We start from the raw sequence: 44,078 nt of genomic DNA, 5'->3' as shown, positions 1-44,078 counted from the left end.
CGGTGGGACCGGTCCGCCGGAACGGGGGCGGGCCCGGCAAGGGGCGTTCGAGCCGACCGCGCGACCGGACGGCTGAGGAGGGTTTGGTGGCAGTAGGCACGCACGGTGAGTCGTTCATGGAGACCGACCCCCCGGCATCCCGCCCAGCCCGTCACGGCGGCACTGGGCGCGAGGAAACGGGGCCGGGGCTCGACGGCCTCGCCCAGGTGGCGAGCAAGATCAGGAGCGCGGTGGAGTCGGTGATCGAGGGCAAGCCCTCGGCGGTGCGGCTCGCGCTGACGGTGCTGCTCGCGGAGGGGCACCTGCTGATCGAGGACGTGCCCGGCGTCGGCAAGACGATGCTCGCCAAGGCGCTCGCGCGCTCGGTCGACTGTTCCGTGCGGCGCGTGCAGTTCACGCCCGACCTGCTGCCCAGCGACATCACCGGGGTGAGCGCCTACAACCAGGAGCTTCGCGAGTTCGAGTTCAAGCCGGGCCCGGTGTTCGCCAACATCGTGGTCGGCGACGAGATCAACCGCGCGTCCCCGAAGACCCAGTCCGCGCTGCTGGAGTGCATGGAGGAACGCCAGGTCACGGTCGACGGCACCACCTACGGGCTGGAGCCGCCGTTCATGGTCATCTCCACCCAGAACCCGGTGGAGATGGAGGGCACCTACGCGCTGCCCGAGGCGCAGCGCGACCGGTTCACCGCCCGGATCTCGATGGGCTACCCCGACCCGGCCGCGGAACTGGAGATGCTGGAGACCCACGGCGAGGTGTCCCCCCTTGAGCGGCTCACCCCGGTCGCCCACGCCGCCGACGTCCGCGACCTCATCACGGTCGTGCGCGGCCAGCACGTGTCCCCCGCGGTGCGCCAGTACGCGATCGACCTTGTCACGGCGACCCGCACCCATCCCGAGCTGCGGCTCGGCGCCTCGCCGCGGGCGACCCTGCAGCTGGTGCGGGCCGCACGGGCGTACGCGGCGCTCGACGACCGCGACTACGTCGTCCCCGACGACATCCAGGAACTCGCCGTCCCCGTCCTCGCGCACCGGCTGCTGCCCACCGCCGAGGCTCAGGTGGAGCGGCGCCGCCCCGAGCAGGTCGTCGCCGACCTGGTGAAGCGCCTGCCGGTCCCGTCCCCCCGGAAGTGACCGTCCCCGCGCGAGCGGCCCTCCCCCCGGAAGCGACCCTTGACCGGAGCTGAGCTTTGACCGGAGCCGAGCCTTGAGACGAGCACTGGCCGGACTCACCACCCGCGGCCGGTCCTTCGTGGCCGCCGGCGGGACCGCGATCGTCTGCGCCTTCGTGCTCGGCGAGCGCGACCTGCTGCGCGCGGGCGTGCTCGTGCTGGTGCTGCCGCTGCTGTGCACGCTGGCGGTATCGCGGACCCGCTACCGGCTGGCGTGCGCGCGGCGCCTCGACCCGCCGCGGCTGCCGGTCGGCCGCGAGGCCCGCGTCGACCTGCGGCTGGAGAACGTGTCGCGGCTGCCGAGCGGGGTGCTGATGGTGGAGGACCGGGTCCCCTACGCGCTCGGCGGGCGCGCCCGGTTCGTCCTGGACCGGATCGAGCCGCACGGCAAGCGCGAGCTCGGCTACCGGATCCGCTCCGACGTGCGCGGGCGCTTCCGGGTGGGCCCGCTGACGGTGCGGCTGGCCGACCCGTTCGGGATGGTGGAGCTGGTCCGCTCGTTCAGCCTGTCCGACACGCTCACGGTGACGCCGACGATCGTCCCGCTGCCGCCCGAGCGGCTCACCGGCGCGTGGACGGGCGGCGGCGACAGCATCGCGCGGGCGGTCTCCACGGCGGGCGAGGACGACGTGACGCCGCGCGAGTACCGGCACGGCGACGACCTGCGCCGCGTGCACTGGCGTTCCACGGCGCGGCACGGCGAGCTGATGGTGCGGCGCGAGGAGCAGCACTTCCAGAGCAGCGGGACGCTGTTCTTCGACACCCGCCGCACCGCGCACTGGGGCGACGGCGCCGCCGGCTCGTTCGAGCAGGCGGTGTCGGTCGCCGCCTCGATCGGCGTCCACCTCGTCCAGACCGGGATCAACATGCGCTACGTCACCGACGCGGGTGAGGCGCTGCCGACCGCGTCCGCCGACGGGGGGTTCGAGGGGCTGCTGCTGGACACCCTGGCGGTGGCGCGCAGGTCCAAGGGCGCTTCGCTGTCGGCGGGGCTCGCGGCGCTGCGCGGCCGGCCGGGCGAGGAGCGCGACGGCGGCGGGCTGGTCATCGCGGTGTTCGGCGTCCTGACCGCCGAGGAGGCGCGGTCGGTCGCGGTGGCGCGGCGCGGTACCGGGACCGGTGTCGCGGTGCTGGTCGAGGGACACGGACGCGGCGGGGGCGCGGCACCGGCGGGCGGTGGCCGGGTGGCCGCGCGGACGGCGGCCGGGCTGCTGCGCGCGGGCGGCTGGCGGGTGGTGATCATCCGGTCGGCGGCGGAGCTGGCCGGGGCGTGGGCGCAGGCCGGCCAGGGCGCCGAGGACTTCGTCAAGGACGGCACGGTCGAGGACGGCACAGTCAAGGACGGCGCATGAGGATCCGGATGACGGTCATGGCGGCGCTGGCGACGCTCGCCGGCTCGATCGGCCTCTACCCCCTGTTCGAGGAGCACGGCTGGTTCTGGGCGGGCCTCGGGGCGGTGCTCGCCGTCTCCGGCGGGGGGCTGCTGTCGCGCCGGCTGCGGCTGCCGGCCCCGTTCAACCTGCTGTTCGGCCTGCTCGCGCTGCTGCTCTACCTCAACCTGGTCTACGCGGCCGACACGGCCTGGCTGGCGGTCATCCCCTCGCCGGAGTCGATCGGCCGCCTCGCCGACCTCAACGACGCCGGATGGCAGGCCGCCAACCGGTACGCGGCGCCCGTCCCGCTGCTGCCCGGCATCTCGATGATGGCCGCCGCAGGCGTCGGGCTGGTCGCGGTCCTGGTCGACCTGCTGGCCGTGCGGCTGCGCCGCACCGCCCCGGCGGGGCTGCCGCTGCTGGCCATGTACAGCGTGCCCGCCGCGGTCCGCGAGGACGGTGTCAGCTGGCTGGCGTTCGGCGTCGGGGCACTGGGCTTCCTCGGGCTGCTGATGGCCGACGCCCGCGAGCGGCTCGGCGGCTGGGGGCGGACGGTGACCACGCGCCGCCGCCAGCGCGAGGTGCCCATGGCGGGCGCCGGGTTCCGCCCGGAGGACACCGCCACCTCGCTGGACGCGGCGGCGCTCGCGGCGAGCGGCCGCCGGATCGCGGCCGTCGCCGTCGCCGTCGCGGTGCTGGTGCCGGCGGCCGTGCCGGGCCTGCACCCTCGCGGCGTGCTCGGGCTGGGCGGCGGCGAGGGCGGCGGCACCCAGACGGTGACCACGCCCGATCCGCTGGTCAGCCTGAAGCGGGAGCTGACCCGGCTCGACGACTCGGTCGTCCTCACCTACCGGACGGACGACCGGCAGGCGCCCGACTACCTGCGCCTGTACGCCCTCGACCGGTTCGACGGCGACCGGTGGACCTACAGCCCCCTCAAGAGCAGCTCCAGGGACCGGCTGACCGGGGACGACCTCCCGCCGCCTCCGGGCCTGACCGTCGCCGACACCCGCGAGGTGACGACCACGGTCGAGGTGCGGCCCGAGGTCAAGAACATGACGTTCCTGCCGGTGCCGTACGCCCCGTCCAGCGTGTCGATCAAGGGCGACTGGCGGGTGCACGACCAGTCGCTGATGGTCTACTCGCTGCGCGACTCCGCGGGCGGGCGCTCCTACACCGTCGAGAGCCTGCGCGCGGAGCCGACGTCCGGCCAGCTCGCCGCCGGCGGCGACTACCCGGCCGACGTCGTCTCGCACTACACGGCGGTGCCCAGGAACATCCCGCGGGAGATCAGGCAGCTCGCACAGCAGGTCACCGACGGGTCGGGGACGGCGCTGTCGCAGGCGGTGAAGCTGCAGCGCTGGTTCACCCAGACCGGCGGCTTCACCTATGACCTGTCCGCGCCGGCGCCGCAGCACGGCAGCGACCTCGTCGACTTCCTCCTGCACAGCAAGCGCGGCTACTGCGAGCAGTACGCCGCGTCGATGGCGCTGATGGCGCGGATCCTCGGCATCCCGTCCCGTGTCGCGATGGGCTACACGCCGGGTAGCGAGGTCAGGCCAGGCGAGTGGGTCGTCCGCTCGCGCGACGCGCACGCCTGGCCGGAGCTGTACTTCCAGGGCAGCGGCTGGGTGCGGTTCGAGCCGACGCCGGCGGGCGCGGCCGGCCAGGGCACCGCCGACGCCCCCGGCTACAGCCTGCCCGCGATCAGCGGCGGCGGCCCCGAGAGCGACACCGCGCCGGCGCCGGAGTCGTCGTCGCAGGCCGAGGACGACGCCGCCGCGCCCACCGCCGGCCCGCAGCACCGGGGCGACACCGGCCCCGAAGGCGCCGCCGCGCCCGAGGACGGCGAGGATGACGGGTTCTCCGCGACGCCGTGGCTGGCGGGCGGACTGCTGGTCCTGCTGCTGATGGCCGTCCCGATGGCCCTGCGCCTCTACACCAGGCGCCGCCGCTGGGCGGCGCTGACGGCGCCGCCCGGCCCGGAGGACCGCCCGGCGGCCGGGCGGCCGCCGGGGCGCCCGCCCGGGGCGGCCGACCGGTCGGGTGCGCCCGATGCCGCGGGCGCCGCGCACGCCGCGTGGCGGGAGCTGCGCGCCGACGCGCTCGACCACGGGCTCGAATGGCGCTCCAGCGACTCCCCGCGCGCCACCGCACGCCGCCTGGGCGAGCTGCTGGAACTGGACGCGGCGGGCGCGCGGGCTCTCACCCGCGTCGCCCGCGCCGAGGAGCTGGCCCGCTACTCCCTGTCCCGCTCCCCCGACCCGCCGGAGCGGCTGCGGGCCGACGTCCGCACGGTCCGCGAGGCGTTCGCTGCGTCGGTGGGCCGCCGGACCCGGTGGCGCGCCCGGCTGCTGCCGCCCTCCACGTTGGCGCAGACGCGGGACACGTTCCATTCGGCCACCGGCCGGGTGCTGGACGTCACCGCCCGCCTGAACGACCTGCCCGCCCGGCTGCGCCGCAAGTAGCCGCAGGTGCCCGGGGGATCATCCCCGGGCACGCGTTCGTCCCGGCCCGCGCGGCGGACCGGGACGAACGGAGAGCGGCGGGTCAGTCGCCTTCGGTGCGGCGGCGCCAGCGCTCTTCCATGCGTTCCATGAAACCCGCCTTGGCGGGCTTGGCGGGGTCGGCCTGCCGGCCGTCACCGCCCTGCGGGGGCGCGGCCTCGTCTCCGACGCCCGTCATCCGCTTCCAGCTCGTCAGCGCCCAGACGCAGCTCACCACCATGAGGAGGAAGCCGGTCACGCTGACCGCGATGGTGGCGGTGCCCGCGTTGATCACAAGACCGGCCATCAGGGTGCAGACGCCCACGACGAAGCCGAAGGCGGCCTTGACGATCCGGCGCTTGTAGTGGACCTGAGGGTTGGTCGAGCGAACCGCGTGAGCGAACTTGGGATCCTCGGCGTACAAAGCCGATTCGATCTGTTCGAGCATGCGCTGCTCGTGCTCAGAGAGCGGCACGGCACCTCCCAACGACAGCCCCACGGCGGGGTATCCGATGCAGGACGCGAACCTCAACGGTGATATGCCCAGAATACGAGCACTGTCGAGCGTACGAAAGCGAACGGCCCGCCGAGGGCCCGGCGCCGGTCACCTCACAGCCATCTTTCATTGTCTTCCGTCCCTGCCGTCACGTCCGTCACCATCGGCTGCACGCCGGACGAGCGCGGCGGGGCGGACCGCACCGCGACCGAACCGGTGAGCGACCTGATCCATGGCACGCTCGGCCTCACGCCAGCCGCTTTCCGGCTCGTCCAGGGCGAGCTGACGGGGGGCCTCGCCGGCGGGACCCAGGTTCTCCACCCGGACCCCGACCAGTCGGAGACGTACCCGATCCAGCCCCGCGCCCTCATAGAGGGCGCAGGCTGTGATATAGATCACACGGGCGAGATCGGTCGGCTCGTCCAGCGTCCGCGCCCGCGTGATCGTCTTGAAGCTCGCCATCCGCAGTTTGACGCTCACCGTCCGACCGGCGTTCCCGCTCTCGCGCAGCCTCGCGCCGACCTTCTCCGAGAGCCGCAGCAGCTCCCGGCGGATGACCTCCGGGTCGTCGATGTCGGTGTCGAACGTCTCCTCGGCGCCGATGCTCTTGTCGGGCGTGTGGGGGACGACCTCGCGGGGGTCGCGGCCCCAGGCCAGCTCGTGCAGATGGGCGCCCAGCGCGTTGCCCAGCTCCCGCTGCAGCGTGCTCAGCGGCACCTGAGCGAGCTGCCCGACGGTCCGCAGCCCCAGGCGGGTCAGCGCCTGCTCCGTCCGCTCCCCGACGCCCCAGAGGGACGCGACGGGCAGCGGGTGGAGCAGGTCGACGGCGCCGTCCGCGGGGACGACGAGCAGCCCGTCGGGTTTGCACAGCGTCGAGGCCAGCTTGGCGATGAACTTGGTGCTCGCGACGCCGACCGAGCAGGTGATCCCCTGCTGGTCCCGGACCTGCTCCCGGATCATCTCCGCGATCACGGCGGGCCGGCCGAGCCGCCGCCCGGCGCCCGCCACGTCGAGGAACGCCTCGTCCAGCGACAGGCCCTCCACCAGCGGCGTGACGGAGCGGAAGATCTCGAACACCGCCGCGGACACGCGGGAGTACTTGCCGTGGCTCACCGGCAGGACGACCGCCCGCGGGCACAGCCGCCGCGCCCGGGTCATCGGCATCGCCGAGTGCACGCCGAACCGGCGGGCCTCGTAGGACGCCGCCGACACCACCCCGCGCGGCCCCGCGCCTCCCACGATGACGGGGCGGCCCCGCAGCTCCGGCCGTTCCAGCAGCTCGACGCTGACGAAGAAGGCGTCCATGTCCACGTGCAGGATGGAGCATCCGGTGTCGTCGGCGGGCGGGCCCGGCTGCGGCCCCGGCCGGTGCAGCTGCTGCTTGCGACTCACGGCCGCTACCCGGCCGGCTTGTCGGCCACCAGATGCAGCTGGGTGGCGAGATCGCGCAGGACGGGGTGGACGGCCGCGACGGACTCCAGGGCGATCAGCGCGTCGGCCGAGTCGGCGTCGCCGTCCAGCATGCCGCCCGGCACCAGGTCGGCGAAGATCCGTACGCCGTGCAGCTCGGCGACCCGCAGGTTCGCGCCCCGCACCAGCGACGACAGCGTCTCCCTGGTGAACCGGCGGGGCATCCGGTCGCTCTCGCCCCACCGTCCGGACGGGTCGGTCAGCACCTGGCGCGCGTCGTCGAAGTGCCCGGACACCGCGCGGTGCAGCGCGGCGGCGATCTGGCCCGCGACCAGGATGCTGACCGAGCCGCCGCCACGGACGGTGCCGGTCAGCGCCGCCATCGCCGCGCCGGGATCGTCGACGTACTCCAGGACGCTGTGGCACAGCACCAGGTCGGCGGCGTCCGGGCCCAGCAGGTCGGGCAGGTCGACGGCGTCGCCCTGCACGGCCCGCACGCTCACCCCGGACTCGGCGGCGCGGCGTTCCAGCGCCGCCAGCGCGTCGGGGTTGGAGTCGACCACGGTGACCCGGTGCCCGAGCTCGGCGAGGGGCACCGCGAAGCCGCCGGTGCCGCCGCCGACGTCGACGACCTCGCTCTGGCCGGCCTCCGGGGCGATCCGTTCGAGGACGGCGCGCAGCGCCTCCCACAGAACCGCGCTGCGCACACGGGTGCCGCCCCGCACCCGCTTCTGCTGCCGGCCGGTCACCGCCGCTCCCCTAACGTCGCTCATCCTTGTCCAGCCTAGTCGCCCGCGGTGCCGCGCCGTGGGGCGGAACGGCAACGCGGCTACAGGGAGAGCGAGGGCTTCAGTTGCTGGAGGCGGGAGAGGAGGCCGTTGACGAAGCGCGGGGACTCGTCGGTGGACAGCTCGGTGGCCAGGCCGACCGCCTCGCTGACGGCGACGCCGTCGGGAACATCGTCGACCCACAGCAGTTCGAACGCGCCCATCCGGAGGACGTTGCGGTCGACGACCGGCATCCGGTCCAGCGTCCAGCCGGTGGCGTAGGTGGCGATCAGCTCGTCGATGCGTTCCCGGTGCTCCTGGACGCCTTCGATAAGCCGTACGGCGTGCGGGTACTCGGCCAGCTCGTCCTGGTTGGGACGGCCCCGGCCGGCGAGCACCGCGGTCGGCTCCTCCTCCCGCAGCTCCGCCGCGAACAGGATGTCCAGCGCCAGCTTGCGTGCTTTCGTCCGAGCGCCCATCCTCAGCCGCGGCCGAGGTACTCGCCGGAACGGGTGTCGACCTTGACCTTCTCGCCCGTGGTGATGAACAGCGGCACCTGGATCTGCGCGCCGGTCTCCAGGGTGGCGGGCTTGCTGCCGCCGGTGGAGCGGTCGCCCTGCAGGCCGGGCTCGGTCTCGGTGATCTCCAGCACGACGGCCGCGGGCAACTCGATGTACAGGGGGTTCTCGTTGTTGAAGGCGATCGTGACGTTCTGCTCGGGGAGCAGGAAGTTCGCCCCGTCGCCGACGACCCCGGCGGGGATGTTCGGCTGGTCGTAGGTCTCGGTGTCCATGAAGACGAAGTCGTCGCCCTCGCGGTAGAGGTACTGCATCTCCCGCTTGTCGACGCTGGCCACCTCGACCTTGGTCCCGGCGTTGAAGGTCTTGTCGACGACCTTCCCTGACAGCACGTTCTTGATCTTGGTACGGACGAACGCGCCGCCCTTGCCGGGCTTGACGTGCTGGAATTCCAGGACGGTCCACAACTGGCCGTCGAGGTTCAGCGTCATGCCGTTCTTCAGGTCGTTCGTCGTCGCCACTGCGTTGTTCTCCCGGTCGCGGGCCCGCGCGTCAGAGCACGAGCAGGTCCTTGGTCGTTGTAGTGAGGAGCTCCGGGCCGTCCGCCCGGACCACGAACGTGTCCTCGATGCGGACCCCGCCCCGGTCCGTGAGGTAGACCCCCGGCTCCGCCGTGATCGGAACTCGGTCCATCAGCCTACCGGTCTTGTCGTACCCCATGAGCGGAGCCTCGTGGATCTCCAGGCCGACGCCGTGCCCGAGGCCGTGGGTGAACGCGTCGCCGTGCCCGGCGGCCTTGATGACGTCGCGGGCGGCGGCGTCGACGTCCTTGGTGTCGGCGCCGGGGACTGCGGCGGCCAGGCCGGCGGCCTGGGCGCGGTGGACGAGGTCGTAGACGTCGCGCTGCCAGCCGGCGGGCTCGCCGATCGCGACGGTGCGGGTCATGTCGGCGTGGTAGCCGCCGTACCGGGCGCCGAAGTCCATGGTCACCAGGTCGCCGCGCTGGAGCTCGCGCCCGCCCGGATGGTGGTGCGGGACGGCGCCGTTCGGCCCGGACGCGACGATCGACTCGAATGCGGGGCCGTCGCCGCCGAGGTCCACCATCGCCCGTTCGAGCGCGATGGCGACGGCCCGCTCGGTGACGCCGGCGCGGATCCCGGGGAGGACGGCCTCGAACGCGCGGTCGGTGATCGCGCACGCCTCGCGCAGCAGCGCGATCTCCTCCTCGTCCTTGATCTGGCGGAGCCCCTCGACGAGATGACCGGACGCGGTCAGTTCGATCGCCGCCTGGTCGCGGAGCGCGGCGTGCTGCTCCACGGTGATGTCGTGGGCCTCGAAGCCGAGCCGGCCGTGACCGTCCGCGGCGGCCCTGGTCACCAGCGCCGCCGCCACCTGCCGGTCGACGATGACGGGGAGTTCGGGGCAGACCCGCGCGGCCATGCCGGCGTACCGGCCGTCGGTCGCGAGCACGGCCTCGCCGCCGGCCGCGACGAGCAGCGCGGCCCTGGAGCTGTCGAGGCCGGTGAGGTAGCGGACGTTGACCAGCCGGGTCACCAGCAGGGCGCCGGCGTCCCGCTCGGCGGCGAGCGCGGCCAGCCGGCGTCGCCGGGCGATGTGCGTCTCCCCCATGTCCAGGACTCTAGGGCACGGCGGTGGACTCGGCGCGATCACAAAACATGAAGAACCCTCGACTTTATCTCCGGGCTGGCTTAGCGTGACCGACCGTTGGATCTTCGTCCCCCCGCTCTTGGACTTCCCCCAGGAGGGATCCCAGTGACCCGAGTCAGCCGCCGCAGACTGCTCGGCACAGGCGCGCTCACCGCCGCCGGAGCCGTCGTCTCCGCGTCCGCGGCGCCGTCCGCCGCCGCCCGCACCGCGCCCGCCACCGCCGACGTGGTGATCGTCGGCGCCGGCCTGTCCGGCCTGACCGCGGCCCGCGACCTCGTCGCGGCCGGGCGGTCGGTGATCGTCCTGGAGGCCCGGGACCGGCCCGGCGGGCGCGTCTACGGCCTGCCGCTCGGCGACGGCACCACCACCGAGGGCGGCGCCGAGTTCATCGGCCCCACCCAGGACCGCATCACCGCGCTCACCCGCGACATGGGCGTGGAGACCTTCAAGACCTACAACACCGGCAAGAACGTCTACTACCGCAACGGCACGCGGTCCCTGTACGAGACCGACGGCATCCTCGGCGCGGTGCCGCCGGACTGGGGCGTCATCGACCTGCAGATCGCGCTGTTCAAGCTCGGCGACATGATCAAGGACGTGCCGGTCGGCGAACCGTGGAAGGCCCCGAAGGCCGAAGAGTGGGACGCCCAGACGTTCTACACCTGGTCGCGGTCGAACTCGCTGAGCAGCGGGGCGCGGTTCCTGATGGACGCGTTCGCCTCCTCCACGCTGTCGATGCGCTCGCAGGAGGTGTCGCTGCTCTACCTGCTGCACTACGCGGCCGCCGCGGGCAACGAGAGCACCCCCGGCACGATCGACCGGCTGATCAACACCAAGGACGGCGCGCAGGAGTCCCGGTTCGCCGGAGGCCCGGAGCAGGTGCCGATCCGGCTGGCGGCGAGCCTGGGCGACATCGTCCGCTACAACGCGCCGGTCCGGTCGATCGTCACCGGCTCGGGCGGCGTCACCGTCAACGCGGACGGGATCACGGTGTCCGCCGAGCGGGTCGTGGTCGCGATGTCCCCGGCGATCGCCGGAAGGATCGACTACTCGCCGGCGCTGCCCGCGAGCCGGGCGCAGCTGACGCAGCGCTATCCGATGGGCTCGATCGCCAAGTTCATCGGCGTCTACGACACCCCGTTCTGGCGGGCGGACGGCCTGACCGGGCAGTCGATCGCCGACAGCGGGGCCATCGACGCGACGTTCGACAACAGCCCGCCGGACGGGTCGCGCGGCATCCTGATGGGCTTCATGAACCAGGCCAACATCAGGAAGCTCGACGGCGCGCCGGAGAGCGAGGTGCGGGCCGCCGGGCTCGACTCGTTCCGGAAGCTGTTCGGCGACAAGGCCGCCGCCCCGCGGGCCACGGCGATCCAGCGGTGGGACAACGAGACGTGGAGCGGCGGCGGCCCGACCGGCATCGCCCCGCCCGGCGCGCTCACCGCCTTCGGCCCGGCGCTGCGGGCGCCGTGCGGCCCGATCCACTGGGCGGGCACCGAGACGTCCGACTACTGGACGGGCTACATGGACGGGGCCGTCCGCTCCGGCGAGCGCGTCGCCAAGGAGGTCCACGCCGCCCTGTGACGTGCGGGCCGTGTGACGTGCGGGCCGTGTGACGTGCGGGCCGTGTGACGTGCGGGCCCCTGTGCTGCGTGTGCGGGTCACCGGCGCCTGACGGGCGTGGTCCGGCCGCTGTCGCGCAGTGGCCGGACCACGTTCGTCCGTCGGCTCCGGGCGGGGCGTCCCGCGCCCGTGCCTACAGGTCGGCGGCCATCTCCTTGACCTTCTCGATGAGGGCCAGGCGGCCCTTGTGGTCGCCCGCGATCGGGGAGACGTTCAGCGTGGTGACGCCGGACTCCTTCATCGCCGCGAGCCGCTCGCGCACGTGGCCCTCGGAGCCGATGAGCGACATCTTCTCCAGCAGCTCGTGCGGGACCTTCGCGGCGGCCTCGTCCTTCTTGCCGTCCAGGTACAGGTCCTGGATCTCCTCGGCCTCCTTCTCGAAGCCGTACCGGCGGGCGAGGTCGTTGTAGAAATTCTTGCCCTTGGCGCCCATGCCGCCGATGTACAGCGCGGCCATCGGGCGCCCGAACTCCAGGTAGCCCTGCACGTCGTCGCCGATGGCGAGCGTCGACTGCCCGACCACGTCCAGCTCGCCGAGGGCCGGGTCGCGCTTGGCCTTCCCGGCGGCCAGGGACGCGCCCCAGACCTCCTCGGCCTTCTCCGGCATGTAGAAGATCGGCTCCCAGCCGTTGGCGATCTCGGCGGTCAGCTCGACGTTCTTCGGGCCGATCGCGGCGACCATGACCGGGATGTCGGCCCGCACCGGATGGTTGATGATCTTGAGGGCCTTGCCGAGGCCGGTGCCCTGCCCCGCCGGCAGCGGCAGCTTGTAGTACTTGCCGTCGTGCTGGACGCGCTCGCGCCGCCAAGTCTTGCGGCAGATCTCGATGATCTCGCGGGTGCGGCCGAGCGGCGCGGTGTAGGGCACGCCGTGGAAGCCCTCGATGACCTGAGGGCCGGACGCGCCGATGCCGAGCGTGAACCGCCCGTCGGAGATGTAGTCCAGCCCCGCGGCGGTCTGCGCGATGGCGGTCGGCGTCCGCGAGTAGATGTTGAGGATGCCGGAGCCGATCTCCACCCGCTCGGTCCTGGCGGCGATGTAGCCCATCTGGCTCACCGCGTCGAAGCTGTACGCCTCCGGCACGTAGACGATGTCGAGGCCGGCCTTCTCGAAGTCGGTCAGCTCCTCGACGGTCTCCTTGAAACCGCCCGCGTAGTTGAGCCCCATCCCGATGCGCATCGGCACCCCTTCCCGTAACCGAATCGGATTCCAGTCGAACGTAACCTACTCCGGCGGCCGTCCCGCGGCGAGGGTCAGGGCAGGACCGGGCCGTTCAGCGCGTCGAGCGCCGGCCGGTACAGGTCCGCGCGGATCTTCCCCACGGTCTTGCCGTTCTTGCCCGCCATGGACGCCGCCCACTCGACGGCCGCGGGCAGGACCTCCTCCTCGGCCGCGGTGCGCTGGACGATCCCGGCCTCCTCCGCCTGCGCGGCCGTGTACCGGCGGCCGGTGACCATCGCCTCGTGCGCGGTCCGCTTCGGCAGCCGCGCCTGGATCAGCGCGTTCATCCCGGGCGTGAACGTCATCCCGAGGTCGACCTCGGGCAGGCAGAAATAGCCCCGGTCCGTCCGCATGACGGCGAAGTCGTGGGCGAGGGCCAGCATCCCGCCGCCCGCGAAAGCGTGCCCGTTCAGCGCCGCGACCGTGGGCATCGGCAGCGACAGGACGCGTGCGAACAGGCCGTGTATCCGGCGCAGGTAGTCCTCGAACCTGTCCTCGTTGGCGCCGAGCCAGTCGAGATCGAGGCCGTTGGAGTAGAACTTGCCGGTCCCGGCGGTGACCAGGGCGGCAGGCCCGTCGTTCTTCTCCAGCGTGTCGAGCGCGGCCTCGGCCGCGTCGAGGAAGCCGGGGCTGAAACGGTTCTCACCCGCGTCGAACCGCAGGACGTAGACGTCCCCGTCGCGCTGGAGATCGATCACGGCAGTCTCCTTCGTCAGTGCCTGAGCCGACCCTACTCGCGGGTAGCAGGCAGGGGACACCATGCGCCCGATGGCCCCCCATTCGGTATGACGTCCGGCATAAGCAAGATTCTCTATGACGATTGTCATGGTCAATGCGAAGAGCTTATGATGAATGTCATAATCGGGCCATGGGGACGGACAGCCGGGAACGCATGGTGCGCAGTGCCGCCTACCTCTTCCGCGAGCGCGGCTACAGCGGCACCGGGTTCCGCGACGTCATCGCGCACAGCGGCGCGCCGCGCGGCTCGATCTACCACCACTTCCCCGCCGGCAAGGCGCAGCTCGCCGAGGAGGCCGTCCGCTACGCCGGCGACTTCCTCAACGCCGGCATCCTCGCCGCCACCGAGGGCGGCGATCCCGCGTCCGCCGTGGACGCGTTCGTCTCCTGGTGGCGGCAGGTCCTGATCAAGAGCGGGTTCCGCGCGGGCTGCCCGATCGTGGCGGTCACCGTGGAGTGCCACGACGACGCGCCGCAGCTCGCCGCGGCGGCCGCCGCGGCGTTCGACCGCTGGCAGGACACCCTCGCGACCGGCCTCGGCAACGCCGGCCTCGCCGACGACCGCGCCGCCCGCCTGGCCCGCCTGACCGTCGCCGCCGTCGAGGGCGCCACGATCCTGTGCCGCGCCCACCGCGACGTCGCGCCCCTCGACGACGTCGTCGCCGAACTCAAGGACATGACCCGCAGGGCCGTCCAGGAGGCCCGGTAGCCCCCGTGGTCAGGAGTACCGGGTGGTCAGGAGTACCGGGTGGTCGGGCGTTCCGGGCGGTCGGGCGTTCCGGCGGCCGGGCGCCGGCGCGGTCAGGACTCCCCGGCGGTCAGCTCCGCGACCGCCTGGAGGGCGAGGACGTAGGACATCACGCCGAAGCCGGCGATGGTGCCCGTCGCGACGCCCGCGACGACGGAGGTGTGGCGGAAATCCTCGCGGGCCGCCGGGTTCGTGATGTGCACCTCGATGAGCGGCGCGGTGCGCTGCGCGAGCGCGTCGCGCAGCGCGTAGGAGTAGTGCGTGAAAGCCGCCGGGTTCAGCACGACCGGGACGCGCTCGTCGGCGGCCTCGTGCACCCAGCTCATCATCTCGGCCTCGTCGTCGGTCTGCCTGACCTCGACGTTCAGGTCCAAGCGGCGGCCGGCGTCCCGGCAGAGCTCGGCCAGGTCGTGGAACGTGGTCGTCCCGTACTTGTCGGGTTCGCGGACGCCGAGGCGGTGCAGGTTCGGTCCGTTCAGGACGAGCACGCGGGTCATGGGGCGATCTCCCGGTAGGCGGCGGCGAGCAGTTCCTCGTCGGGGCCTTCGAGGCGGCCCGGTTCGGCGATGCCGTCGAGGACGACGAACCGCAGCGTGGCGCCCCGCGACTTCTTGTCGATGGTCATGGCGGCGCGCAGGCCGGGCCAGTCGGCGGCGTAGGAGACCGGCAGGCCGACGGAGGCGAGCACGTCCCGGTGCCGCCGGACGGCACCGGACGGCAGGCGTCCGGCGAGGCGGGCCATCTCGGCGGCGTAGACCATGCCGATGGCGACGGCGTGGCCGTGCCGGAACCGGTAGTCCTCGGCCTTCTCGATGGCGTGCGCGAGCGTGTGGCCGTAGTTGAGGATCTCCCGCAGGCCGCTCTCCCGCAGGTCCGCGGACACCACGTCGGCCTTGACCCGGACGGCGCGCTCGACCAGTTCGCGGGTGTGGGGGCCCTCCGGCGACGCCGCGCCCGCCGGGTCGGCCTCGACCAGCTCCAGGATCTTCGGGTCGGCGATGAACCCGGCCTTGATGATCTCCGCGAGGCCGCTGATGTAGTCCTCGCGGGGCATCGTCATCAGCGTGGCCAGGTCGCACAGCACCCCGGCGGGCGGATGGAACGCGCCGACGAGGTTCTTGCCCTCGGGGACGTTGATACCGGTCTTGCCGCCGACCGCGGCGTCGACCATGCCGAGCAGCGTCGTCGGGACGAGCACGACCCGCACGCCGCGCAGCCACGACGCCGCCGCGAACCCGGCGAGGTCGGTGGTCGCGCCGCCGCCGACGCCGACGACGACGTCCGTCCGGGTCATGCCGGACCGGGCGAACGACGACCAGAGCCCGGCCAGGACACCGGCCTCCTTGGCGGCCTCGCCGTCCGGGACGGGCAGCGCGTGGACGGTGTATCCGGCCCGCTCGAGGGCACCGCACACCGGGCGGGCGATCTCCGGGAGCCCTTCGGCGTGCACGACGGCGACCGTCCGGGCGCGATCCCCGACCATGCCGGGCAGCTCACCGAGGACGCCCGTCCCGATGACGACGTCGTACGGGTCGGCGCCGCCGACACGCACCCGCGCCTGCGTCACGCCGCGCCCTCCAGGGCCTCGGCGATCTCCTCGACGACGTCGGAGGGCTCGCGGCCGTCGGTCTCGACGCCGACCGTGCCGAGCCGCTCGTAGATCGGCAGGCGCTCCTCCAGGAGCTTGCGCATCTGGCTGCGCGGGTTGAGGACCAGCAGCGGGCGCGCCGACGCGAGCCCCACCCGCTTGATCGCCTCCGACAGCCCGACCCGGAGGTAGACGACGGTGTGCCCGGCGAGCAGCTCCTGCGTCTCCTCCGCCAGGACCGCGCCGCCGCCGAGCGCGACGACGCCCTCGTGCTCGGCCAGCGCCGCCGCGACGGCCGCGCGTTCCAGCTCGCGGAACCGCTCCTCGCCCTCGTCGATGAAGATCTCCCCGACGGGCTTGCCCGCCGCGCTCTCGACGTCGGCGTCGGTGTCGCGCAGGGCGACGCCGAGGCGCCGCGCGAGCGCGTCGCCGATCGTGGTCTTGCCGGAGCCGGGCGGCCCGATGATGACGGCCTTCGGTCGCATTCTCAGCGTGTCCAGTTCACTTGATGGTCAGCGAGGACACGTATCCCCGCAGATTACGGGCGGTCTCCTCGGCCGAGTCGCCGCCGAACTTCTCCAGCGCCGCGTCCGCGAGGACCAGCGCCACCATCGCCTCGGCGACGACCCCGGCGGCGGGGACCGCGGTGACGTCGCTGCGCTGGTTGATGGCCTTGGCGGGCCCGCCGGTCTTCACGTCGATGGTGTCGAGGCGGCGCGGCACGGTCGAGATCGGCTTCATCGCGGCCCGGACGCGCAGCGCCTCGCCGGTGGTCATGCCGCCCTCGACGCCGCCGGCCCGGTTCGTCCGCCGCCGGACGCCTTCGGGCGTGCCGTCGATCTCGTCGTGCGCCCGGGACCCGGGACGCCGCGCGGTGGTGAACCCGTCGCCGAGCTCCACGCCCTTGATCGCCTGGATGCCCATGAGGACCCCGGCGAGCCGCGAGTCGAGGCGGCGGTCCCAGTGGACGTGGCTGCCGAGACCGGGGGGCAGCCCGTAGGCGAGGACCTCCACGACGCCGCCGAGGGTGTCGCCCGCCTTCTTGTTCTCGTCGATGTGCGCGACCATGGCCGCCGACGTCTCCCGATCGAAGCAGCGCACGGGGCTCTCGTCCACGCGGGCGAGATCGCCGGGCTCGGGCAGGACGCCGTCGGGCGCCGCGACCTCGCCGAGCGCGATCACGTGGCTGAGCACGTCCACGCCGAGCGCCTGCTTGAGGAACGCCTTGGCGACCGTCCCGAGCGCGACCCGCGCGGCGGTCTCCCGCGCGCTCGCCCGCTCGAGGACGGGCCGGGCGTCGTCGAAGCCGTACTTCTGCATGCCGACGAGATCGGCGTGGCCGGGCCGCGGCTGCGACAGCGGCGCGTTCCTCGCCTGGGCCGCGAGGACGTCGGCGTCCACGGGGTCGGCCGACATGACCGTCTCCCACTTGGGCCACTCGGTGTTGCCGACCTCGATCGCCACCGGCCCGCCCTGCGTCACCCCGTGCCGGACGCCGCCGATGATCGTCACCTGGTCCTGCTCGAACTTCATCCGGGCGCCCCGCCCGTGGCCGAGCCGCCGGCGGCGCAGTTCCTCGGCGATCTCCCCCGAGGTCACGCGCACACCGGCCGGCAGCCCCTCCACGATCGCGGTCAGGGCCGGGCCATGGGACTCCCCCGCGGTCAACCAGCGCAGCATGCCTAGATCCTATTGACTCCCCGCACCCGCCCGTGCCGCCGTCCACCATCTGAGAGACTCGTCCGCGGACCTGGCGCCGGTCAATTTCATACCAGGGGGTGGATCGTGCCGGTATTCGATGATCTGACCGCCAGGCTCCGGCGGCTCCGGGCCATCGAGAACGACCCGCCTCGCCGCCTGCGCCGGGCGCTGCCTCAGCGTCAGACGGACATCGATGGCCGTGAGCGGTTCCTGGTCTTCGGCGCCGACGTCCACCGGTACCGCAACACCCCGCTGACCAGGGACGCCGTCGCGGCGTTCGAGGGTGCCCTGGGAGTGTCACTTCCGCCCGCGTACCGGGAGTTCCTCCTTCGGGTCGGTCCAGGGGCCGGCCCGTACTACGGGATCTTCACTCCCCAGGAGTCCCTGGACGAGTTCGAGCTCGTCGGCGATCCGGCCGGGGAGTTCCGATTCACCCGTGCCGACGTCGAACGCCTGTACGGCCGACGCCGGGCCTGGCTGCGAGATCCCGACTCCACCGGAGGACCTGCCGCGGACAGCCTCGTTCCCGAAGACGGCTGCATCCCGATAGGCACCCAGGGATGCGAGGGGCTCGTCGTGCTCGTCGTCACCGGAGACCTCGCCGGAACCATCTGGGACTGGGGAAGTACTTCGATACGCCCTGCGACGGCCGCGCCGGCGACCTTGATCAAGGACCTTTACGCCCAGGTGGAACCGATCTTCCTCGGCCCCACTCCCGACTTTCTCGCCTGGTACGACGCTTGGCTCGTCAACGCGTGGAGCCAACTCGCCGGCGGAGACGCGCGATGAGGGAGGCGTTGGTCGCGCAGGCGCGGGGGTGCGCGAAGCTGGGGTCGCCGATGTACGCGGAGCTGCTGGCGCGGGCGGCGGACGATCCCGGTGGGGCCGTGGCGGCGGTGCTCGGTGGGCGGGCGGAGCCCGGGGCCGTCCTGCGGGTGTTGGGGACGGTGCACCGGCTCGTCCTGGAAGGCCGGGTACCGGAACTCGCGGAGCACTACCCGACCGCGGGCGGGAGGAAGGACCCCCTCGCCGCCTGGCCCGCGTTCCGTGACGTGCTTGCCGAGCACGCGGAGGAGATACGCGAGGGGCTCGCCGACCCGCCGCAGACGAACGAGGTCGGGCGGGCGTCCCCGCTGGTCGGCGGGCTCCTCGCGGTGGCCGCGGCGACGGGGCTGCCGATCAGGCTGCTGGAGATCGGCGCCAGCGCGGGCCTGAACCTGCGGGCCGACCATTTCCGGCTCCTGCACGAGGGCGGCGCGTACGGGCCGGAGTCGCCGGTCGTGCTGGACGACGCCTGGCGTGGCCTTCCCCCAGTGGACGCGCCGCTCACCATCGCCGAGCGGCTGGGATGCGACCCAAGTCCCCTGGACGCGACCTCGCCGGAGGCTCGGCGGCGGCTGCTGTCGTACGTGTGGCCCGACCAGACGGCGCGGGTCGAGCGGCTGCGGGCGGCGTTCGAGGTGGCCGCGCGGGTTCCGGCGACGGTCGTCCGGTCAGGCGCGGCCGACTTCCTGGACGGGCTCGCCCCGCGCCCCGGCGTGGCGACGGTCGTGTGGCATTCGACGATGCGGGCGTACCTGTCCGAGGACGAGGCGGCGGGGCTGTTCCGCCACCTGGAGGACGCCGGAGCGGCGGCCACCGAGGAGGCACCGGTCGCCCACCTGTCGTTCGAGGGGCGCGACGCCGCCCTGCTCAGTGCCGTGCAGGTCGTGGCGCTGCGGCTGTGGCCGGGCGGCGAGCGGGTGGTCCTCGGCGAGGGGCCGTCGCACGGCCTGCCCGTCGTCTGGTTCTAAGTGATCTCGCGCCAGTCGAGGACGGGGGCCGCCCGGTCTCTGATCGCGGCTAGGAAGCCCAGGCGGTTGGCTCGCCGGGCCGGGTCCTCGTCCATGACCATGACGTCGTCGAAGTAGGTGTCGATCGGGTCGACGAGGGCCGTCGCGGCCGCGTAGAACTCCGGCAGCGTCGGGTCGGCGGGGAGATCGTCTTGGACGGCGGTGAACGCGGTGTGCAGGTTCCGTTCGGCGGGTTCGGTGAACAGGGACGGGTCGTAGCCCGCGGCGGTGCCGTCCGGGACGATGCGCAGGACGCGCTGCAGCGCCGTCGTGAGCCGCTCGAACCGGGACGAGCCGAGCAGCTTCGCCAGGTCGGCCGCGGCCTCCGCGGCGCGGGCGGGCGTGCCCGCGTGCGGGAGGACGGCCCGGACGACGTGCACGGGGTGGCCCTCGTCCAGGAGGTTCTGTTCCAGGCGGCGCGCGACGAAGCGTTCCGCCTCCGCGAGGGCCTCCGGGGCGACGTCCACCGGCTGGTGCCGGGCGGCGATGGCGAGGCCGTCCCCGACCGTGATCGGCGCCAGGGGCGGGACGTCCCGCAGGATCGCGGTCAGCGCGAGGGCGGCGCGGCGCAGGCCGAACGGGTCGGAGCTGCCGGTCGGGGCGGACCCGACGGCGAACAGGCCCGCGAGGAGGTCGAGCCGGTCGGCGGCGGCGAGGACGGCGCCGGCGGCCGTGGCGGGCAGGGCGTCCCCGGCGGAGCGGGGCAGTTCCTTGTCGTGCAGGGCTTGCGCGACGGCCTCGTCCTCCCCGGAGCGGCGGGCGTACTCGCGGGCCATCGTCCCGGCGAGGCTCGACAGCTCGATGACCATGGACGAGGCGAGGTCGAACTTGGCCAGCGCGGCCGCCCGGCGTGCCGCCGCCCGCTCTTCGGAGGCCAGGTCGAGGCGGTCCGCCAGCTCGGCGGCGATCGCGGCGATGCGGGACGAGCGGTCGGCCATCGAGCCGAGACGCTCGGTGAACGTCAGCCTGCCGAGCCCCTCCTTGATCTGCTCGGGCGTGCTCTGGAGGTCCTGCTTGTAGAAGAACGACGCGTCCTCGTAGCGCGCGCGGAGTACGGCCTCGTTCCCGGCCCGGACGGCGTCACGGTCGCATTCGCCGTTGGCGACCGTGACGAAGTACGGCATGAGGCGGCCCGCGGACGCACGAACCGGCAGGTAGCGCTGGTGCTTGCGCATGACCGTGGTGAGGATCTCCTCGGGCAGTTCCAGGTACTTCTCGTCGAACGCGCCCAGGATGGCGACGGGCTCCTCGACGAGGTCGACGATCTCTTCGACGAGGTTCCGCTCGCCGTCGAAGTCGACGGCGCCGCCGTGGCGGCGGGCGAGCGCTCCGGCGTCCTCGATGACGCGCGACCGGCGGCGGGCGGGGTCCGGTTCGATTCCGTGCTCGCGCAGCGTCGTGATCAGCGACCCCGCGGCCGGGACCTCGATGACCGGTTCCTCGGCCGTGCGGTGGACGCGGGTGAGGCGGCCCGCCGTCATGCCGGAGACGGTGAACGGGATCTCGTCCCCGTCCAGGAGCGCGAGCAGCCCGCGGATCGGGCGGGCGAACGACAGGCCGGGCGCGTTCCACCGCATGTTCTTCCCGGCGCGCAGCCCGGTGACGATCTCGGGGAGCAGCTCCGCCAGCACCCGGGCGGCGGGCCGTCCGGCCACCTTGCGGACGAGCCCGGCGTACTCGCCGCCGCCCACCGTGACCTGCCGGACGTCCGAGACGTCGATCCCCTGGCCGCGCGCGAACCCCTGCAGCGCCCGCGTCGGCTCCCCGGACGCGTCGTAGGCGGCGGCGAGGCGCGGCCCCTTCACGACCTGCTCGGAGTCCGGCTCCCGCGGCTCCAGGTCGCGGACGAGCACGATGATCCGGCGCGGCGTCGCGTAGGTGTCGAGCACCGACTCGTCCGTGGTCAGGCCCGCCTCCTCCAGGCCGCGCAGCAGCCGTTCCGCCACGCCGTCCGCCGTGCGGGCGACCTCGTGGGGCGGCAGTTCCTCGACGCCGATCTCCAGCGCGAGCGAGCCGGGCGAGGTGAGGTCCGGCAGCGCGTCCGGCGCGGGGGCGGCGGCGGGACGGGTCGCGGCGTCGCCCAGCGGGTGGCCCAGTTCGGCGCGGCGTTCCACCCACAGGGCGGCGGCCTCGTGGGCGAGGCCGCGCATCCGGGCGAACGCGCGGGCCCGCTCGGTCGTCCCGATCGCTCCGCGTGCGTCCAGGACGTTGAACGCGTGCGAGCACTTCAGGACGCAGGAGTGGGCGGGGACGGGCAGCCGGGCGTCCAGCATCCGCCGCGCCTCGGCCGCGTACGCCTCGAACAGCTCCCGGTTCGTCGCGATGTCGGCGTCGTCGAGGTAGTAGCGGCTCATCTCGTATTCGGCCTGCCCGAACGCCTCCCCGTAGGAGATGCCGGGGGCGTACGCGATGTCCTTGAAGTGGGAGACGCCCTGGAGCGCCATCAGGATGCGTTCCATCCCGTAGGTGATCTCGACCGACACCGGGTCGAGGGTCAGCCCGCCGGACTGCTGGAAGTACGTGAACTGGGTGATCTCCAGGCCGTCCAGCCACACCTCCCAGCCGAGCCCCCACGCGCCGAGCGCGGGCGACGCCCAGTCGTCCTCGACGAACCGGACGTCGTGGGCGCGCAGGTCGATGCCCAGCGCGGCGAGGCTGCCGAGGTAGAGCTCCTGCGCGTCGCCCGGCTCCGGCTTGAGGATCACCTGGAACTGCGTGTGGGTCTGCAGCCGGTTGGGGTTGTCGCCGTACCGCGAGTCGTCGGGGCGGACGCTCGGCTCGGCGTAGGCGACCCGCCACGGCTCCGGCCCGAGGACGCGCAGCGCGGTGGCCGGATTCAGCGTGCCCGCCCCCACCTCGGTGTTCATCGGCTGCGCGACGAGGCAGCCGCGCCCCGCCCAGTAGCCGGTGAGACGGATCAGGGCGTCCTGCATGGTCAGCACGGAATCTCCAAGGTGACGGGATCGACCAAGCTTAGAAGCTCAGCGCCAGAGACCTCGCTCGATCGCGATCCGCACCGGGGACGATTCGGGGAGCGGGCCCGATGGCAGCAGCGGCGGCTGCGCCATGAAGCGCGGCTCGGTGCCGTGATGCGGCTGCGCGGCGTGCACGAGGAAGGGGTGGCAAAGGTAGACGTCCCCGGCCCTGCCGGTCGCGAATGTGACCGGGCGGTGCTCGGACGCGGTGGCCGCCTTGCCCGCGATGTCCATGAAGGCGAGGCCCTCGTCGCCCGCCGGTTCCAGGATCGGCGGGACGTCCAGATGCGATCCCGCCCGGACCCGGGTGGGCGCGTCGTCCTCACCCACGTCGGAGAACAGGAACAGCATCAGCAGCGCGCGTCCCTTCGACGCCGCGTTCACCCGGTAGGCCATGAAGTCGGAAGGGTCGTCGCCGGGGAAGCTCGCGTCGATGTGCCAGCCGTCGTCGCCGGGCTCGTCCTCGCTGGGGAACCGCACCGGGACCGAGCCGAGGCTGCCGCGCGGCTGCCAGGTGCCGGCACCGACGACCGCGTCGAAGGCCGCGTGCAGGCGCGGGGTGTTGACGGCCGCCCGGAACGGCTCCTGCGCGTAGTCGCCGAGCCTGACGACGGGCTGCGTCCAGGTCGAGCGGTCGCCGGGGTCGCAGCCGGTGTCGCGCCAGAGGATCTCGCGGCACTCGGCCGCCAGCTCCCGGGAGAACGCCCCCTCCACCCTGACGAGCCCGTCGGCGATGAATGCGTCAACGTCGGTCATGCCATCCACCCTGCCCCCGGCGGCGGGCCGGACGCGAACGGTTTACCGGCACGGCTACCGGCGGACGACGTTCAGTTCGACGCCGCCGACGATGCGGCCGCGGAGCAGTTCGGCGAGGCGGTCGGAGACGCGCTGCACGGTGCGGCGCTCGTCATGGCCGGGGACGACGGCGAACCGGACGGCCACCTCGGCGGACGTGCCCTCGGTGACGCGCACCCCGGTGACGGACTGGTCGGATCCGAACGCGGCCTCGACGGCGGCGAGGACGTCGGGGTCCTCGTGCGGGGGCGGGACGGGGCGGCCCTCGGCGAGCAGGTGCAGGCGCAGGCCGTCCACGGCGAACGGGACCGGGCCCGCCACGTCCACGACCAGGGCGTGCGCGCCCTCGTCGAGGGCGGCGCGGCACGCCTCCTCGGCGCGGACCGCGACGGGGCGGGCGTCGGCGCGCCACGCCTTCATCGTCTCGGTGCAGGTGAAGCCGAGGACGCCGCGCCTCCCGTCGTCGCCGATCAGCGTGGGCAGCGCCATGTCGCTCGACTTCTCCCGGCGCAGCTCGCCCGCGCCCACCTCCTCCTCCTCGGTGAGGACGGCGACGATGGGCACGAGCAGCCGCGAGCCGCGCAGCAGCCGCAGCACCACGTGGACGCCGACGCGGCCCGCCGCGTACCCGGTGAGCGCCTCGCACAGCCGCGGGTCGGCCCCGCCGTCGTCCCCCGGGAACTGCGGTTCGGGAATGGTCAGTCCGGACACGCCAGGAAGGCTATAACCTCCGCCGGACACTGTGGGCGACTATCCGGATACTGTCCGGCATCGATTCGGTCAGCCGAGGTCGGCGATGGCCGCGACGGTGCCGCCGCCGGAGGGGCCCTGGTGGACGGCCGCGACCGACACGAACACCGCGGGGTCGCCGGTGACCGAGGCCGCGACGCCGCCGACGCAGGCCTTGATCTGCCGGTGCCAGTGCACGTCGGAGTCGTCCAGCATGATGTTGCGGCGCCCCCGGACCGAGCCGCTCGGGTCGGCCTCGCACTTGATGAAGACGTTGACGAGGCGGTCGCCGAGGTCGCCGGTGCGGGGCCGCTCCGGCAGGCCGAGGCCGGTCGATCTGATCGCGTCCCAGATGCCGCCGGCGTCCAGTGCGTCGTTCATCACACCGTGCCCCGCGCGGTACCGGCCGCCGATGCCGCGCACGTTCCCCACGACGACGATCTGGGCGCGGTCGAGTTCCACGCCGGACGAGCACGACGCCACCGACGAGTACAGCGACAGGTCCTTGTGGATCTGCTCCGCGGAGGGCGTCTCGATCTCGCCGAGGGCGACGGCGATGCCGAGCGCGGTCGTGGAGTTGGAGATGTCCATCGACTTGAGGGTGTCCTCGGTGACGACGTCGCGGCCGCGGGACTTGGCGTCGTTGATGGTGTCGAGGGTGAGCAGCGGCGTCTTGGTCTGGACGTAGTGGACGTCGGCCGGGTCGTCGATCCCGGCGGTCTTCATCGCCTCGCGCACCCCGGCGGCGACCGTCCCGACCATCGCGGGCCGGCCGATGTCCTCGGGCAGGATGGTCTCGCTCATCGCGACGCCGACCGACAGGCGCGGCTCGTCCGACCTCGGCGCCGTCGCCGGGTCGACGGTGGCGAAGACGGTGGCGTGCGGGGACAGGACGCCGTCGGTGCCGCCCGACCACACCAGCGGGACGCGGGCCACCTCGTCCGCCGGGCGGGTCCCCCTGCCGATCAGCACCTCGCGGAACGCGCGGTCGGCCAGCAGCCGCGTGTAGTCGTTGACGCCGCCGTTGCCCTCGGTCTTGCCGACGACGGCGAGCACCCGGTCGGCGTCCAGAACGCCGTCGTCGATCAGCCCGGCCAGCCCGGACGCGTCGGTCACGCTCTCGATGGGGATCTTGCGGACTTCGATCGGATCGGGCACGTCATCGCTCCTCAGCTGCTCTGGTGATCGTTCTCTACCCCGGGTCAGGCCTCGACGACCGTTCCGGCCGTGCCGTGCGCCGCGTCGCCGAGCCTCGCCAGCGACGTGATGGCCGCGCGCCGCCCGCCGACGGCGACGAAGCGGCGCACCGCCTCCACCTTCGGGCCCATGCTGCCGCCGGCGAAGTGCCCGGCGGCGGCCAGCTCGCCCAGCTCGGCGGCCGTCGTGCGGTGCAGGGGACGTTCCCGCGGGGTCCCGTAGCCGGTCATCGCGTTCTCCACGTCGGTCGCGATCACCAGGGTGGTCGCGTCCAGGCGGCGGGCCAGCAGCTGCGCCGCCAGGTCCTTGTCGACGACGGCCTCGACGCCGCGCAGGGCCCCGTCCACGCGGGCGACGGGGGTCCCGCCGCCGCCCGCCGCGACCACGACGTACCCGGCGTCCAGCAGCGCCGCCGCCGCGCCCGCGTCCAGGATGCCGAGCGGTTCCGGCGAGGCGACGACGCGGCGCCAGCCCCGCTCCCCGAACCGCCGCCACACCTCGCCGTGCTCCATGGCCCGGCGCGCGTCCTCCTCCGGGAAGTATCGGCCGATGGGCTTGGCGGGGTCGGCGAATCCGGGGTCGGACGCGTCCACGAGCGTGCGCGTCACGACGGTGGCGACCGGTCGCGCGGCGTCCCGGGCGGCCAGGGCCCGCTCCAGCGCGTTCATGATCATCACGCCGACGGTGGCCTGGGTCTGGGCCCCGCACCAGTCCAGCGGGACGGGCGGCACCACGCCCGCCGCGAGCTGGTTCTTGATCAGCAGATTGCCGACCTGGGGGCCGTTGCCGTGGGTGAGCGCGACCCGCGCGCCCGCGGCGACCAGCTCGGCCACCGGCCCCATCGCGCGCTCGATCGCCGCCGCCTGGGCCTGCGGCGTGGCGCTGCCGTCCGGCGCGGTCATGGCGTTGCCGCCGAGCGCGATCAGGATCCGCTCACCGCCGAGCGCTTCCCCGTCTTTCCCGCCGACACCGCCGTTCGAGGTCACGGGGCGAACGCTAGCCGCACGGAAAGCGGCGCTCACGGGCGAAATTCGCCCAACGAGCGCCGCTTCTTCGGCATTTTCTAGGGACGGGCGCCCAGTTCGTTCACCCAGCCCATCTCCTGGTGCACATAGGTGAAGCCCCCCTCGTACACCAGCACCTCGGCCGTGCGCGGGTCGACGATCAGCGTGGAGTGGTAGTCGCCATCGAGGTTCGAGCCGTCCATCGACACCGCCACGCCGGGTCGGCCGAGCGGGTCGGTGACCCTGCCCTCGGACTTCACCCCGGGCAGGTCCGCCAACATGCGGTACATCGCCGCCTTCGTGCCGGGTGTGAGCGGCCCGGCCAGGAGATCGGAGGCGGTGGAGAAGACGTACTCGGTGAAGTTGCCGCTGAACTCTTCCCCGATCTCGCGGGCGTCCGCCGTGTGCCTGCGGCGCAGCTCCGCCTTCAGGCGTTTCGCATCCACCGGGAGCTTCCGCAGCTCCGGCATCGTTATCCGGCCGTTGCCGATCCCGTAGTGGAACGGCATGTCGTAGTTATTCACGGTGGGCTCGCGCATCCCCGGAGGGACCAGCGGCTCCGAGCCGGCGCGCCTCCAGGCCGCCTCATCCTCCTTGGTGGGGAAGGTGACTCGGGCGTCGATTCCGGTGATCGTCCGGGAGGGGGCGTCGGGGGCGCGCGCGTGCCAGCTCTCCTCGCCTCTCGACAGCCGGAACATGTACGGGACCTTCTCCGCGCGGTTGTTCCCGCTGAGCTCCGCGGACTTCCAGTCGGTGACCTCCTGCGTCAGGATCTTGTTGTACCAGTAGCGGCCGACCTTGGCCGGGGACCGCTCGGCCGTCTTCGCGCTGGCCAGCAGGAACGTGCGGGCATCGACGGGCCCCCGCGCCGTCGTCGTTCCGCCGGGCGCCGCGCCGTCCCCGCCGGACACCACGGCGAGGCCCGCCGCGGCGCAGGCAGCCGCCGCCACCCCGGCGACCAGCAGCCCCACCCGGCGTGGCCGCGGTCGCGGCCGCCGCCCGGCGGCGGCGTTCATCGCCCTCGCCAGGTCGGCGTCGCGGCGCCCGGCGTGCGCGTCGTCGGCAAGTTCGTCCAGTGCGGCGGGCCTGAGCGCGCGGACGATCGTGTCGGGGTCCTTCATCTTCTCTCCTGAGATCATCGGGCCGCCTCCCGCGCGATCGGGGCGGCGCGGACGGGATGTTCCGGTGCGGCCCCGGGACTGTCCAGGGCGCGGGCGAGCCGCTTGCGGGCCCGGTGCAGCCGGACGGCGAACGCCGGGACGGAGCAGCCCACGACCTTCGCGGCCTGACGGGGGTCCAGTCCGTGCCAGTTGACGAGCGTGAGGACCTCAAGGTCCCGCTCGGGCAGCGCGGCGATCGCCTCCAGGGCGGTCTCCCGGGCCACGACGTGCTCGGCGGCGTCCCACGCGGCGAGGTCGGACGGCCCGGCCAGCGCCTTGATCCGGTCGGCGAGCACTCGGCCGCGCCGGCCTCGGTCGCGCTGCTTGTGCAGGAGGTTGCGGGCCACGCCGAGCAGCCACGGCAAGGCCGGGTCACGGATGTCGTCCAGTCGCCGCCAGGCGATCAGGAACGTCTCACCCGCGACGTCCTCGGCGGTGTGCGGCTCGGCGTGGGTGAGGGCGTACGCCAGGACACGCCGGTGGTTCTCGTCGTAGAGCCGCGTGAACCGTGTTTCGGGATCATCCACGGAGACCCTCCCGTCGGGATCGGTTGTCGTGAGGTAATCCCGTCGGGGCGGCTCCGTTTACAGCGGTGCCGGAGAAATCAGCGGAGGCGGGACAAGCGTTCGACGGCCTCGTCGATGACCTCGTCCTTCTTGCAGAACGCGAAGCGGACGAAGTGCGCGCCCGCTTCGGCGTGGTCGTAGAAGACCTGCGTCGGGATCGCGACGACGCCCGCCTGCTCCGGCAGTGCACGGGTCAGCTCGATGCCGTCGGTGAATCCGAGCGGCCGGATGTCGGCCTGCACGAAGTAGGTGCCCTGCGGACGGTACGTGGTGAACCCGGCGGCCTCCAGGCCGCTGATGAGGCGGTCCCGTTTGGCCTGGAGGGACTTGCGCAGTTCCTCCACCCAGGGGAGCTCGTTGGCCAGCGCGTACGCGGCGGCCCGCTGGTAGGGGGCGTTGACCGCGTAGGTGAGGAACTGCTTCACCGTCTGGACGGCCCGTATGTAGGGAGCGGGCGCCGTCACCCAGCCGGTCTTCCATCCGGTGACCGAGAACGACTTGCCCGCGGACGACACCGACACCGTCCGCTCGCGCATGCCGTCGAGCGTGGCCAGGGGGATGTGCTCGGTCTCGTCGAACGTCAGGTACTCGTAGACCTCGTCGGTGATCGCGACCAGGTCGCGGTCGCGGCAGACGTCCGCGATGGCCTCCAGCTCGGCGCGCGTGAACACGGTGCCGGCCGGGTTGTGCGGCGAGTTCACCAGGATCGCCCGGGTGCGGGGGCCGACGGCGGCGCGCAGCTCGTCGGGGTCGAAGGTGAAGCGGCCCTCCGCCGGGCGGAGCATGACGGGCCGGCGGACGGCTCCGGCGAGCGCGATCACGGCCGCGTAGGAGTCGTAGTACGGCTCGAAGACGATGACCTCGTCGCCCGGCCCGGCCAGCGCCAGCACCGACGCCGCGATGCCCTCGGTGGCGCCCACGGTCACGAAGACCTCGGTCGCCGGGTCGTACGGCAGCCCGTACCGCCCGAGCCGCTGCGCCGCCACCGCCTCCCGCAGTTCCGGCAGCCCCGGACCGGGAGGGTACTGGTTGTCCCCGGACCGGATGGCCTCCACCGCCGCGTCGAGGACGGCCTCCGCGGGACCGGTATCGGGAAATCCCTGGCCTAGATTGATGGATCCGGTACGAGCGGCCAACGCGGACATCTCAGCGAAGACCGTCTCACCGAATCCCCGCATGCGGTGGACCAGTGGCTCGATCACGGCGCAAGCCTACTGGCCCATCCCCGCGTGCGCGGGGAGCACGGTCCCCTGGAGTCTGGGAACCCCTGTCCGAGCGGACCATCCCACAAGGGGAGCTACATGATGCCGCATACCCGTTACTTAACGCAGTCAGATCCAGCCCATCTGCTTGGCGGCCTGGAAGGCGGCGAGGCGGTTGGATTCGCCGAGCTTGGTCATCGCGGTGGAGAGGTAGTTGCGGACGGTGCCCTCGGACAGGTGGAGGACGGCGGCGACGCGGGCGGTCTCGGTGCCGGTGCCGGTGAGGCGGAGGACCTCGCGCTCGCGGCCGGTGAGCGGGTTGTCGCCCGCGGCCATCGCGCCGGCGGCGAGTTCGGCGTCGAGGTAGCGGCCGCCGCCGTGGACCTTGCGGATCGCGGCGGCGAGTTCCTGCGTGGGGGCGTCCTTGGCGACGAAGCCGCGGACCCCGGCGGCCATGGCGCGGCGCAGGTAGCCGGGACGGCCGAAGCTCGTGAGGATGCACACCGAGCAGCGGGCGCCGGACGCGCTGAGCCGCTCGGCGACGGTGAGGCCGTCCGCGCCGGGCATCTCGATGTCGAGGACGGCGACGTCCGGGTCGTGCTCGGCGACGGCGGGGGCCACCTCGTCCCCGCGTCCGACCTCGGCGACGACCTCCAGGTCGCTCTCCAGGCCGAGCAGTGCGGCGACGGCGCCGCGGATGAGGTGCTCGTCGTCGGCGAGCAGGATGCGGATCACGCGCTCCTCCCCGCCGTCGAGGCGGGCACGGCCTCAGGGGCGGTGTCCTCGTCCTCGTCCGTGTCCGGGCCGGGGAGCGGGATGTCCGCACGCAGCACGAAGTCGCCGCGCCCGTGGCGGCCCGCGGTGATCTCGCCGCCGAGCACGGCGACGCGCTCGGCGAGGCCGGTGAGGCCGGACCCGTCCGTGCCGTCGCCGCCGGAGGCGCCGTCGTTGCGCATCTCCAGGGCCACCGAGTCACCGTAGGACGTGAGCGAGACGGCGCATCGCGCGGCCTGGCTGTGCTTGATCACGTTGGTGGTGCCCTCCCGGATCACCCAGGCCAGCACCGCGCGGACCTCCGGGGGCAGCGCGCCCGGCAGCTCGCCGGCCTCGCAGCGGATCCCGGCCGCCTCCAGCACGGCGCGGGCGCCGGCCAGCTCGACGTCCAGTTCCACTTCGCGGTATCCGCTGACGGCGGCCCGCACCTCCCGGAGCGCCTCCCGGGCGGTGTTGCGGACGTCGGCCATCTCGGCGCCGGCGCGGGCCGGGTCGGTCTCGGTCATCCGGATCGCCAGCTCGCTCTTGACAGCGATCAGCGAGAGGCTGTGGCCGAGCAGGTCGTGCAGGTCGCGGGAGAAGCGGAGCCGCTCCTCGGTCACCGCGAGGCGGGCGAGGGCGTCGCGGGCCGCGTGCGTCTCCTGGTGCATGATCCACATGCGGCGCTGGTACCGGTTGGTGAACACGACGACCCAGCAGATGGCGACGTACAGCGGGAACGTGATGGCGAGGAGGCCGTACCAGGGCAGGTCCCCGCCCGGATTGAGGCGCTCCACCGCGACCGTGCTGAGCACCGAGCAGAACGCGGCGGCGCCGAGGCAGAGTGCGATGATCTCCCGCCGGGTCCTCGGCGACAACGCCACCGCGGAGACCCAGAAGACCGCGAGTACATTGAACAGGGGGTTGACGAGGATCATCAGGCTCAGGGCGGCGGCGACGGCGCCGCTGAGCACGATGTCGCGCAGGGACGCCCCGCCCTCCAGGCCCGTCCGGACGAGCCGCGAATAGCCCCAGGTGAGGGCGCCGAGGCCCGCGATCACCGCGAGCGCGACCGGGACTCCGACGCGGCCGTCGCCGTAGGCGGCGATCAGCCCGATCAGGCTCGGCAGGATGAACCCGAGGGCGGCCAGCATGAACGAGCGGTGCGTCACCCGCCTGTAGCGTTCCAGTCTGCGGGTGTCCTGCGCTTCAAGGTCCGCCGTGGTCGCGACCGCCATGTCATGGTCCTCCTCGCCTCGCACTGTATTCGGTGGCCGCGTCCGGTGGCCGCGCCCTCAGGCGTGCCGCGGCTCCCAGCGGAACCAGCGCGACGACGCCAGCCGGCCGATGGCGAGCCAGAAGACCAGGGCGGCGCCCGCCTGGGCGCAGGTTCTCCAGGCCTCCAGCCGGTCCACGGGCGGATGGGCGGAGTGGTCGGCGAAGTCCTGTCCGAAGTAGGCGGTCCGGGTGATCTCGACGACCGGGCTGAGCGGCAGCCAGCGGCACGCCTCGGCGACCGCGCCCGGCAGCACGTCCAGCGGGAACATCACGCCGGCGCCCAGCATGCAGGCGAACATGATCGGCAGCACGGTGAGCTGGGACATCTCGGCGTTGGGGGTCAGGCCGGAGACCGCGAACGCCAGCAGCGCGAACACGGCGGCGCCGCCGAGGAGTCCGGCCAGGAGCAGCAGCGGGTACGCCGGGAACCCGCCGCCGAGGACCGTGCCGAGCAGCACCAGCAGCGCCGCCACCTGGACGAGGTACATCGCCGTCGCCGACAGCACGCTGCCGCCGATGATCTCGGCGTCCGACAGGGCGGTGCCGCGCATCCGCTTGAGCGTGACGTCCTCGCGGCGTGCGGTGAAGACGGTCGCGAGGTTCATGAAGACGGCGAAGATGAGGAAGAAGCCGAGGTGGCCGGTGCCTTGCAGGAGCGCGAGGTCCACGCCGTCCGCCTCCTGGCCGCGCGTCGGGACGAGCATGGCCCCGAACAGCACGGGCAGGCCGAACACGATGAACAGGATGGTCCGGTTGCGCCAGAGGAGGGTGAGGTCGAGGCGGGCGACGCGGAGCATGGCGGTGAGGTTCACGGGGACGTTCATCGGGTGACTCCTGCGGCGGTGCGGAGGAAGACGTCTTCGAGCGAGGCGCTGCGCGCCTCCAGGCCGTGCAGGCTGACCTGTTTCTCGTCGGCCCAGCGCAGCAGCTCGTACAGGCCTGCCTGGAGCCCGACGTCCGTCACGGTGTAGGAGGCGATGGCGCGGCCGCCGTCCAGGGAGATCTCGGCGTGGGCGCCGTGGAGGCCGGGGAGGTCGGCGCCCTGGAGACGCTCGGGCACCTGGAAGCTGATGCGGTCGCCGTGCCCGGCGACGACCTCGCCGACCGTCCCGGACGTCTCGATCCGGCCGCGGTGCAGGATCGCGAGGTGGTCGGCGAGGTGCTCGGCCTCCTCCAGGTAGTGGGTGGTCAGCAGCACGGTCGTCCCGCCCGCCACCAGATCCCGGACGATCTTCCAGGTGGCGTGCCGGGCCTCGGGGTCCATGCCGGTCGTCGGCTCGTCGAGGAAGAGGACGGCGGGACGGCCGGTCAGCGCGAGCGCGAGGTCGAGGCGGCGTTTCTGGCCGCCGGACAGCTGCCGGACCCGCACGGCGGCCTTGTCCGCCAGGCCGACCGTGCCGATGACCTCGTCCCGGTCGCGCGCCGCCGGGGTGAACCCGCGCCAGTGGTCGACGGTCTCGGCGACGGTGAGGTCGGTGAAGAAGCCGCCGTCCTGGAGCATGATGCCGATCCGCGGGCGCACCTTGCGGCGTTCCCGGTGCGGGTCGTGCCCGAGGACCCGGACCGTTCCCTCGTGGACGGCCCGGTGTCCCTCCAGGGCTTCGAGCGTGGTCGTCTTGCCGGCGCCGTTCGTGCCGAGGAGCGCGAAGAGCTCGCCTGCCGCGACCTCGAAGGAGATCCCCGCGACGGCCTCGAAGTCCCCGTACCGCTGCCGGAGGCCGTCGACGTGGATGGCTGGGTTCGTCTGCATGCGTCCAGCCTCGCGAGGCCGCGGGTCCGCCGGTAGACGCTCGTGTCACCGGTTCCGGCGGCGCCTGTCACGCGATCGGCATGACAGGTGTCACGTGCCGCCGCTCAGCGGGCGACGGCGACGACGTGCCCGATGGAGGAGGCGTCGCCCGCGAGGTCGAGCAGCGCGGAGGCGAGGTCGGCGCGGGCCATCGAGAAGCCGCCGAGGACGTGGCGGTCGACGGCCTTGCGGTAGCGGCCGGCGCCCGGACCTTCGGTGAGGCGGGGCGGGCGGACGATCGTCCAGTCGAGCCCGGAGGCGCGGGTGGCGTCCTCGGCGGCGCGCATGTCGGCGAAGGCGTGCTTCAGGATCCGCTGCAGGATGAGCGGTTTGACCACGAAGCGGGTGAGCGGATCGTCGCCCGGCCCGGCGTCGAGCCCGGACGCGCTCACGACCACCAGCCGCCGGGTTCCCGCGGCCTTCATCGCGCCGGCGATGGCGTGCGCGCTGTCCGCGCAGACGCTCGTCGGCGCGCGGCCCTCGCGGGTGCCGATCGCGGTGATGACCGCGTCGCGGCCCGTCACCGCCTTCTCGATCGCGGCCGGATCCATGACGTCGGCTTGGACGACGTCGGCGGCGGAACGCAGTTCGCCGGGCAGCCGTGCCGGGTCGCGGACGACGGCCGTCACCTCGTCCCCGCCGTCCAGCGCACGCCGGACGAGCCGGGCGCCGGTCCCGCCGGTCGCACCGAAGATCGTGAGCCGCATTCTTACCCCCAGGGTGGTTGGTGAATCTTTACTAACCCCTAGCATGGTTAGTATTCACTCACCCGTCAAGGGGGCCTCATTGAGCGCACGGGAACGGATCCTGGACGCCGCGGCGGACATCATGCGCCGGCACGGAGTGGCGCGCGCCACGACCAAGGAGATCGCCAGGGCGGCCGGCTACTCCGAGGCGCTGCTCTACAAGCACTTCCGCGACAAGGAGGAGCTGATGATGCACGTCCTCAAGGAGCGGATGCCCGCGTTCACCTCGACGTACGCCCCCGGCGAGGGCACCGTGGAGGCCAACCTCGTCGCGGCCGTGCACGGCGGCCTGCGCTTCTACCGCCTCGCGTTCCCGATGATGGCGTCGCTGGCGTCGCAGCCGCGGCTGATGGAGGCGACCCGGGAGTCGCTGCGCAAGTACGACGCGGGCCCGCACGAGCCGGTGCGCGCGCTGGCCCGGTACCTGGACGCCGAGCGCGACCTCGGCCGCGTCGCGGACCGCGCCGACACGGGCGCCGTAGCGGCCCTGCTGATGGGCGCCTGCTTCCAGCAGGGGTTCCTGCGCTACTTCGCCGAGGGCGCGGAGGCCCCGGACCTGCCGGAGTCGGCGGCCCGCGACCTCGTCCGGCCCGTCCTCGCCGAACTCCTCCCCTGAGGCGCGGGCCCTACCGCGTCAGGTCGGTCAGGCGCGTCTTGACGACCTTGCCCATGGCGTTGCGGGGCAGGGAGCCGACCAGGTGCACCACGCGGGGACGCTTGTGCACCGACAGGCGCCCGGCGACGAAGTCGACGAGCTGCTTCTCCCCCACGCCGTCGGCGACCACGAAGGCGGTGACCTGCTCGCCGAGGTCGTCGTGGGGAGTGCCGACGACGGCGGCCTCGCGGACGTCCGGGTGCGCGAGCAGCGCGTTCTCGATCTCGCCGGCGCCGATCCGGTAGCCGCCGCTCTTGATGAGGTCGGTGGACGCGCGGCCGACGATCCGGTGCCAGCCGTCCGGGCCGACGGCCGCGATGTCGCCGGTGCGGAACCAGCCGTCCGCCGCGAACGACTCCGCGGTGGCCTCGGGACGGTTGAGGTAGCCCTTGAACAGCAGCGGAGCCCGGACGTGCAGCTCACCGGGCGTCTCCCCGTCGTGCGGGACGGGCGCGCCGTCCTCGCCCATCAGCCGGGTCTCGACGCCGGGCAGCGGCGTGCCCACGTATCCGGGTCGCCGGTCGCCGCCGGCGCGCGCGCTGACCGTGATGAGGGTCTCGGTCATGCCGTAGCGCTCGACCGGACGGTGGCCGGTGAGTTCCGTGAGGCGCTCGAAGACGGGCACGGGAAGCGGCGCGCTGCCGGAGACGAGCAGCCGCGCGGTGCGGAGAGCCCGCGCCGTGGAGGGTTCCGCCGCCGTCCTCGACCAGACGGTGGGGACGCCGAAGAACAGGCTCCCGCCGTCGTCCTGCGCCGCGGCCGCATACGCCTCGGGTCTGGGACGTCCCGTGTGGACGAGCGGCGACCCCACCCGGAGGGCTCCCAGGACCCCGAGGACGAGACCGTGCACGTGGAAGAGGGGCAGACCGTGCACCAGGACGTCGTCGGGGGTCCACTCCCAGGCTTCGGCGAGGGCGTCCAGCCCGGCGGCGATCGCGCCCCGCGAGATCAGGACGCCCTTGGGGGCACCGGTCGTCCCGCTCGTGTAGAGGATCATCGCGGTCGCGGCGGCATTTACCGGGGCGTGCCCGCTTCCGTTGCGAGGGAGCGCGTCGACGGGAATCAGCGGCGGCTCCCCGTCCGCCGGTTCCACCCCGCCCGCGGCCAGCAGGAGGCTCGCGCCCGAGTCGCCGAGGATGTGGGCGCGCTCGGCGGGGCCCGAGTCGGGCGGCACCGGCACCACCGGGACGCCCGCGAGGACGCCGCCGGCGACGGCCGCGACCGTCTCCAGCGTCGCCGTGGCATGGACCGCGACGGCTCCGGCGCCCCGGATCTCCGCGGCGACGGCGGACGCCCAGCCGAGCAGTTCGTCGCGCGCCAGGTCCCGTCCGGCGACCCGCACCGGGCCGCCCGACTCGCCGAGCAGGTCCATCACTCGCCCCTCTCCACGACGTTCTCCCTCCGGGGACCGGCACCTGGAAGTATGCCGTCCGTGCCGGACGCAACCGTGACCTACCCCGCGCTCGCCGCGCGCCTGCTCACCCTGCCGCCGTCCTGCGGCCCGGTGCGCCTGGTCGCGGTGGACGGCCCGAGCGGCGCGGGGAAGTCCACGTTCAGCGACCACCTGGCCGCCGTCCTCGCCGGAGCGCCGATCATCCGCTCGGACGATTTCAGCGTGCCGTGGGACGCCGACCCCCTCACCTGGTGGCGTCCCCTGCGGGAGACGGTCCTCGGCCCCCTCCGCGACGGCCGGCCCGCCGTCCTGCGCCGCTACGACTGGCACCACGACCGCTACGGCCCGCAGGAGGAGATCCCTCCCGCCCCCGTCCTCATCGTCGAAGGCGTCGGCGCGGCCTGGGCGGAGTCACCGGCCGCCTACCGCATCTGGATCGACGCACCCCACGACCTCCGCCGCGCCCGCGCCCTCGACCGCGACGGCCCCGAGTACGCCGAAGCCTGGGACGCCTGGGCCGCGCGCGAACTGACCCATTTCACCGAAGACGGAACCCGCGCCCGCTCCGACCTCCTCGTGGACGGCACCACCTTCACCCAGCACCGCTTCAGGACACGGTGAAACGAGGTGGCGTCGTCAGGTTCATCGCACCCATACGATCGACGCCGAAGTTCCGGTCAGGCCGCGGCGGACCGGGACATCGCCCGTCGTCACCCGTCCTGACGGCGGCGGAGCTGACGCAGGCCCTCCTCGGCCCGGAGCGCCGCCTCCTCGGCCCGGCGCGCGATCTCAGCCGACATCTCCTCGGCGGCCTTCCGGGCGTCGCCTCCCAGCCGCTCGGCCGCCCGATCGACCTCCGCCTGCCGGGCCGCCACCCGCTCGGCCATCTCACGCCGTGCGGCCTCCACCCGGGCGACCTCCCGATCGAGTGCCGCTGCGCGCCGGGCCTCCTGCTGCTCGGCCCTCCAGTTCGGATTCCGCGCCTCCCGCTCGCCCCTTCGACGCTTGACGGCAACGCAAGCGAACGAGATACCGAGAACGATGCCGAGCACCGCCGCTACGGGGAGCCACCACGCCAACTCCACATCGCACCTCCGGGGGTGAGTACACGATCGAACGCCTTACGCTCCCGCCCGGCCGGACGGGGAGGGGCGCTGGGCCGCCTGCCCTCTAAGTCGGCTACGACTCCGAGTGGCGCTTGATGCCGTCCAGCAGCGCGGCGAACTCGGCCACGGTCAGGGTGAGGTGTCCCCCATCCGGGTCCTTCGAGTCACGCATCCCGATCCCAACGCCCGGCGCAAGTCGTCCCAGCTCAACGCACTGATGGTCATTGGTGCCACCGCTGTGACTGCTCGTCCGCCAATGAACGATCATGAGTACTGCTCCAAGTCGTGCTCGACGAGGGCACGCGAGGCGTCTTCGGGGAGGGCCTTCGCACCGATACGTTCGAACCTAGTCGAAAAGTCCCTCACCTCGATGGGGCTCTCGATCAAGCGTCCGCCGTGTTGGGCACCGGCGTAGGCGACGTCCCGCTCCTCCAGACAGATCACCTGGAACGGCCCGTCGAATCCCTGGTGAGCGCCAGCCGCAGTCGGCACGACCCGCATGATGACGTTCTGGTGGCTGGCCATGTCGAGCAGGTGCTCCAGTTGGTGCTTCATGACCTCGGGACCACCGATGGGAGACGCCAGAACACTCTCGTCCACGAGCACCCACAGCGTGGGCGCGTCCGAGCGTTCCAAGATCAAGGCCTGCCGTTCCACACGCATGGCAATCCCGGCCTCGATGTCCGTGGTCGTCTCCGTTTCGAGAAGCGCGCGAATGTACCCCTCGGTCTGGAACGGCCGAGGTATCGCCTTCCCGTGGTAGGTCTTGATCGCCGTGGATCGCTTCTCGTACTCCATGCACTGACGCGCCCAATCCGGATCATGGGCCATTCGGGCAAACCAGAGAATGAGCTGAAAAAGCAGACCCGTCCCGTAGTGCCGGTCCAGCATTCGCATTTGATCGTCCTGAGGACGGCGCCTGCCCGCCTCCAAGTTGGAAACAGTGGACCGCGCAGCCCCCATGATCTCGCCGCACTGGGCGAGCGACAGGCCGGCCTTCTCCCGCATGAAACGCATGAAGAAGGCCAGGAAGTGCCACATGGAGATCCGAGGGTCCAAGGGCTCGCGAACGGGGGACATCGCGTCTCCTTGGTTTTCAACTTCTGGGGGTACAACAGAAGGCTAGACAACCCCGGTGATCCTTGTCGCAGGAAATCGGAAACTCGGACAAGGACGGGACGATGGTGATGACGGCGACCGGGGACCTGCTCATCCCCCTTATGGGCACACCGGCCTCAGTGGGGCTTGCACGCACTCTTGTGGACGCACGAATCCGCAAATGGGGCTATTTTCACATTCTCGACAATGCGCTTCTCATCGTCTCGGAACTCGTCACCAACGCGGGCGAGCAGACTCGGCACAAGGAACTGCGTCTCCAGCTCAGCCGGGACGCTCACGGGGTCGTCATCGCCGTCTGGGACGCCGCCTGCGAACTCCCGCGCGTCAAGCCGATGACCGAACTCACCCTCGAAGAGCTCGACCTCTCGGAGCAGGCGTTCGACGACAACGGCGGCTGGGGGCTCCACATCGTCAAGGCGCTGTCCGCCGCATGCGGCGCGACCCGCGACCCTGGCGGGGGCAAATGGGTCTGGGCGCGCATCGTCCCTTGAATCGATCACATCCGGCGAAACCGGCATCACGGTGTGATCACCGTCAGTAGCTTGGTGCCATGAGCGGTGATGACGGGCTTTCCGAGGGAATCGGCCCTGCGGCCAAGATCGCGCTGCGGCAGGCGGCGGCCGAGGACGATGATCACGCCGCGTCCTCGTGGTGTGCGCGGCTGGGCCGGTTCGGAATGGTCGAAGCCGCGAGGCGCCACTTCCGTCCTGCGGCCGAGGAAGGCGAACTCGCCTCGGTCAAATGCATGGTGTGGCTCGGCTGGGAGGCGGGCGACGACGGCGACGCCCGGACGTGGCTCGAGCGCGCCGCCCGGACCGGCGACCCGTGGTCGATGTACGAACTGGGACGTTCCGTGCCCGAGGACGAGGCGGAGCGGTGGTATCGCCGGGCCGCCGTGGCGGGCCATGCGCCGGCGATGAACGATCTGGGGTCGCGCCTCAGCCGTACCGGTCACCGCGATGAGGCGATGGGCTGGTACCGGCGCGCGGCCGAGGCCGGTCTCGACATCGCGATGAACAACCTGGCCATCCAGTACGTCGTCCGGGGAGACCACGCGGACGCCGCACTCTGGTTCCGGCGGGCGGCCGACACCGGCAACGTCGACGGGATGGCCAATCTCGGACGCCTGAAGCAGGAGGCGGGCGAGCTCCAGGACGCCGAGTCCTGGCTCACCGCCGCGGCCGGGAAGGGACACGATGGCGCCATGGAACGGCTGGCCGTCCTGATGGCGGAAACGGACCGCCCGGACGAGGCCGAAGCCTGGCGTGCACGGATGTCCCGCCGATGATGATCGACGCGTTCGGGCAACCGCGTGAACGGCTCCTCTCGCCGCGCGGTGCGTGAACGCAGGCGGCCGGCCGTCATTCTGTATCGGCGTTCCGGCTGACCGCCCGCGAGGTGCCTTCTCCGAGGGTGTCGAGGCCGGCGGACCGGAGACCTCCGGAGAGTTCCGGGTAGCCGGGGCCCCGGTCGAAGAACGGGGTGGGGGGTCGTTCGGCGCGCAGGCGTGTGCGCAAGGTCGTGGTCGCTTCCTCGTCCACTTGGCCATTGTTCAGTACTACGCCGTAGTCGGTTCGGGCGCCTTCGGGAGAGACCTTGCCGTCGCGGACGTCGTCGGCCACGCGGGACGGGACGCGGTTCAGCGGGTCGCCCCACCCGCCGCCGCCCGTGGTGCGGATGCGGATGATCTGGCCGGCCTTGACGGGATGGCCGTCCACGAGGCCTTCCATCTCCTCGCCGTCGATGTCGACGCGGAAGGGACGTCCCGCGCGGCCCCCGTTGACGCCCCAGCAGGACAGGATGGACCGGTCGGCGATCGACATGTAGTGGGCGTCGCGGAGCATGCGCAGGTGCTTGTCGTAGCCGAGGCCGCCGCGGTGCTCCCCGGGCCCGCCGGAGTCGACGGCCAGGCCGAGGCGTTCGACGACGAACGGCCAGCGCGCCTCGGCGAACTCGGCGGGGATGTTGCGGGAGTCGGGCACGACGTGGATGGTGTCCTCCCCGTCGGCGTAGTAGCGGCCGCCGGAGCCTCCGCCGAGGACCTCGCGCATCAGGTACGGGCCGCGGTCGTCCTCGCCGTAGACGCCGGTGTAGCGGATCGTCTCCTGGTCGGCGGGCATCCGGCCGCCCGTGGCCTTGGCCAGGACGCCCGCGAGGACGCCGAGGAGGCGCAGGATGACGAAGGTCCGGGCGTTGGTCGGGGCCGGGAAGACGGGGGTGAGGAGGGTCCCCTTCTCCGGGAAGCGCATCTCGATGAGCGGAACCACGCCCTCGTTCACGTCCAGTTCGGCGGCGCGTTCGGGGGGGTCGGCCAGGTTCCGCAGGACGGGCGCCAGCCACTTCTTCAGGAAGACGCCGTCCGCGTAGTCCCCGGCGTGGTTGATGGGGCCCTTGGCCTGGGGCGACGTTCCGGCGAAGTCGATGACCAGGGGGACGTCCGCGGCCTTGTCGACGGTCAGCGTGATGCGCTGGGCGTGCAGGCGGGGCGGGTCGACGCCGTCGTGCTCGGCGTAGTCCTCCCAGACGAACGTCCCGTCCGGGATCTTGGAGAGCAGCTCGCGGCGGAACGTCTCGGTGGTCTTGTCGATGACGGCGTCGAAGCACGCCTCGATGCCGGCGCGGCCGTAGCGGGCGAACAGGTCGCCGAGGCGGCGGGCGCCCATGAGGCAGGCGGAGCATTCGGCGTCCAGGTCGCCGGCCAGGGAGTCGGGCATCCGGGAGTTGCGGGTCATGATGGTCAGCGCGGCCTCGTTCGGGACGCCCCGGTCCCACAGTTTGATCGGCGGGACCATCAGGCCCTCTTCGAACGCGCTGCGGGCGTGGCTCGGCATCGAGCCGGGGACGGCGCCGCCGATGTCGTCGTGGTGGCCGAACGCCTGGACGAACGCGACCACCTCGCCGTCGTGGAACACGGGGACCGTCACGCACAGGTCGGGCAGGTGCCCGATGCCGCCCTCCGACAGGTACACGTCGTTGTGGAAGAACACGTCGCCCGGACGCATCTCCGCCACGGGGAAGTCGCGGGCGATCGGCTGGACGAGCGCCGAGTAGGAGCGGCCGGTGAGCTTGCGGAGGCGGCGGTCGTGGATGCCCGCGCGGAAGTCGTGGGCGTCCCGGATCATCGGGGAGCGGGCCGTCCGGGCGATGGCCGTCTCGACCTCGCGTTCCACCGACGCGAGCGTGCCCTCGACGATCTCCAGGAGGATGGGGTCGATCATCGGGTCACCACCAGGTTGCCGTAGCCGTCGAGTCTCGCGGTGAAGCCGGGATGCAGCGGGAGCGTCGAGCCGAACTCCTCGATCACGGCGGGGCCCTGGACGGTGTCGCCGGGGGTCAGCTTCTCGCGCCTGTAGACGGCCGTGTCGCCCCAGGTGTCGTAGTGGACGGGCCGCGTGCCGGTCCGGGCGCGCGTCGGGTCGCCGTCGCCGTGCGGACGTTCCGTCAGGCTCGGGCGGGCGATCGGGCCGATGCCGGAGACGCGCAGGTTGACCCATTCGACCGGATGCCGTGGGTCGTCGCGGTAGCAGTAGCCGTAGAGGGCCTCGTGGGCGTCGTGGAACCGGCGGACGACCTCGGCGCGGAACGCCTCGTCCGGCGGCCCGGCGGGCGCCGCGACCCGCACCTCGAACGCCTGCCCGTAGTACCGCAGGTCGGCGGAACGCGCGAAGCGGCGCCGGTCGCCGGTGAAGCCCTCGCGTCCGAGGGCGGTCGCGGCCTCCCCTTCGAGGTCCGCGTAGACGCCGTCCAGGAGCGCGGGGTCGAGTTCGGCGTCGCGGACGACGCGCGTCCGGACGTAGTCGTTCTTCACGTCCACCGTGAGCAGGCCGAACGCCGACAGGTTGCCGGGGTTCTCGGGGATCACCGCGGCGGGCAGCCCGAGGATGTCGAGCAGGCGGCACGCGAGCAGCGGGCCGGAGCCGCCGAACGCGACCAGCGGGTAGTCGCGGACGTCCAGGCCGCGCTTCACCGTGATCTGCCGGATGGCGTTGGCCTGGTTCCACGCCGAGATCTCCAGGACGCCGGCGGCGGCCCGCTCGGGCGGCAGTCCCAGCTCCTGCGCGAGGGCCGCGACGCCCGCGCGGGCGGCGTCCACGTCCAGGGGCACCTCGCCGCCGAGCAGGTGCGGCGGGATGCGGCCGAGGGCGGCGTGCGCGTCGGTCACCGTGACCTCGGTGCCGCCGCGCCCGTAGCAGAGCGGGCCGGGGTCGGCGCCGGCGCTGCGCGGGCCGACCTTCAGCGCGCCCTCGGGCGACCGCCACGCGACCGAGCCGCCGCCCGCCCCGACCGTCACGATGTCGATCATCGGGATCTTGACGGGATGGCGGCCGATCGTCCCCTCGGTCGTGAGGGTCGGCTCGCCGTCCAGGACGACCGCGACGTCGGTGGACGTCCCGCCGCCGTCCAGCGTGACCACCGAGCCATGGCCGCCCGTTTCACGACCACGGTGCGCGACGACGAACGCCGCGCCCAGCGCCCCCGCCGCCGGGCCGGACAGGACGGTCGTGATCGGCTGCCGGGCGACCTCCTCCGCCGACAGCACGCCCCCGTTGCTCTTCATCACCAGCAGCCGGGACGCGACGCGTTCGGCGATCCGCGCCAGGTAGCCGTTCATCGCGGGTTTGACGGCGGCGTCCACCAGCGTCGTCACCGACCGCTCGTACTCCCGGTACTCGCGCAGCACCTCGCACGACAGCGACACGACCGCGTCCGGGTGCTCGCGCGCCAGGACGTCCCGCATCGCCAGCTCGTGCGACGGGTCGGCGTAGGAGTGCAGGAAGCACACCCCGATCGCGTCGATCCCCGCGTCGCGGAACCAGCGGGCCGCCGCGACCGCCGACGCCTCGTCGAACGGGCGCAGCTCCGCGCCGGTGTGGTCGAGCCGCCCGCCGACCGCCCGCACCCGGTGCACCGGGACGATCCGCGGCGGCTTCACCCAGAAGTAGCTGTTGCCGTACCCGTCCGGGACGCTCTGCCGCGCGATCTCCAGGACGGACTCGAAGCCCTCGTTCGTGACGAACCCGAGGTCGTCGATCCGGTCCTCCAGGAGCCGGTTCGTCGCGACCGTCGTGCCGTGCGACAGCGCCGCCACGTCCCTCGGCTCGGCGCCGAGCAGGCCGAGCACCTTGCCGACGCCCGCCGCGAACCCCTCCGCGGGGTCGGCGGGCGTCGAGGGCGTCTTGGTGGTGACCAGGCCCCCGCCGTGCTCGTCCAGCGCGACGACGTCGGTGAACGTCCCGCCCGTGTCGATCCCGATCCGCAGCCGCCTCGCCATGATCTAGGGTCTACCGGACCGCGCCCACCTGCGAAACCGTCGTGATCTGCCAACGGGCGCGGTGTTCTTTCGTCAGGCCGCGTTGGGACTAGGCTTGGCGGTTCCATCCGACCGACGCATTCACGAGACCGCTGGAGCCCGTTCATGGCGCTTGAACGCCCCGAGATCGACTTTCCCGACGGCCAGCCGCCCGAGTACCTCGACATCACCGACATCAGCGAGGGCGACGGCGCCGAGGCCGCCAAGGGCTCGAACGTGTCGATGCACTACGTCGGCGTGTCGTGGTCGACCGGCGAGGAGTTCGACGCGTCCTGGAACCGCGGCTCCACGCTGGACTTCGAGCTCGGCAGCGGCCGCGTCATCAAGGGCTGGGACATGGGCCTGGTCGGCATGAAGGTCGGCGGGCGCCGCAAGCTCGTCATCCCGCCGCACCTCGCCTACGGCGACCGCAGCCCGAGCCCGGCCATCAAGCCGGGCGAGACCCTCATCTTCGTCGTCGACATGATGGCCGTCAGCTAGCGGCCGGACGCGCCGGAACGGCGGGCGGTCCCGGACGAGTTCGGCTCCGGGGCGCCCGCCGTCCGCGTTTCCGAGGCGGGTCAGCGGGTCCGGGACCGGCGTCCCAGGACGTACCCGAGTGCGACGCCGGTGAGGGCCACGGCGCCGCCGGAGGCGAACGCGGCGGCCATCGGCCAGGCGACCGACGGCCGGTCCGGCGCGGCCGCGGCGCGTCCCGTGTAGACCGTGCCCGTCCCGGCGGGGACGGCCTGAGCCTCGGGCGGGGCTTGCGCGGCGGGTCCGGGTTGCGGGGCGGCGGGTGCGGGCGGCGCGGTGAGGTCGCGTTCGACGGCGGCGAAGAACTCGCCGGCGGTCCGCTTGGCGACGCTGCCGAGCATCCGCTGGCCGACGCCGCCGACCATCCCGCCCACGACCGCGTCCGCGTCGTAGTCGATCCGCGTCGAGCCGTCGCCGTCGCCGCCGGTGAGCCGGACGCGGAC

44 protein-coding genes are annotated in these 44,078 nt (G+C 72.9%); 12 read left to right on the top strand and 32 right to left on the bottom strand.

What is annotated here, in order from left to right; all coding sequences use genetic code 11:
- Window positions 1–86 precede the first annotated feature (86 nt).
- From E1285_RS14470 to E1285_RS14460, 3 genes are all read left to right on the top strand, one after another.
- Entirely contained in the window at window positions 87–1,133 is a 1,047-nt protein-coding gene (locus E1285_RS14470) for a MoxR family ATPase (protein WP_243722780.1), read from the top strand.
- A 73-nt stretch (window positions 1,134–1,206) separates the two neighbouring features.
- The gene (locus E1285_RS14465) at window positions 1,207–2,523 is read left to right on the top strand and encodes a DUF58 domain-containing protein (protein WP_132152132.1); all 1,317 of its coding nucleotides are present in this window, start codon (window positions 1,207–1,209) and stop codon (window positions 2,521–2,523) included.
- Entirely contained in the window at window positions 2,520–5,012 is a 2,493-nt protein-coding gene (locus E1285_RS14460; protein WP_243722779.1) for a transglutaminaseTgpA domain-containing protein, read from the top strand. The genes E1285_RS14465 and E1285_RS14460 overlap by 4 nt, the downstream gene beginning before the upstream one ends.
- Before the next feature lie 82 nt (window positions 5,013–5,094).
- Here E1285_RS14460 and E1285_RS14455 read toward each other — a convergent pair whose 3' ends face one another.
- The 6 genes from E1285_RS14455 to E1285_RS14430 all read right to left on the bottom strand — a co-directional run bounded on the left by E1285_RS14455 (window position 5,095) and on the right by E1285_RS14430 (window position 9,850).
- A complete protein-coding gene (locus E1285_RS14455) occupies window positions 5,095–5,505 on the bottom strand; it encodes a DUF3040 domain-containing protein (RefSeq protein ID WP_132152140.1) in 411 nt (136 codons plus the stop codon).
- A gap of 147 nt (window positions 5,506–5,652) precedes the next feature.
- Window positions 5,653–6,918 (bottom strand): DNA polymerase IV, encoded by a 1,266-nt coding sequence (locus E1285_RS14450; protein WP_132152130.1) that lies wholly within the window; start codon window positions 6,916–6,918, stop codon window positions 5,653–5,655.
- 5 nt (window positions 6,919–6,923) lie between these two features.
- Window positions 6,924–7,709: a methyltransferase domain-containing protein gene (locus tag E1285_RS14445; RefSeq protein ID WP_132152128.1), complete on the bottom strand. Its 786-nt coding sequence runs from the start codon at window positions 7,707–7,709 to the stop codon at window positions 6,924–6,926.
- Between the two features lie 56 nt (window positions 7,710–7,765).
- Window positions 7,766–8,182 (bottom strand): transcription antitermination factor NusB, encoded by a 417-nt coding sequence (gene nusB / locus E1285_RS14440; RefSeq protein WP_132152126.1) that lies wholly within the window; start codon window positions 8,180–8,182, stop codon window positions 7,766–7,768.
- Window positions 8,183–8,184: 2 nt separating this feature from the next.
- Window positions 8,185–8,742, bottom strand: coding sequence for an elongation factor P (gene efp / locus E1285_RS14435; protein WP_132152124.1), 558 nt, complete (start codon window positions 8,740–8,742; stop codon window positions 8,185–8,187).
- Between the two features lie 31 nt (window positions 8,743–8,773).
- Window positions 8,774–9,850: an aminopeptidase P family protein gene (locus E1285_RS14430; protein ID WP_132152122.1), complete on the bottom strand. Its 1,077-nt coding sequence runs from the start codon at window positions 9,848–9,850 to the stop codon at window positions 8,774–8,776.
- 144 nt (window positions 9,851–9,994) lie between these two features.
- Between E1285_RS14430 and E1285_RS14425 the strand changes: the two genes are divergently transcribed.
- Window positions 9,995–11,473, top strand: a complete 1,479-nt coding sequence (locus E1285_RS14425) for a flavin monoamine oxidase family protein (RefSeq protein WP_132152120.1) — start codon at window positions 9,995–9,997, stop codon at window positions 11,471–11,473.
- Window positions 11,474–11,645: 172 nt separating this feature from the next.
- Here the strand turns inward: E1285_RS14425 and E1285_RS14420 are convergent, their stop codons facing one another.
- The gene (locus E1285_RS14420; RefSeq protein WP_132152118.1) at window positions 11,646–12,692 is read right to left on the bottom strand and encodes an LLM class F420-dependent oxidoreductase; all 1,047 of its coding nucleotides are present in this window, start codon (window positions 12,690–12,692) and stop codon (window positions 11,646–11,648) included.
- 74 nt (window positions 12,693–12,766) lie between these two features.
- Entirely contained in the window at window positions 12,767–13,432 is a 666-nt protein-coding gene (locus E1285_RS14415; RefSeq protein WP_132152116.1) for an enoyl-CoA hydratase/isomerase family protein, read from the bottom strand.
- Window positions 13,433–13,602: 170 nt separating this feature from the next.
- Here E1285_RS14415 and E1285_RS14410 point away from each other — a divergent pair, with 170 nt between their 5' ends.
- Entirely contained in the window at window positions 13,603–14,181 is a 579-nt protein-coding gene (locus E1285_RS14410) for a TetR/AcrR family transcriptional regulator (protein ID WP_132152114.1), read from the top strand.
- 92 nt (window positions 14,182–14,273) lie between these two features.
- Here E1285_RS14410 and aroQ read toward each other — a convergent pair whose 3' ends face one another.
- From aroQ to aroC, 4 genes are read right to left on the bottom strand one after another with little or no spacing between them, the layout of a single operon-like run.
- Window positions 14,274–14,717, bottom strand: coding sequence for a type II 3-dehydroquinate dehydratase (aroQ, locus tag E1285_RS14405; protein WP_132152112.1), 444 nt, complete (start codon window positions 14,715–14,717; stop codon window positions 14,274–14,276).
- The gene (aroB, locus tag E1285_RS14400; protein ID WP_132152110.1) at window positions 14,714–15,787 is read right to left on the bottom strand and encodes a 3-dehydroquinate synthase; all 1,074 of its coding nucleotides are present in this window, start codon (window positions 15,785–15,787) and stop codon (window positions 14,714–14,716) included. The genes aroQ and aroB overlap by 4 nt, the downstream gene beginning before the upstream one ends.
- Entirely contained in the window at window positions 15,784–16,293 is a 510-nt protein-coding gene (locus E1285_RS14395) for a shikimate kinase (protein ID WP_207946594.1), read from the bottom strand. Before E1285_RS14395 ends, aroB begins: the two co-directional genes overlap by 4 nt.
- Window positions 16,294–16,309: 16 nt before the next feature.
- Complete coding sequence (aroC, locus tag E1285_RS14390; protein WP_132152106.1) at window positions 16,310–17,488, bottom strand: chorismate synthase; 1,179 nt, start codon at window positions 17,486–17,488, stop codon at window positions 16,310–16,312.
- 105 nt (window positions 17,489–17,593) lie between these two features.
- On the opposite strand from aroC, the gene E1285_RS14385 reads away from it, so the two are divergent.
- Both E1285_RS14385 and E1285_RS14380 read left to right on the top strand, forming a co-directional pair.
- Window positions 17,594–18,298, top strand: a complete 705-nt coding sequence (locus tag E1285_RS14385) for an SMI1/KNR4 family protein (RefSeq protein ID WP_165966614.1) — start codon at window positions 17,594–17,596, stop codon at window positions 18,296–18,298.
- Window positions 18,295–19,302 carry a DUF2332 domain-containing protein gene (locus E1285_RS14380; RefSeq protein ID WP_132152102.1) on the top strand — a complete coding sequence of 336 codons (1,008 nt, stop codon included), beginning with the start codon at window positions 18,295–18,297 and terminating at the stop codon, window positions 19,300–19,302. Before E1285_RS14385 ends, E1285_RS14380 begins: the two co-directional genes overlap by 4 nt.
- On the opposite strand, the gene E1285_RS14375 is transcribed toward E1285_RS14380, so the two are convergent.
- From E1285_RS14375 to E1285_RS14315, 13 genes are all read right to left on the bottom strand, one after another.
- Window positions 19,299–22,274 carry a glycine--tRNA ligase gene (locus E1285_RS14375; protein ID WP_132152138.1) on the bottom strand — a complete coding sequence of 992 codons (2,976 nt, stop codon included), beginning with the start codon at window positions 22,272–22,274 and terminating at the stop codon, window positions 19,299–19,301. The genes E1285_RS14380 and E1285_RS14375 overlap by 4 nt on opposite strands.
- A 48-nt stretch (window positions 22,275–22,322) precedes the next feature.
- Window positions 22,323–23,072: a phytanoyl-CoA dioxygenase family protein gene (locus E1285_RS14370; protein ID WP_132152100.1), complete on the bottom strand. Its 750-nt coding sequence runs from the start codon at window positions 23,070–23,072 to the stop codon at window positions 22,323–22,325.
- Between the two features lie 54 nt (window positions 23,073–23,126).
- On the bottom strand, window positions 23,127–23,822 hold the full coding sequence (locus E1285_RS14365) for an SseB family protein (protein ID WP_132152098.1): 696 nt from the start codon (window positions 23,820–23,822) through the stop codon (window positions 23,127–23,129).
- A gap of 69 nt (window positions 23,823–23,891) precedes the next feature.
- Window positions 23,892–24,998 carry a ring-opening amidohydrolase gene (locus E1285_RS14360; protein WP_132152096.1) on the bottom strand — a complete coding sequence of 369 codons (1,107 nt, stop codon included), beginning with the start codon at window positions 24,996–24,998 and terminating at the stop codon, window positions 23,892–23,894.
- Window positions 24,999–25,042: 44 nt separating this feature from the next.
- Window positions 25,043–26,023 carry a carbamate kinase gene (locus E1285_RS14355; RefSeq protein ID WP_243722777.1) on the bottom strand — a complete coding sequence of 327 codons (981 nt, stop codon included), beginning with the start codon at window positions 26,021–26,023 and terminating at the stop codon, window positions 25,043–25,045.
- A 77-nt stretch (window positions 26,024–26,100) separates the two neighbouring features.
- The gene (locus E1285_RS14350; RefSeq protein WP_132152094.1) at window positions 26,101–27,162 is read right to left on the bottom strand and encodes a CU044_5270 family protein; all 1,062 of its coding nucleotides are present in this window, start codon (window positions 27,160–27,162) and stop codon (window positions 26,101–26,103) included.
- Window positions 27,163–27,176: 14 nt separating this feature from the next.
- A complete protein-coding gene (locus tag E1285_RS14345; RefSeq protein ID WP_132152092.1) occupies window positions 27,177–27,728 on the bottom strand; it encodes a sigma-70 family RNA polymerase sigma factor in 552 nt (183 codons plus the stop codon).
- Window positions 27,729–27,805: 77 nt separating this feature from the next.
- On the bottom strand, window positions 27,806–28,969 hold the full coding sequence (locus tag E1285_RS14340) for a pyridoxal phosphate-dependent aminotransferase (protein WP_132152090.1): 1,164 nt from the start codon (window positions 28,967–28,969) through the stop codon (window positions 27,806–27,808).
- Between the two features lie 129 nt (window positions 28,970–29,098).
- The gene (locus E1285_RS14335) at window positions 29,099–29,704 is read right to left on the bottom strand and encodes a response regulator transcription factor (protein ID WP_132152088.1); all 606 of its coding nucleotides are present in this window, start codon (window positions 29,702–29,704) and stop codon (window positions 29,099–29,101) included.
- Window positions 29,701–30,960: a histidine kinase gene (locus E1285_RS14330; RefSeq protein WP_207946593.1), complete on the bottom strand. Its 1,260-nt coding sequence runs from the start codon at window positions 30,958–30,960 to the stop codon at window positions 29,701–29,703. The genes E1285_RS14335 and E1285_RS14330 overlap by 4 nt, the downstream gene beginning before the upstream one ends.
- 57 nt (window positions 30,961–31,017) lie before the next feature.
- Window positions 31,018–31,824, bottom strand: a complete 807-nt coding sequence (locus E1285_RS14325) for an ABC transporter permease (RefSeq protein WP_132152086.1) — start codon at window positions 31,822–31,824, stop codon at window positions 31,018–31,020.
- A complete protein-coding gene (locus tag E1285_RS14320; RefSeq protein ID WP_132152084.1) occupies window positions 31,821–32,750 on the bottom strand; it encodes an ABC transporter ATP-binding protein in 930 nt (309 codons plus the stop codon). Before E1285_RS14320 ends, E1285_RS14325 begins: the two co-directional genes overlap by 4 nt.
- Before the next feature lie 104 nt (window positions 32,751–32,854).
- Window positions 32,855–33,496, bottom strand: a complete 642-nt coding sequence (locus E1285_RS14315) for an NAD(P)H-binding protein (RefSeq protein WP_132152082.1) — start codon at window positions 33,494–33,496, stop codon at window positions 32,855–32,857.
- Between the two features lie 79 nt (window positions 33,497–33,575).
- Here E1285_RS14315 and E1285_RS14310 point away from each other — a divergent pair, with 79 nt between their 5' ends.
- Window positions 33,576–34,151, top strand: coding sequence for a TetR/AcrR family transcriptional regulator (locus E1285_RS14310; RefSeq protein WP_132152080.1), 576 nt, complete (start codon window positions 33,576–33,578; stop codon window positions 34,149–34,151).
- Between the two features lie 10 nt (window positions 34,152–34,161).
- On the opposite strand, the gene E1285_RS14305 is transcribed toward E1285_RS14310, so the two are convergent.
- Window positions 34,162–35,562 carry an acyl-CoA synthetase gene (locus E1285_RS14305; protein ID WP_132152078.1) on the bottom strand — a complete coding sequence of 467 codons (1,401 nt, stop codon included), beginning with the start codon at window positions 35,560–35,562 and terminating at the stop codon, window positions 34,162–34,164.
- 60 nt (window positions 35,563–35,622) lie between these two features.
- Between E1285_RS14305 and E1285_RS14300 the strand changes: the two genes are divergently transcribed.
- A complete protein-coding gene (locus E1285_RS14300; RefSeq protein WP_243722776.1) occupies window positions 35,623–36,204 on the top strand; it encodes an AAA family ATPase in 582 nt (193 codons plus the stop codon).
- A gap of 89 nt (window positions 36,205–36,293) precedes the next feature.
- Here E1285_RS14300 and E1285_RS45590 read toward each other — a convergent pair whose 3' ends face one another.
- From E1285_RS45590 to E1285_RS14290, 3 genes are all read right to left on the bottom strand, one after another.
- Window positions 36,294–36,668 (bottom strand): hypothetical protein, encoded by a 375-nt coding sequence (locus E1285_RS45590; protein WP_165966613.1) that lies wholly within the window; start codon window positions 36,666–36,668, stop codon window positions 36,294–36,296.
- A gap of 94 nt (window positions 36,669–36,762) precedes the next feature.
- Complete coding sequence (locus E1285_RS14295) at window positions 36,763–36,957, bottom strand: DUF397 domain-containing protein (protein ID WP_132152074.1); 195 nt, start codon at window positions 36,955–36,957, stop codon at window positions 36,763–36,765.
- Window positions 36,954–37,730 (bottom strand): helix-turn-helix transcriptional regulator, encoded by a 777-nt coding sequence (locus E1285_RS14290; protein ID WP_165966612.1) that lies wholly within the window; start codon window positions 37,728–37,730, stop codon window positions 36,954–36,956. The genes E1285_RS14295 and E1285_RS14290 overlap by 4 nt, the downstream gene beginning before the upstream one ends.
- Window positions 37,731–37,870: 140 nt before the next feature.
- Here E1285_RS14290 and E1285_RS14285 point away from each other — a divergent pair, with 140 nt between their 5' ends.
- Window positions 37,871–38,299 carry an ATP-binding protein gene (locus E1285_RS14285; RefSeq protein ID WP_132152070.1) on the top strand — a complete coding sequence of 143 codons (429 nt, stop codon included), beginning with the start codon at window positions 37,871–37,873 and terminating at the stop codon, window positions 38,297–38,299.
- Between the two features lie 59 nt (window positions 38,300–38,358).
- Complete coding sequence (locus E1285_RS14280) at window positions 38,359–39,096, top strand: tetratricopeptide repeat protein (protein ID WP_132152068.1); 738 nt, start codon at window positions 38,359–38,361, stop codon at window positions 39,094–39,096.
- A 73-nt stretch (window positions 39,097–39,169) separates the two neighbouring features.
- Here the strand turns inward: E1285_RS14280 and E1285_RS14275 are convergent, their stop codons facing one another.
- Window positions 39,170–41,026 (bottom strand): hydantoinase B/oxoprolinase family protein, encoded by a 1,857-nt coding sequence (locus tag E1285_RS14275; RefSeq protein WP_132152066.1) that lies wholly within the window; start codon window positions 41,024–41,026, stop codon window positions 39,170–39,172.
- Window positions 41,023–43,080: a hydantoinase/oxoprolinase family protein gene (locus tag E1285_RS14270; protein ID WP_132152064.1), complete on the bottom strand. Its 2,058-nt coding sequence runs from the start codon at window positions 43,078–43,080 to the stop codon at window positions 41,023–41,025. The genes E1285_RS14275 and E1285_RS14270 overlap by 4 nt, the downstream gene beginning before the upstream one ends.
- Window positions 43,081–43,224: 144 nt before the next feature.
- Between E1285_RS14270 and E1285_RS14265 the strand changes: the two genes are divergently transcribed.
- The gene (locus tag E1285_RS14265) at window positions 43,225–43,599 is read left to right on the top strand and encodes an FKBP-type peptidyl-prolyl cis-trans isomerase (RefSeq protein WP_132152062.1); all 375 of its coding nucleotides are present in this window, start codon (window positions 43,225–43,227) and stop codon (window positions 43,597–43,599) included.
- Between the two features lie 80 nt (window positions 43,600–43,679).
- Here E1285_RS14265 and E1285_RS14260 read toward each other — a convergent pair.
- On the bottom strand, window positions 43,680–44,078 hold a 399-nt coding region (locus tag E1285_RS14260), incomplete at its 5' end, for an SRPBCC domain-containing protein (RefSeq protein WP_279510063.1).

Origin of the sequence: Actinomadura sp. 7K507 (assembly GCF_004348425.1) — a bacterium.
Taxonomy (GTDB): Bacteria; Actinomycetota; Actinomycetes; order Streptosporangiales; family Streptosporangiaceae; genus Spirillospora.
The sequence above is the reverse complement of the archived record's forward strand: the minus strand, read 5'-3'. Positions and strand labels throughout refer to the sequence as shown.

Coding starts and splice junctions, on each gene's coding strand:
- E1285_RS14460 (WP_243722779.1), top strand. CDS start 2,520: ATGAGGATCCGGATGACGGTCATGGCGGCGCTGGCGACGCTCGCCGGC.
- E1285_RS14445 (WP_132152128.1), bottom strand. CDS start 7,709: ATGAGCGACGTTAGGGGAGCGGCGGTGACCGGCCGGCAGCAGAAGCGG.
- nusB (WP_132152126.1), bottom strand. CDS start 8,182: ATGGGCGCTCGGACGAAAGCACGCAAGCTGGCGCTGGACATCCTGTTC.
- E1285_RS14430 (WP_132152122.1), bottom strand. CDS start 9,850: ATGGGGGAGACGCACATCGCCCGGCGACGCCGGCTGGCCGCGCTCGCC.
- E1285_RS14420 (WP_132152118.1), bottom strand. CDS start 12,692: ATGCGCATCGGGATGGGGCTCAACTACGCGGGCGGTTTCAAGGAGACC.
- E1285_RS14410 (WP_132152114.1), top strand. CDS start 13,603: ATGGGGACGGACAGCCGGGAACGCATGGTGCGCAGTGCCGCCTACCTC.
- aroQ (WP_132152112.1), bottom strand. CDS start 14,717: ATGACCCGCGTGCTCGTCCTGAACGGACCGAACCTGCACCGCCTCGGC.
- E1285_RS14395 (WP_207946594.1), bottom strand. CDS start 16,293: ATGCGACCGAAGGCCGTCATCATCGGGCCGCCCGGCTCCGGCAAGACC.
- aroC (WP_132152106.1), bottom strand. CDS start 17,488: ATGCTGCGCTGGTTGACCGCGGGGGAGTCCCATGGCCCGGCCCTGACC.
- E1285_RS14380 (WP_132152102.1), top strand. CDS start 18,295: ATGAGGGAGGCGTTGGTCGCGCAGGCGCGGGGGTGCGCGAAGCTGGGG.
- E1285_RS14375 (WP_132152138.1), bottom strand. CDS start 22,274: ATGCAGGACGCCCTGATCCGTCTCACCGGCTACTGGGCGGGGCGCGGC.
- E1285_RS14370 (WP_132152100.1), bottom strand. CDS start 23,072: ATGACCGACGTTGACGCATTCATCGCCGACGGGCTCGTCAGGGTGGAG.
- E1285_RS14350 (WP_132152094.1), bottom strand. CDS start 27,162: ATGAAGGACCCCGACACGATCGTCCGCGCGCTCAGGCCCGCCGCACTG.
- E1285_RS14330 (WP_207946593.1), bottom strand. CDS start 30,960: ATGGCGGTCGCGACCACGGCGGACCTTGAAGCGCAGGACACCCGCAGA.
- E1285_RS14325 (WP_132152086.1), bottom strand. CDS start 31,824: ATGAACGTCCCCGTGAACCTCACCGCCATGCTCCGCGTCGCCCGCCTC.
- E1285_RS14320 (WP_132152084.1), bottom strand. CDS start 32,750: ATGCAGACGAACCCAGCCATCCACGTCGACGGCCTCCGGCAGCGGTAC.
- E1285_RS14315 (WP_132152082.1), bottom strand. CDS start 33,496: ATGCGGCTCACGATCTTCGGTGCGACCGGCGGGACCGGCGCCCGGCTC.
- E1285_RS14305 (WP_132152078.1), bottom strand. CDS start 35,562: ATGGACCTGCTCGGCGAGTCGGGCGGCCCGGTGCGGGTCGCCGGACGG.
- E1285_RS14295 (WP_132152074.1), bottom strand. CDS start 36,957: ATGATCGTTCATTGGCGGACGAGCAGTCACAGCGGTGGCACCAATGAC.
- E1285_RS14290 (WP_165966612.1), bottom strand. CDS start 37,730: ATGTGGCACTTCCTGGCCTTCTTCATGCGTTTCATGCGGGAGAAGGCC.
- E1285_RS14285 (WP_132152070.1), top strand. CDS start 37,871: ATGGTGATGACGGCGACCGGGGACCTGCTCATCCCCCTTATGGGCACA.
- E1285_RS14280 (WP_132152068.1), top strand. CDS start 38,359: ATGAGCGGTGATGACGGGCTTTCCGAGGGAATCGGCCCTGCGGCCAAG.
- E1285_RS14275 (WP_132152066.1), bottom strand. CDS start 41,026: ATGATCGACCCCATCCTCCTGGAGATCGTCGAGGGCACGCTCGCGTCG.
- E1285_RS14270 (WP_132152064.1), bottom strand. CDS start 43,080: ATGGCGAGGCGGCTGCGGATCGGGATCGACACGGGCGGGACGTTCACC.
- E1285_RS14265 (WP_132152062.1), top strand. CDS start 43,225: ATGGCGCTTGAACGCCCCGAGATCGACTTTCCCGACGGCCAGCCGCCC.